We start from the raw sequence: 55,403 nt of genomic DNA on the forward strand, positions 1-55,403 counted from the left end.
GTGAACTGCGCCGGCCGCGCCCCCGCCCGGGCCTGCGAGATGGTGATGGGCGTGCGCGACCAGGGCCGCCAGCTGGGCGCCGCCCTGGCGATGGGCCGCGCGACACGGGACGCGCCGCTGCGCCTGGTGGCGCAACTGCCGGTCAATATCCGCGTCTCCCAGCCCGTGCGGCTGGTGGTGGAAGGGACGGAGCCGCTGGCCCTGCCCTTCCAGAGCTGCAACCGCCTGGGCTGCTTCGCGGAGATCGAACTGCGGGAGGATGCCGTCCGCCGCCTGCGCGCCCTGCCGGCGGAACAGGCAAGTCGGCTGGAATGGCGGGACGCGGCGGGGCAGGAGATGGCGCTGCCCGCGAGCTTCCGGGGCTTCGCCGCGGCGGCGGAGGCGCTGGCGCGGGAGACGCGGTGACGTTGCCAGGGCGGTGACCTTCGCCGCGCGGTTCCTTGCGCCGATCAGTCGTCGAAGCCTATCCAGCCCGGCGCGCGCTTCATCCGGTGCGCGGGCGGCGCAAAGGCCCGGTCACCTGCGTTCAGGTGACGCGCGGCGCGGCGCCCGTTCGGTCCGCCGCCTTGCCTCCCGCCTGGCCGGCCGCTCGATCCCCGCATGAAGGGGGGGTCGGGCAGGTCGGGGGGGGTTGGAGAGTGCCGCTCAGAATCTGTTGGCGGGAACACCGTTGTCGGGCGCCGCGAAGACGGACTGCGGGGCCGGCGGGCGGCCGCCCCGGATCAGCCCTTCGCGGATCCTGCTGTCGGAATCCACGACGCACCGGTCCATGTCCGACGTGCCCAGCTGGACGCCTCGGCCAGCGCAGCGGCTGGCGTAGTCCTGCCGGGTCGGCGCGCAGCCGGCAGCCAGCAGGGCGAGGACGGCGATGGGAATGAGGCGCATGGGCGATCTCCGCTCGAGATCGCAGGAATCGCATGCGTTCCATGACCGCGCCAGATAGGGATGAAATCGGCCTCCTGCGCTGCGCGCTTGGCTTCCCGTGGTTCTTTTCCCTGCGCGTGATGGGGTGCGGATGAGGCCATGAGCGGGAAACACGCGACCGGGTTGCCGCCGCCGCCCGTCGCGATGGTCGACGGTTCTGCCGCCGGCGCATTCGTGGAAGCGCCCCGAGCGCAGGCATCGGGCGCAGTTGGCGCTCGGCGGGAAGCAGGCCGGCTGCGGGAGGAAGGATCGGCATGGCCGCCCGAACGCCACGCCTCAGCCCCGAGCTGCATGCCCCGCCTGATCGTGGTCCGGTGGCGTCCGCAGCGGCGGTGGGCGACCCGTTAGAGAAAATGGTGCCGGCACGCGGATTTGAACCGCGGACCTACTGATTACGAATCAGTTGCTCTACCACTGAGCTATGCCGGCACGCTGCGGCGGGGCCTATAGCGCCCGGCGCGCCGGCGGACAACCCGCTACCCTGCCGCTCTCGCGCAAAACTGCTACCGTGCCCGGCGATGCGCCGCCTCCTGCTCCTCCTCACCCTCCTGATCCTCGGCGGCGGCGCCCTCTGGACCCTGTTCGGGCTGCCGCCGCGCGTCCGGATCGTGACGGCCACCACCGGCACGGCGCTGGAGGCGGTCTATGCCACCGGCGCCGTGGAACCCGTCCATTGGGCGCGCGTCGGCCCCGCCATCCGCGGCCGCGTCAGCGCCGTGATGGCGGAGGAAGGCGTGCGGGTGACGGAGGGACAGGTGCTGGCCCGCCTGGATGACCGGCAATCCCGCTCCATGGCCGATGAGGCCGAGGCGCGCGCCCGCTTCGCGGCGGAGGATCTGGCGCGCACCCGCACCCTGGTGGCGCGGGACATCGCCGCCCGAGCGACGCTGGAACGGGCGGAACGCGATGCCCGGGCCGCGCGGTCGGTCGCCGACGCGGCCGTGCAGCGGCTGGATGACTACCTCGTCCGCGCGCCCAATGACGGCGTCGTGCTGCGGCGCGACCTGGAGGTGGGGGAGGTGGTGGATACGCCCGCCAGCCTCTTCTGGGTGGGCGAGCCCCGGCCGCTGCGCGTGACGGCCGAAGTGGATGAGGAGGACATCGCCCGGATCGCCATCGGCCAGCGCGTGCTGCTGCGCGCCGATGCCTTCGCGGGCCGGGTGCTGACGGCGGAAGTCGCGCAGATCACGCCGAAGGGCGACACCGCCCGCAAGGCCTATCGCGTGCGCCTTGCCCTGCCCGACGACACGCCGCTGCTGATCGGCATGTCGGTGGAGGCGAACATCGTGCTGCGGGAGACGCCGGACGCCGTGCTGCTGCCGCCCGCCGCGGTCGTGCTGCCGGCGGCGCCCCGCAACCCCGGCGGCGCCACGCCGCGCGCCGCCCCCTTCGTCTGGGTGGTGGAGAAGGAACGCGTGAGGCGGCGGGAGGTCGAGATCGGCGTCCAGGCGCCGCGCAGCATCGAGATCCGCCGCGGGCTGGCGGTGGGGGAGGCGGTGGTGCTGGCGCCGCCGCCGGGCCTGGTGGATGGCCAGGCCATCCGCCTCGCGCCGCCCTGATGTTCCTCATGATCGACATCGCCCGCGGCATGCTGGCGCGGAGGCGCCGGCAGACGCTGGTCTCGGTGAGTGGGGTGGCGCTCGGCGTCGCCTTCTTCATCGCCATCGTCGCCCTGATGCGGGGCTTCCAGACCTATTTCGTCGACCAGATCATCGACGTCGCGCCCCACATCACCATCAAGGACGAGACGCGCATCCCCGCGCCGCAGGCGGCGGAACTGGCGCATCCCGACGCGGCGGTGGCGATCCGTGGCGTGAAGCCGCGGGACCGCATCCGCGGCATCCGCGCCGCCGGCGACAAGGTGGCGATGCTGGAGGCCATGGAGGGCGTCGCCGCCGCCCCCGTGCTGCAGGGGCAGGCGCTGATGCGCTACGGGTCGCGGGACGTCTCCGCCGTGGTGACGGGGATCGAGCCCGCGCGCCATGCCCGCGTCTCCAACATCGAGAAGGACATGATCGCGGGGCGGCTCGATGACCTGCGACGCACGGCGAACGGCATCATCATCGGCGTCGGGCTGGCGGAGCGGCTCGGCATCGGGATGGGCGACACGCTGACGGTGATCTCGCCGCAGGGTGTCGTGCTGTCCATGCAGGTGGCAGGGCTCTTCCGCACCGGCATCCAGACGGTGGACCAGGGCAATGCCTTCGCGCTGCTGAAGGTGAACCAGGTGCTGCAGGACCGGCCGAATGTCGTGAACCAGATCCTGGTGCGGCTGGCCGATGTGACGCAGGCCGAGCCCATGGCGCGGCTGATCGAATCCCGCTTCGGCGACCGGACGGAGAGCTGGGAGGAGCAGAGCGCCAATGTCCTGACGGTCTTCGTCATCCAGAACGCCATCACCTATTCCGTCACCGGCGCCATCCTGCTGGTCGCGGCCTTCGGCATCTACAACATCATCTCCACCGTGGTGTTCGAGAAGACGCGCGACATCGCCATCCTGAAGTCGCTCGGCTTCACGGAGGGCGACATCCAGGTGCTCTTCCTCGTGCAGGGGCTGGTGGCGGGGTTCCTGGGCGCGGTCGTCGGCTGCGTGCTAGGCGCGCTGATGATCGAGGCGCTGGCCCAGATCCGCTTCGCGACTTCCACGCCATCGGGCGCCAACAGCTTCATCCTCGACCGCAACTGGCGGATCTACGCCGCGGCCAGCTTCTTCGCGCTGATGGCGGCGGGCATCGCCTCCGTCATCCCGGCGCGGCGCGCCAGCCGGCTCGATCCCGTGCAGGTGGTGCGTGGCGCCGCCTGATCCGAGCCTGCCGCAGGCCCCCCTGCTGGAAGCTGTCGGTGCCACGCGGCAGCTGCCGGAAGGGGCGGTGCTGGTGCGGGACGTGAACCTCGCTTTCGGGCGCGGCGAGTTCGTGGCGGTGACGGGGCCCTCGGGGTCGGGGAAGTCGTCGCTGCTCTACCTGCTCGGCCTGCTGGACCGGCCGAGCGCCGGGCATGTGGCGCTGGAGGGGCGGGACACCGCGAAGCTCTCCACCAACGAATTGGCGGCGCTGCGCCTGGCGAAGCTCGGCTTCGTCTTCCAGTTCCACTTCCTGCTGCCGGAATTCAGCGCGCTGGACAATGTGGAGATCCCCATCCGGCGCCTCGGCCGGCTGAAGGGGCCGGCGGTGCGGGAGCGGGCGATGGCGCTGCTCGGCGCGCTGGGGCTGGGGGCGGCAGCGCGCAAGCTGCCGGAACAACTCTCCGGCGGCATGCGCCAGCGCTGCGCCGTGGCACGGGCGCTCGCCAATGATCCCGCGCTGATCCTGGCGGATGAGCCGACGGGGAACCTGGATACCGCCAACGCCGCGGGCGTCTTCGACATCTTCGAGCGGCTGACGCGGGAGGAAGGGCGGACCGTGATCGTGGTCACGCATGATCCGGACCTGGCCAAGCGCGCGACGCGCCGCATCCATCTGGTGGATGGACGGATCGTCAGCGACACCGGTGGGTGAGTCTGTCGCCGCCCCTGCCGGCTCAGGCCGCGCCCCGTGCTTGAGGGGACGAACCCTTCACGCTGAAGCCAGAAATCGCTCGAAGACCGGCACGGCATCCACCAGGTCCTGCGCGCGCGCGCATTCGCGTGGCGTATGGGCAGTGCTGATGTCCCCCGGGCCGAGCACGACGCAGGGGGCAAGGGCCTGCAACTCGCTGGCATCGGTGCCGTAGGGCGCGGTGCGGGCGGCCTGGCCGGTCAGCGACACGGCGAGCGCCACCAGCGGGTGGTCGAGCGCCAGTTCGGGCGGGAAGCCCTCATGCTGTTCCGCCAGCTCGATCCCGGCCTCGCGCGCGGCCTGGCGGACGGCGTGCAGGATGGGCTGCGGATCCACCTTCGCGCTGTAGCGGAATTTTATCAGTGCGCTGGCCTTGGCGACGGTCACGTTCATGGCGGTGCCGTGGTTGTCGATGACGAGGTTGAAGTCGCTGAAGGGGGGATCGTAGGCCTGGTCGTGCAGCGCGGGGTTGGTGCGAAGCTCGTCATGGACGCTGCGCATCGCGGCCAGGAAGGGCAGCAGCTTCCAGTTCGCGTTCACCCCCTTGCCGGTGGAGGAATGCGCCTGCAGCCCGCGCGCGGTGGCCGTGAAGGCGATGTGGCTGCGATGGCCGCGCACCGGCACCAGCCCCGTCGGCTCCGCCACCACGATGCCCTTGAGGCCGAGCGACTTCGCCAGCGTCGACTGCTTCGCGATGATGGCGGCACCCTGCTTCGTCGTCTCCTCATCCGCGGTGATGAGGAGGGTGGCGCCGACGCCGGCGGGCGCGCGCTGGGCCGCGATGATGGCGGCCGCGACCTGGCCCTTCATGTCCACGCTGCCGAGGCCGTGCAGGAAACCCGCCTCGTCGATGCGCGGCGTCCAGGGCGCGCTTTCCCACCCCGTGGCGGGCACCGTGTCCATGTGGCCGGAGAGCGCGTAGCCGCCCTTCGGTCCCTTATGGGCGACGATCGCCCGCTTCGCGACGCCGTTGCCATCGGTGTAGTCCAGCCGCTCCACCTCGAACCCCTTGAGTTCCTGTTCCACCCGGTCGGCGACCGACAGGTTGGAAAGCGAGGAGCGGCTGTCGATCGCAATGAGGTCGGCAGCCAGGCGGAGGACGGGGTCGGTCGTGATCATGGCGGGAGCCTCGCTTGCCGCGGCCCGCCGGGCAAGGGAGAGTGCCGCCATGCAGAGCTACCTCGACCCCCGGACCGGCCGCACATGGCCCCTCTCCATCCCCCGCTGGTGCGGCGACGGCCAGGCGCCGCTGCTGCTGACGCCGCGGCCCGGTCTTTCGAAGACCGAGATCGAGACGGGCACGCGCAGCATCTGGCGTTATGCCGCGGCACTCCCCTGGGCGCCGAAGGCGCGCATCAGCATGGGGGAGGGCTGCACGCCGCTGGTGGAGCGCGCCCTGCCCGGCGGCACGGCGCTGCTGAAATGCGAATGGTTCATGCCGACGGGGTCCTTCAAGGACCGCGGCGCCTCCGTGATGCTCTCCCTGCTGAAGGACCAGGGCGTGGAGGCGGTGCTGGAGGATTCCTCGGGCAATGGCGGCGCGGCCGTTTCGGCCTATGCGGCGGCGGGCGGGATCGCGGCGACGATCTTCGTCCCGGCCAGCACCAGCCCGGCCAAGACGGTGCAATCCCGCGCCGCGGGCGCGACCATCGAGCTCATTCCCGGCAGCCGACAGGATTGCGCGGATGCCGCGCTCGCGAAATCGGCGGAGCTCTTCTATGCCAGCCACAACTGGCAGCCCTTCTTCCTGGAGGGCACGAAGACGCTGGCCTATGAGCTGTGGGAGGACCTCGGCTTCAAGGCGCCGGACAACGTCATCGTGCCCTGCGGCGCGGGATCGAACGTGCTGGGCTGCTGGCTCGGCTTTTCGGAACTGCTCCGCGCTGGCCAGATCGCGAAACTCCCGAAGATCTTCGCCGCGCAGCCCGCGAATTGCGGGCCGATCGCCCGCGCGGCGCTCGGCCTGCCCGAACAGGCGGCGCAGCCCACCATCGCGGAGGGCACCGCCATCGCGCAGCCCATCCGCCTGCCGGAATGCCTGACCGCCATGCGCGAATCCGGCGGCGGCGCCGTGCTGCTGGAGGAGGCGGAGATCGCCGAGGCCAGCCTCTCCCTCGCCCGCACCGGCATCTATGTGGAGCCCACCTGCGCCCAGGCGGCCGCGGCCTATTCGAAGCTCGTCGCCGCCGGCACCATCGCGGCGCGGGAGACGACGGTGGTGGTGCTGACGGGCACGGGCCTCAAGGCCACGCCGCGCTATGCGGAACTGATGGGGGTCGCGATCTGATGACGCTCGACGAATTGCCGACGCCCTGCCTGCTGCTCGACCTCGATGTGCTGAAGCGCAACCTGGCGCGGATGGAGGCCGCCATGGCGCGGCATCCCGGCGTGATGCTGCGCCCGCACCTCAAGACCGCGAAATCGGCGCAGGTCGCGGACCTCGCCGCCCCCGGAAAGGGCGCCATCACCGTCTCCACGCTGGCGGAGGCGCGCTACTTCGCGGAGCATGGCTTCCTCGACCAGGTCTATGCCGTGGGCATCGTGCCCGCGAAGCTGGATGCCGTGGCGGCGCTGAACGCGCAGGGTGCGGCGGTGAAGATCATCACCGATGACCTGGCGACGGCGCGCGCCATCGCCGCCCATCCCGGCGTGCTGCCGACCTTGATCGAGGTGGATGTCGGCGAGGGCCGCGCGGGGGTTGCGCCGGAGGGCGAGGCGCTGCTGGCGATCGCGCAGGCGCTCGGCCCGAAGCTGGCGGGCGTGCTCTCCCATTCCGGCCACTCCTATGCGGGGCGCAGCGACGAGGCGATGGCCGAGATCGCGGAGGTGGAGCGCGCGGGAATCGTCGCGGCGGCGGAGCGGCTGCGGCAGGCCGGGCACCAGGTCGGCATCGTCTCGGCCGGCGCATCGCCGACTGCGATGCATGCGCGGCACCTCGAGGGCGTGACCGAGATGCGCGCCGGCGTCTACATGATGGGCGACCTGCTGCAGGGCCAGATCGGCACCCATCCGCTGGAGGACATCGCGGTGACGGTGCTGGGCAGCGTCATCGGCAACTACCCGCAACGCAATGCCGTGCTGCTGGATGCGGGCGCGCTGGCGCTGTCGAAGGACCGCAGCACGGAAGGGGCGCCGCGGGACTGGAAGTTCGGCCGCGTGCTGGACCGCGACGGCCACGCGACGCTGGGCGAGGCGCTGGTCACGCGCGTGCACCAGGAACATGGCGAGGTGCGCGCGGCGGAAGGCGGCACCCTGCCGCTGGATCGCCTGCCGGTCGGCGCGCGGGTCCGCGTGGTGCCGAACCATGTCTGCCTGACCGCGGCGGCGCATGACCGCTACCATGTGCTGGAAGGCGGGCGCGTGGTCGCGATGTGGTCACGGATTAACGGCTGGTAACCAACTGGCGCGGCGTGATTTTTTCAAAATGTGACAGTTCTTGCGCCGGGGGGCGGGGCGGCGGCATGGATACGATGTCGAGAGGATTGCGCCCGCATCGTCCCCGCCATGCCAACCCTTGCCCGCCGCGCGGCGCTCGCCGCCCCCCTGCTGCTGCTGGCCGCGCCCGCCCGGGCGCGGATCGGCGTGCCGCCCTTTCCCGAATGGATCGGCCGGACCGCGAAGCTGAAGGGCGATAGCGGCCAGGCCAGGCTGCTGCTGCAGGGCGACCGCACGGGCACCATCTCCGTCCGCCTGCTGTTCTTCTGCAAGCCGCTGCCGGTGCTGGACTGGCGCATCGCCGATGACGGCCTGGCGCTGACCTATCGCCGGCAGAGCGCCCTCTCCTCTACCCGCATCATCGAGGGCACGGCCCGCATCACCGCGGAGCCCGGCCTGCTGCAATGGATCGAGGCCGCCGACCACCTGGCGGAGTTCGAGGGCTTCGAAGGGCCAGAGGCCGTCCGCGTCTGCGGCTGAGCCAATGCCTCACGCGGGCGTGAGGCGATGCACCGTGTCTGGTTGCATTCGGGTGATATCCACCAGCGACGTTGGGTTGCGGTTGTCCGGACAGGACGGCGTGCGGGCCCCGTCTGGGCGGGCCGTTTCCGCATGTCGCATTCACCGGGGGTCAACCAGGGTCGGGTTATCTGGTCCGGGGCAAAAGGCCCGGCACATGGCGCGGCGCGCGTGGGAAAAATCCCGCCGGTCGCGAGGGACATGGGGCGGGCATGCGTATCGCGCTTTGCGTCAAGAAGGACATCCACGGCCTGCTGGCAGCCCGCATCCTGGCGGAGAGGCTGGGCTTCGCGACGCTGCGCTTCTTCTGCAGCGTGAAGACGCGGGATGCGGAGAATGCCGTCCCTGCCCTGAAGATCATGAAGCTGCTGGAACGCGACGTGGCGATCGACACCTTCGCCGCGCTGGAGAGCGGTTTCGGCGGCCTGCCACATCCCGATGAATGGACCCCGCTGCTCGACCTCAAGGCCGATGGCGGTGCGCGCACGCTGCTGGACTGGCGGCCGGACCTCGTCATCTCCGCCCGCTTCTCGCTGATCTTCCCGCAGCGCGTGATCGATGCCATCCCGCGTGGCATCATCAACGTCCATCCCGGCGCGCTGCCGGGCTATCGCGGCCTCTTCGCGCCCTTCTGGCAGATCCTGAAGCGGGAGCCGGTGCTGGGCTGCACCGTGCATATGGTCGATCGCGGCATCGATACGGGACCCATCCTCGGCATCGCGCGTGTGCCCTTGGACACCTCGCGTTCGCTGATGGCGCATACGGCGGCGCTCTATCGCGGCGGCGTCGCCATCGCGGCGGAGGCAGCGGCGACCATCGCGGCCGGCGGCACGCCGGCCGGCGCGCCGCAGCCGGCAGGCGGCAACTACTACCGCTTCCCCGCGCCGGAGGATTTCGCGGCGCTGCCCGTGCCCATCGTCACCGCGCATGATTTCGCGGAGACGCTCTCCGCTGCCTTCCCCGCGCCGCAGGCCGCGCCGGTGCGATGGAGCGCCGCGGCATGACGGGCGGCGCTTCCTTCGCGACGCGCCTCGGCGGCGTGCTCGCCATCATGCTGCTGCTGGGCTGCGCGCTGACGGCGGGGCTCAACTACCTGAAGTTCGAACGCATGCTGCTGGAGCAGCAGGCGAAGGTGCTGGAGATCCTGGCCGGCGAACTCGGCGGCACGGTGGAGAATTCCCTCGCGCTCGGCGTGCGGCTCGCCGGCGTGCCCGGCGCGCAGGCGCTGCTGGAACGGGCGCGGGCGGCGGAGCCGCTGATCGGCGGCCTTGCCATCGCGGATTCCGATGGCGTGGTGCTGTTCGACACGGATCGCCAGAACCTCGGCACCACGGTCGCGCGCGCCCTGTTCGACCCGCGTGCGGCGGCGGATGCCTGGCGCTTCCGCGATGGCGACCGCTACGGCATCGGCGCGCCCATCGTCAACGGCTTCGGCCAGCTGGAAGGGGCGGTGCTGCTGCGCTACGGGCGGGAGGCCGTGGATGAACGCCTGACCTCCGCGCTGCTCGGCATGGTGCAGGCGGGGTTGCTGGCGCTGGCGCTGGCCGTGCCGCTCGGCATCCTCGGCATCCACCTCGTCACCCGCCAGGCACGGCGCTGGTTCGCGGCGGTGGAGACCGCGATGCAGCCCGGCGCGGCGCCGGAACCGCTGGCCAGCGGCCTGCAGCAGGCGATCGCGGAGGCCGATTCCGTGCTCTCCGACGCCGAGCGGCGGCTGGAGGCGATCGCCGCCACCATCCCCGAACCCAACGCCCCCACGCGGCTGGAGCCTGCCACGCCATGAGCCCGGATCGTCGCCTGGTCGGCAGCGTCGTCGCCGTCGCGGTGCTGCTGCTGACGCTCACCGTTGGCTTCGTCTCCACCGCCGCGCTGCGCAGCTTCGAGACGGAGCTGCGCCCGGAGCTGGAGCGGGAGGCGACGGTCGTCGGCAGCATCGGCGCGCAGGCCGTGCAGCGCGCGCTCGACCTCGGCGTGCCCTTCAGCGGGTTGTCGGGGCTGGATGACTACCTCGCCGGCCTGCTCGCGACGCGGGAAGGCCTGGCCTATGTGCTGCTGACCGATGGCGCGGGCCGCGTGGTCTCCGCCGCCGGCAGCGCGCCGGCGGAATTCGCGGGGCTGCCGGCGGGCACCGCGGCGCCCAGCCGCGGCGCGCTGATGCGCGTGCAGGGCAACAGCTACGACGCCGCCCAGCCACTGCTGGAGGAAGGGCGCATCGCGGGCTGGCTGCATGTGGGCATCGCGCGCGCCCGTCTCGACACCGCGCTCGATGACATGCGGTGGGACGTGCTGATCGTGCTGCTCGTCGTGCTGCTGGCCACGGCGGAGTTCCTGCGCTTCATCCTCTCCCGCCTCGTCGCCGCGCCGATCGACATGGTGCTGCGGCTGCAGGCGCGGCTCGGGCGCGGCGACTGGACTGCGCGGGCGCCGGGGGACATCGGCGCAGAGGCCGGGCGCGTCGCGCGCCACTTCAACGTGCTGGTCCGCCGCACCAATGACCGCTGGGACCGACTGTGCTGGCTGGCGGGGGAAAGCGGCGCGGGCCGTCGCGCGGCGGCGGTGCTGGAGGACGTGAAGGACAGGCTGCGCTTCGGCACGGAAGCCGTGCGCGAAGGGCTGGGCGGTGGCGCGGCTTCCGCGCGGCTGCCGCTGTTCCTCTTCGTCTTCGCCGAACAACTCTCCACCTCCTTCAACCCCATCTTCGCGATGGAGCTGGCGGGCGGGCAGCAGGGCATGATGGGGGCGGCGCTGCCGCTGGTGACCTTCGTCGCCGCCGTCGCGCTGCTGACGCCCTGGGGCGGGCAGATGGTGGCGCGCCACGGCCCGCGACGCGCGCTGATGCTGGGCATGATCCCTGCCGGCATCGGCCATCTCGGCGCGGCGCTGGCGCCGGACCTCATGACGCTGGCGGCGGCGCGCGCCATCTGCGGCGCGGGCTACGCCGTGGTCACCATCGCCTGCCAGGTGCAGCTGGCGCGGGAAGCCGCGCAGGGGCGCATGGCGCGCACGCTGGGCGGCTTCACGGCCGCGGTGATGACGGGTGCGGTCTGCGGCACCGCCATCGGCGCGGTGCTGGCGGACCGGCTCGGCTTCCGCCTGACCTTCGTCGCCTCCGCCATCCTGGTGCTGGGCATTGCCGCGCTGGCCTGGCGTTGCATGCCGGCGGGTGGCGAGAGTGAGGAGAAGCGCGGCGGCCTGTGGCAATCCGCCCGCGCCGCCTTCGCGGAGCCGCACTTCATCCTGCTGGTGCTGCTGGCCGCCATCCCGGCCAAGGTGCTGCTGGGCGGCTTCGTCTTCTTCCTGGCGCCGCTGGAATTGCGGGAGCTCGGCCTCAGCCAGGCCGCCATCGGCCGCAACGTGATGCTCTACGGCCTCTGCATGCTGCCGGCCATCATGTTCGGCGCCTGGGTGGCTGATCGCTCCGGCCGCGGCGGCACCATCATCGTGGCCGCGGGGCTGCTGAACGGCGCGGGGCTGCTGGCGCCGCTCTGGCTGCCGGGCCATGCCGCGCTGCCGCTGGCGGTGATCGCGACCGGCTTCGCGCAGGGCCTGGCGGCCGCGCCGATGCTGGCCATGATCCCGGCGCTCAGCCTGCGGCCGGGCGCGCCGAGTTCCGCCGCGATGATGAGCTTCCTGCGGCTGGCGGAGCGGCTCGGCAGCGTGATCGGGCCGCCGGCCGCGGCGGCGCTGCTGGCCGTGGGCGGCGGGCATCAGGCGATGCTGGTGCTGGGCGTCGTCTCCGCCGCCACCGCGCTGGCCTATGCGCTGGCCCTGCTGCTGGGCCGCAACAACCGGAAGGCGCTGGCATGACCCTCGACCGACGCGGCCTGCTGGCCGCCTCCACGCTGCTGCTGGCGACGCCATCACTGGCGCAGGTGCGGCCGCATCGCATCACCATGCTGCTGTTCCGCGGATGGGAGGAAGCCTGCGACGGCTTCCGTGACCACTTCGCCGCGCGCCGCATCCCGGTGGAGCTGACGGTGCGGGACGTGGCGCAGGACCTGCGGCGCCTGCCGGCGATGATCGCGGAGATCCGGGAGACCAAGCCGGACCTGGTCTATCTCTGGGGCACCTCGCTCGCCATCGCGGCGATCGGTCCCTGGGATGCGGTAGATCCCGCGCGGCACATCACCGGCGTGCCGGTGGTGTTCAACATCGTCACCGATCCCGTCGGCAACAAGCTGGTGCGCGCGGCGGATGCGCCGGGGCGGCCGGTGACGGGCACGGAATACATCGCCTCCGTGGAGGTGCAGATGCGCGCCATGGCGCGCTACCGCGCCTATTCCCGCGTCGCCGCGATCTTCAACCCGAACGAACGCAACTCGCTCTCCGTCATCGCGCAGATGCGGGCGCTGCTGGGGGAGGGGCTGGTGGAGCTGCCGGTGGCGCTGGATGGCGCGCGGCGGCCCGACGCCGCCTCCATCCCCGGCCTGGTGGCGGAGGCGCGGATGGCGGGCGTCGATTGGCTCTACATCCCGCCGGACACCTTCCTGAACGACCACCGCGCGGTGCTGACGCGGAGCGCGCTGGAAGCGGGGTTGCCGACCTTCGCGGCTTCCGAGCGCTTCGTGCAGTTCGCAGAGGGGCTGGCCGGGCTGGTCAGCCGCTACTACAGCGTCGGCGCCTTCACGGGTTTCAAGGCGGAGCAGATCCTGCGGCAGGGCCGCGCGCCGGAGACGATCCCGGTGGAGACGCTGACCCGCATGTCCTTCCTCGTCCGCATGGACAGCGCACGGCGCCTGCGGTCCTTCCCGCCGGTCGGCCTGCTGCGCGTGGCGGAGACGGTGTGATCCCATGCTGCTGAGATCCCGCATCCTGCTTCTCTTCGGCCTCGCCATGGCGCTGGTCGCGGCTTCCGTCGCCGTGCCGGCCTGGCTGGTGCTGCGCGACGGGGAGGATCGTGCCGCCGCGCTCCGCGCCGCCGTGCAATCGGCGTCGCTGAACGAGGCGGTGGAGCGCGCCGGCGCGCCACTCGTCACGCTGCTGCGCCAGATGGCGGCGGATGACGCGCTGCGCACGGCGCGTGCGGCGCATGACGAGTCGGCGCTGCGCCAGCGCCTGGCGGCGCTGCTGGCGGAGACGGGGCTGGACGGGCCCGCCGGGCGCATCGACATGGTGGGGCCGCAGGGCCAGCTGCTGGCGGCAGCGCCGGCGGCGGCGGAACCGCTGGCCAGCGGCGCCACCGCCCTGCAGCGCGACCTGGCGCCGGATGGCATCTCCGCGCGGTTCGAGGCCTCGGCCGAGGGCCCCATGCTGCTGGTGGTCAGCCTGCGGCTTTCCACCGGCGACCTGCTCTCGGCCAGCATGGCGGCCGATGCGGCGCTGGGCGGCGTGGCGCGGCAGCTGGGCGCCGACCTGCTGCTGCGGGACCGCCAGGGCCGCGTGACCTTCGCCACCGACCAGTCGCTGCGCGACAGCGCGGCCGCGCTGCGTGAGGGACAGACCTTGGCCCTCGCCGGCCGGCTGTTCCGGCTGGAGGCCACGCCCCTCGACAATTCCGCCGGCGCGCGCGTCGGCGAGGTGCTGGTGCTGGCCGATGCGACGGCGGAGACGCAGTCGCGCCAGCTGCTGCTGCTGCTGGCCGGCGCGCTGCTGGTGGTGGCGGGTGCCGTCACCTGCGGGCTGCTCTACCGCGTCATCCGCGATGCCATCGACCCGCTCAGCGAACTCGCCCGCGCGCTGCAGGCGGTGGCGGGCGGCGACATCTTCGCCTCCGCCGCCATCGCCGCGCGGCGCGACGAAGTCGGTGATATCCAGGCCGCGCTGGAATCGCTCCGCAGCAACACCCTGGCGCTGGACCGGCTGCAGACGCGCAACCGCCTGTCGGCGCTGCGCGAACGCGCGCTGATCGGGCAGGAGATCGCGCGGCTGACGGCGGTGCTGGATGGGCCGGAGCGTGACGAGATCCTGGGCCTGCTGGAAGGGGAGGGCGCGGCGCTCGGCCCCGCCTTCACGCGGCTTTCGGGCCATGTCGTGCAGCAGCACCAGGCGATGGCGACGCTGCTGGAGGAGCGGACGCGCGACCTGGCCCTGGTGCGCCAGGCGCTGGAGGAGCGCACGCAGCTCAACCGGATGCGGGAGGAGCTGGATGTCGCGCGGCGGCTGCAGCTGTCCTCCGTGCCGACCACCTTCCCGAAGCGCCCCGACTTCCGGCTGCATGCCGCGATGGTGCCGGCGAAGGAAGTGGGCGGCGATTTCTGCGACTTCGTGATGCTGGACGAACACCGCCTGGCGCTGCTGATCGGCGATGCCTCCGGCAAGGGCGTGCATGCCGCCATCTTCATCGCCATGGCGCGCAGCCTGCTGCGGGCCGCGATCGGCCGCGGCGCGAGCCCCGCGGAGGCGCTGGCGCAGGCGAACGACGTGCTGTCCACCGACAATCCGACGATGATGTTCGCCACCGTCTTCGCCGCCGTGCTGGATTGCCGCACGGGGCTGATGACCTACGCCAATGCCGGCCACAACCCGCCGCGCCGCCGCGGCGCGGTGGGGGAGGCGGAGCTGCCGGTGGCGCGCGGCATCGCACTCGGCGTCATGGATGGCATGGAGTTCGTGGACCAGCAGGTGACGCTGGATGCCGGCGACATGGTGCTGATGTTCACGGACGGCGTGACGGAGGCGGTGGCGCCGGGCGACATCCTGTTCGGCGACGATCGCCTGGCCGCCATCGTGGCCGATCCGGCGCTGGAAGCGCCCGCGCAGCTGGTGGAAGCGGTGGCGCGGCAGGTGGAGGCCTTCGCGGATACGGAGCCGCAGGCGGACGACATCACGATGATCGCGCTGCACTGGCGTGGGCATCCGCCGGCCCGTGCCATCGATTCGACGGTGGAGGAGCTGGCATGCGCGTGACGAGGGCGAGAGGCTGAGATGGCGATGCTCCAGCTGGAATGCGCGCGTGACGAGCAGGCGGTGGAACGGCTGCTGGATGCCATCGAGGAGCATCTGGGCGATGCCGGCGCCACGATGGCGGAAGCCATGCAGCTGCGCCTGGTGGCGGAGGAGATCGTCACCAACATCGCGCGCTGCGCCTGGCCGGACGGCGAGGAGGGACGCTTCAGCGTGGAGCTGGAAGCGGTGCCCGATCCCGCGGGACTGCAGGTGCGGCTGACGACGATCGATGACGGTGCCCCCTTCGACCCGACGGTGCAGAAGGCGCCCGACATCGAGGCCGGAATCGATGACCGTGCGATCGGCGGCCTCGGCATGTTCCTGGTGAAGGAGATGACCGATGCACAACGCTATGCGCGCGCGGATGGAGAAAACCGTTTCTGTGTCGAGAAACTTCTTCATCGCGCTGCTTAACACTCGCGCAATCTAACCCAACGTATTGTCCGGACATCCGCAGGAAGCGGTCCATGTCGGAACCCAACGTCATGAGGGCCAAGGGTTCCTCCATCGCCTCAGCCTGACAGGGAAATACCCGCCGATGAACGCCGTCACCAAGACCGCCTTCGTGGAGCTGGACGACAACATGCTGGCCGCCGTCGTGGGCGGCAGCGGCGCGATCCAATCGAGCCAGCAGGCCGGTGACGGCCAGGAAGATGACGTGGAGTATGGCGTCGCGATCAGCGGCCCGGTGGTGAAGTCAGGCGGCGCGGGCGTCGGCGTGATGGAGACGGTGTCGACCGAGATCGGCGGCGTGAAGGTGACCGGCGCGGCCGGCGCTTTCGCGGGCGGCAACTACGAAGTGACGATGACGGGCGTCGGCGCCTCGGCGGGTGCGGGCGCTTTCGCGACGATCAGCGGCAGCAAGACGGAAGGCAACGTCACGACGACCGTGACGGTCGAGGCGGGCACGGGCGTGATGGTCGGCGCCAGCGTCGGCGTCACCGGCGTCTCCGCCTCCGGCGCCGCGGGTATCGGCGGCACCGTGAGCGTGACGGTGGAGACGGAGCACAAGCTGGGCGCGGGCGTCACCGCCACCACCGGCACCACGGTCGAGGCCGGCGTGAAGGCGGGCGTCGAGGGCCAGATGGCCTATGGCCTGACGGGCGTGAAGGCGGATGCGGGCGTGATGGCGGGCGCCTACTACTCCGTCACGGCGGAAGCCACGATCGGCACCAAGGAAGCCTCCGGCACCGTCTCCGGCGGCTATGTCGATCCGGGCTCCGCGGGCGTGGGCCTCAACGGCACCGCGGCGCTGGATGGTGGCAAGGTCACGCTCGGCCTGGGTGGCGAGGCCGCGATCGGCATCGGCGGCCTGAATGCCGGCGCCAGCGTCACCGTCGATACGAAGGCGGTCGCCGATACCGCCGAGAAGGCCGCGATGGCGACCAGCGAGGCGACGCTGAAGGCGGCGGCCGAGGCGCAGGCGCTGGCCGACAAGGTGGCGGCGGAGAAGGCGGCGGCCGAGGCGAAGGCGGCAGTGGAAAAGGCAGCGGCCGAGGCGAAGGCGCTGGCCGACAAGGTGGCGGCGGAGAAGGCCGCGGCCGAGGCGAAGGCGGCGGCGGACAGGGCTGCGGCGGAAGCGAAGGCCGCGGCCGACAAGGCGGCGGCGGAAGCGAAGGCGGCTGCCGACAAGGCCGCGGCCGAGGCGCGGGCGCAGGCGGAGCGGGCCGCGGCGGAAGCCAAGGCTGCGGCGGAGAAGGCCGCGCAGGATGCGGCCAAGGCCGCGCAGGATGCGGCGAACAAGGCCAAGAACACGGCGAAGAGCGTGGGCAGGAAGATCAAGCGCCTCTTCCGCTGATCCAGAGCAGGGCGCGGCCTTCGCAGCCGCGCCCTATCCGCCATCGCCTTGTGACTGCACCCCGCGCGCGGAACCACGCCCATGGAAAACCCCGGCAAGACCCCGCTGTTCCGGGCCGAGGCCGTTGCCTCCGCCACCTCCGTCACCACGGTGGATGATGCGCTGGAGGTGGTGCCGCCGCCGCTCAAGATCCTCTGGGGCGTGCTGGGCGCGCTGACGGTCGGACTGCTCGGCTGGTCGGCGGTGACGAATGTGCCGGTGAAGATCAATGGCCAGGGAATCCTGCTCTCGGCAGGCGGGCTCACCGACATCGTCTCCGACACGGAAGGGCGTGTGGTGGAATTCACCGCGCGGCCCGGCGACCTGGTGACGGCGGGCAGCGTGGTCGCCGTGGTGGACCAGGCGGAGCTTCGCCTGCAACTCGCCGCGGCGGAGGGCGAGTTGCGGGATGCGGAGACGGCGCGGAGCGAGATGCGCCGCTTCCAGGACCGCGAGCAGGCCGCCGACCGCGCCTGGCGCGCAGCGCGGGATGAGGGCCTGGCGCGCAGCCTGCGCGCCGCCCAGGACCGGCTGCGCCTGCTGACGGAGCGCGAGGGCGTGGTGCGGGACCTGGCCGACCGGTCGCTCGCCACGCGCGACCGTGCCATCGGCGCGCAGATCGAGCTGTTCGGCGTGCGCGACCAGATCGAATCGCTGCAGAACGACCGCCGCGTGCTGGAGATGGACGCGATGATGCGCCAGACCCAGCGGGAGCGGGACCTGCTGACTGCCGACCAGCGCGTGCAGACGGCGGAGCGCCAGGTCACGACGCTGACGGAGCGCATCCAGCGCATGGGCGCCGTGCGGTCGCCCTTCGATGGCCGCGTGGTGGAAGCCAAGGCTAATGTCGGCCAGGTGGTCAATCGCGGCGGGCCGCTGCTGACGCTGGTGCGGAGCGACAGCGATGCGGGTAGCGGGCCGCTCGTCGGCCTCGTCTATGTCGGCGCGCAGGACGGCAAGAAGCTGCAGCCGGGCATGGTGGTGGACCTGTCGCCGGCCACGGCGCCGTCGCAGGAATACGGCTATCTGCGCGGCCGCGTGCTGCGCGTCGCGGATACGCCGGCCAGCAGCGCGGGTATGCTCCGCACGCTGCAGAACGATGCGCTCGTTTCCGAATTCCAGCGCAACCAGCGCACGCTGTTCGAGGTGAACATCGAGCTGGAGCATGATGCGCGCGGCCGCCACGTCTGGTCCGGCGGCAATGGTCCCGCCTTCTCCATCGAGGGCGGCACCCCCGCCACCATGCAGGCGACGGTGCGCCAGGTGCGCATGATCGCGCTCGGCCTGCCGGCCTTGCAGCGCTGGCTGGGGGAGGATGTGCGGGTCACGACGGATGCCGCCGCGCCCCGTGCGGTGACCACCAGCCAGCTGGCGCGGTGAGCGCCATGCGCACGCCGACCATCCTGCAGGTGGAGGCCGCGGAATGCGGCGCCGCCGCGCTCGGCATCATCGCCGCGCATCACGGGCTGTGGCTGACGCTGGAGGATCTGCGCGCGCGCTGCGGCGTCTCCCGCGACGGCAGCAAGGCGCAGCATGTCGTGGCGGCGGCAAGGGAGCTGGGCTTCGAGGTCCGCGCCGTGCGCTGCGAGCCGGAGGCGCTGGCGGAGGTCGAATGCCCGGCCATCCTGCATTGGGGCATGGACCACTTCCTGGTGCTGGAGGGCAGGTCCGGCGGGCAATGGTGCCTGAACGACCCGGCGCGCGGCCGTCGCCGGGTGGATGACCGGGAGCTGCGCCGGCAGTTCAGCGGCATCCTGATCATGATGAAGCCGGGCCCCGCCTTCCAGAAGGGCGGCTCCGCGCCCAGCGCGCTGCGCGGCCTGGCGGACCGGCTGAAGGGCGGCCGCGCCGCCGTCTGGCTCGCCATCGGCATCAGCCTGATGCTGGCCGTGCCCGGCGTGCTGCAGCCGAGCTTCCGGCAGGTCTTCCTCGACCGCATCATGTCCGCGCATGTGATGGAGTGGCTCTGGCCCATCGTGCTGGTGGTCTTCGGCGCGGGCCTGTTTGCCGCGATCTGTACCTGGATGCAGAAGACGCTGCAGCACAACCTCGAAACGCGCGTCGCCGTGCGCGGCGGCATCGAGTTCATGGAGCGCGTGCTGCGCCTGCCGCTGTCCTTCTACGGCCAGCGCGGCGCGGCGGGGATCGCGGATCGCGTGATGCTGAACGACCGCGTCGCCGGCACGGTGGCGAAGGAGATCGGCGGCACCATGCTCGCGCTGATCATGGCGGTCACCTACCTCGCGGTGCTGATCCTCTTCGACTGGCGGCTCGGGCTCGTCTCGGCGCTGGGGGCGGCGACGCTCGGCCTTGCGCTGCTCGTGCTCTCCGCGCGGTTGCAGGAGGATCAGCAGCGGCTGCTGAACGAACAGGGGCTGGAGGATGCGGAGGCGAAGCAGGGGCTCCGCATGATCGACAGCTACCGCGCCAGCGGGACGGAGGCGCTGCTGTTCGACCGGCTGACGGCGCGCCGCGCCCGCGCGCTGAACCTGCGGCAGTCGCTCATGCTGGGCCGCACGGCGCTGAAGCACCTGCCGGGGCTGGTGACGACCATCGCGGCGGCGGCGGCGATCGGCGTCGGCGGCGGGCTCATCATCGATGGGGAGATGTCGATCGGCGCGCTGGTCGCCTTCCTTTTCCTGCAATCCGCCTTCCTGGCGCCGGTCGGGCGGCTGGTGCAGCTCGGCCCGCGGCTGCAGGAGGCCGGGGCCAATCTGCGCCTGCTGGACGACACGCTGCGCCACCCGCTCTCGGAGGAATTCACCAAGCCCCCGCCCGCGCCGCGGCTGATCCGGCGGCTGGCGGGCAAGGTCGAGTTGCGCGACGTCACCTTCGGGCATTCGCGCCGCGCGGCGCCGCTGATCACCGATGTCTCGCTGACCATCGAGCCCGGCGAGCGCGTCGGCATCGTCGGCGCCTCGGGCTCGGGAAAGTCCACGCTGGCGCTGCTGGCGGCGGGGCTGCATGAGCCCTGGTCGGGCCAGGTGCTGCTGGACGACAAGCCGATCCGCGACATCCCCCGCGCCGTGCTGCGGCAGAGCGTGCAGGTGGTGGACCAGAACGGCTTCCTCTTCACGGGGACCGTCCGCGACAACATCGCGATGTGGGATCCGACCGTGTCGGAGGAACGGCTCCACGCCGCGGCGCGCGATGCCGTCATCCACGACTTCATCCTCGACCGGCGCGAAGGCTACGCCTTCCCCGTGACGGGCGGCGGCGCCAACCTCTCCGGCGGCCAGCGCGCGCGGATCGAGATTGCCCGCGCCCTGGTGCAGGACCCGCGCATCCTGGTGTTCGACGAGGCGACGGCCGCGCTGGATGACGAGACGGAGGCGGAGCTGCTGTCCAACATCCGCCGGCGGGGTGCCACGATGCTCGTCATCGCGCATCGCCTGGCGCCGCTGCGCGACTGCGACCGCGTGGTGGTGATGGAACGCGGCCGGATCGTGGAGATGGGCCCGCCCGGGGAGCTCGCGGCGCGCCGCGGCGCCTTCGCGCGGCTGATGCTGGCGGAGGCCTGATCGTCATGGATACGCTGACGTCGAACCTGGCGATCGACCCGATCGACCGCCGCTTCCAGCAGCCGCCCCGCAGCCTGGTGGAGCCCGGCGCCTTCTGGCTGCTGGAAGGGGGCGAGGCCGACATCTTCGCCGCCGTGGAAGGGCTGGAGGAGGGCGTGGCGCCGCCCGGCCCCTACCTGTTCGTCGGCCGGCTGGAGGAAGGCAGCCTGGTCGTCGGGCATGAGTCCGACATCGAATGCCTGGTGATCCGCCCCGCCGCCGGCGCGGTGCTGCGCCGCCTGCCACATCTCGGCGCGCTGGGCGGGTCGGAGGCGGTGCTGGAGGCGATGCAGGGCTGGGCCGGCGTGCTGGCCCAGGGGCTCGGCGCGCGGCTCTGGCGGCCCTCCAACATCGATCGCGTGGCGCGGCCCGGGCGGATGCTGCAGCTCGCGGACCGGCAATCCGCCACCACGCGCGGCGACGGCGCCTGGCTGCGCCTGCCGGCACAGGGCGCCATGCTGCTGGGCCTCGAACCCGTCTCCGGCCTGCTGCCCCTGCCGCCCCAGGCCTGGCTGGTCGCGGGTTCGGCCTTCGAGGCACCCGTGTTCACGAGCGTGGCGCCCGATGCGCTGGAGGAAGCGGCGGCCGGTGTCAGCGCCTTCACCCAGGCCTGCGTCGCCATGCTGCCCGGGCTGCGCAGCCTGGCGGAGATCGATGAGAGCGGGCGCCTGGAACAGCGCGCGCGGCAGGACCGGGAGGCCGAGAGCCGCACCGCCGGCATCGCCGCCAAGCTGCTGCATGCGCCGGCGCCGCCGGAAGCCGATCCCGGCCAGGATGCGGCGGCGGAGCCGCTCTTCCTCGCCATGGTGGCGGTCGCCAAGGCTGCCGGGCTGCGCCCGCGCATCACGCGCCCGACGCGGCTGCGGGAGCAGGATATCGACACGCCGCCCACGATGGAGGAGATCGCCCGTGCGTCGGGCCTCCGGCTGCGGCAGGTCTCGCTGCCGGGCGACTGGTGGAAGCGCGACCTCGGCCCGCTGCTGGGGCGGGAGATCGGCGGCGATGCCGTGGCGCTGCTGCGGGATGGCAGCCGCTACGTCGTGCAGAAGCCGGGCGTGGCGCCGCGGCCGGTGACGGAAGCGGTCGCGGCCACGCTGCTGCCGCAGGCCTGGACGCTGATGGAGCCGCTGCCGGACCAGCCGCTGGGCTGGCCGCAGCTGCAATCCTTCGTGCATCCCCATGCGCCCGACAAGGCGCTGGCGATCGGGGCGGCCATCATCGGCGCCTTCCTCGGCCTTGGCATGCCCATCGCCATGTCCTTCGCGACGGGGTCGCTCATCCCCGGAGGCAACCGGCTCGGGCTGGTGGAACTCGGCATCGCGCTGGCCTGCGTCGGGCTCGCGAACTTCGTCGTGCAGATGGCGGGCGACATCGCCAAGCACCGCATGACGGCGACGATGGAGGCGCCGCTGCATGCCGCGCTCTGGGACCGGCTGCTGCGGCTGCCGATCCCGGTGCTGCGGCGGCACAACCCCTCGGAGCTCGCCTCGCGCCTCGGCGTCGCGCTCGCCGTGCCGCTCGGGCGCAAGAACTACCGCCTGGCGGCGATCGGCAGCGCGGCCACCTTCGTCACCGCCATGGCGATGCTCTTCGCCTATATCCCCATCGCCGCCGTGGTGGCGCTGCCGCTGATCCTGGCGCAGCTCGGCCTTTCCATCCTGGCGGGCGTGCTGAAGACCCGCGCGCATGCCGCGAGCCTGGCGCAGACGGGTGCTGCGGATGCGCTGGCGATCGAGGCCGTGAGCGGCATCACCAAGCTGCGCCTGGCCGGGGTGGAGCAGCGGCTGCTGGCCAGCTGGGCGGAGCGCTTCATGGTGCTGCGCGGCAGCAAGATGGCGGAGGAGCATGTGGAGACCTGGCACAGCGTCGGCTCCGCCTTCCTGACCTTCCTGGCGCTCGGCCTGTTGTTCCTGGTCTTCGCGGCGGGCGATGCCGGCACCAAGCCGGCCGTGATCGGCTTCCTCATGGCCTTCATGATCGCCAATGGCGCGGCCACCGGCTTCGGCGCGGCCTTCATGGGCTGGCATCCGCTGAATGCGATGCGGGACTACGCCGCGCCGCTGATGCAGTCCCTGCCGGAAGCGACGGCGGGGCGGATCGATCCCGGGCGGCTCTCCGGCCGCATCGAGCTGTCCAACGTCGCCTTCGCCTATGAGGGCGCGGAGCAGCCGGTCTTTCGCGGCCTGAATTTGGAGATCGAGCCGGGCGAGTTCGTCGCCGTCATCGGGCGGTCGGGCTGCGGCAAGTCCACGCTGGTGCGGCTGCTGCTGGGGCTGGAGCGCCCGCATTTCGGCAGCGTGGCCTATGACGGGCAGGACCTCGCCTCGCTCGACCTCGGCCTGCTGCGGCGGCGCGTCGGCACGGTGCTGCAGGGGGCCACCCTGCCGCCCGGCGCGCTGATCGACACGCTGCGCGGCTTCAGCGAGGCGAGCGAGGCGCGGATCTGGCAGGCGCTGGAAGGGGCGGCGATCGCGGAGGATGTGCGGGCCATGCCGCTCGGGTTGAGGACGCCCATCGCCGATGCGTCGCAGGTTTTGTCGGGCGGGCAGGTGCAGCGGCTGCTGCTGGCCCGCGCGCTGGTGAACAAGCCGGATGTGCTGATCCTGGACGAGGCGACCAGCGCGCTGGATCCGACCACGCAGGCCGTGACGACGCGGACGGTCGCGACCATGACCTGCACGCGCATCGTCATCGCGCACCGGCTGGAGACGATCCGCGGCGCCGACCGCATCGTGGTGGTGGAGGAAGGCCGCATCGCCCATGCCGGCACCTTCGCCGAACTGGTCGAGGCGGGCGTGATCGAAGGCGCGTAGCTACCGCTCGTCCGGATAGTCGCGGGCGGGCTTCGGACGGAAGGGCGGGAGCGACCAGCCGCGCCACAGGGCCACGCCGCGCAGCCCGAAGCCCAGCGCGATGCCGGCGGTCAGCGCGATGTCGCGGGGCAGGGGGGCCAGGCGCAGCACGACATAGGCCGCCGCGGCCGCCATGGCAGCGGTGATGTAGATCTCCTTCCGCAGGATCAGCGGCAATTCGTTGCAGACCACGTCGCGGATGATGCCGCCCGCCGTCGCCGTCACCGCGCCGAGCAGCACGGCGGCCCAGGGGTTGGCGCCGGCGATCAGCGCGATCTCCGCCCCCAGCACGGCATAGAGGGCGAGCCCCACCGCATCCGCCCAGAGCAGCGCCTTGAAGCGGCTTTCCACGCGGTGGGCGAAGAAGAAGACGAGGATGGCGGTGGCGGCCGCGATGGCCGGTAGTTCGGGCGATTTCAGCCAGAAGATCGGCGTGCGGCCCAGCAGCAGGTCCCGCACCGTGCCGCCGCCGAAGCCGGTGATGACGCCGATCAGCACGAAGCCCACGATGTCCATCTGCTTCCGGCTGGCGACCAGCGCGCCGGAGGCGGCGAAGACCGCGATGCCCAGCAGGTCGAGGACCCGCAGCGCGGTGTCGAAGCTGCCCAAGCGCCTATTCCGCCGCGACCGGCACGGCGCGCGCCCGCATCGCCGCGCCCTGGGCGCTGCCCATGCAGAACAGCGACGCCACCAGCAGCGCCGCCGCCAGCGGAAAGACCATCCAGGCCAGGCCGAGGTCGATCAGCCAGCCGAAGGGCACCGGCGTGATGGCGCCGCCCAGCGGCAGGCCGGAGGAGACGAAGCCGAAGACCTTGCCCATCTGCCCTGGCGGGATGGCGTTCTTCAGCATCACGTCGCGCGGCGTGCGCGACGACCCCATCAGCAGGCCGGACGCCGCGGCGACCGCCGGCAGCAGCCATTCCGGCATCGGCACCAGGCCGAGCGAGAGCAGCAGCGCGGCGGAGGCCATGGTGGTGGACACCACGAAGACCAGGTGGCGCGTGGAGCGATCCGCATACCAGCCGCCCACCAGCGTGCCCCCCGTGGCGCCCACCATGTAGGCCGTCAGGGCGAGGGACGCGACCGCGACCGGCGTGCCCCAGAGCTTGCCGAGCACCGTGATGGACCAGGCCTGGATGGCGCTGCCCGCCATGGCGGAGAGCAGGAAGAAGGCGAAGAACAGCAGGATGGGACGCGACAGCAGCAATTCCCGCCCGCCCGGCCCCGCCGCGCGGTCCTTGGGCTTCGCCTGGTCCTTCAGGATGCGGCCCTGCAGCCGGATCGCCAGCACGACGGGGACGCCCACCAGCCCCAGCACCAGCAGCACCATCCGCCAATCCATCACCAGCAGCATGGCCGCCACCACCGGCGGCCCGGCGGCGAAGCCGAGATTGCCGGTGAAGGTGTGCATGGCGAAGGCGCGGCCAATGCGCGACGGATGGATGGAGGCGCCGAGGATCGCGTAGTCCGCGGGGTGGATCACCGCATTGCCGACGCCGGACAGGATGGAGAGCAGCACGATCGCCCAGTAGCCCGGCGCGAAGGCCATGGCGGCGATGGACAGCGCCATCAGAAGCACGCCGCCCAGCAGGAAGGGCATGGCGCCGTGCCGGTCCACCAGGAAGCCGACCGGCGTCTGCAAGGCCGCCGTGACACCCGCCATCAGCGCGACCGCAAGGCCGAGGGTGGCGAAGGAGACATCGAATTCCGCCTGCCACACCAGGAAGAGCGGCGGCAGGCAGAGCATGTAGAAGTGGCTGAGGAAGTGGCCGGTGCCGATCAGCGCCAGGACCCGGGCGTCGTGGTGCGGGGCGTCTTGGGTGTCGGCGGGCATGCGGGGCTCCGGGTCTCACGCGCGCCTTCCTGTCCCCCACCCCGACCCTCCCCCGCAAGCGCGGGGGAGGGAGTGCGGGTGGCGCAGCCTGCTCCCTTCCCCGCGCTTGCGGGGGAGGGCTGGGGTGGGGGTATTCGCGCGCCACGCTGCGCCCCTCGCCCGCGCCCGGTCAATCGCAAGCGGCGCAGGGCTGACCCTACTCCGCCAGGCTGTCCCGGATCAGCCCGACCAGCGGCGCCACCACCGGGCTGCGGCCCGTCTCGTCGCCGAAGATCGCCATCTCGACGACACCGAGTGGCGGCAGGCCCGGCACCTCCCGCAGCCCTGGCGGGAAGCCGCTGCGGCCCAGCACGGTCATGGCGAAACCCGCCTGCGCCGCCGCCGCCAGGCCGAGCAGGCTGTCGCAGGTGAAGACGGCCTCGAAGGCCAGGCCCGCGCGGGCGAGGGCGGCCAGGGCCCGTTCCCGGAACATGCAGCCCTCCGGCAGCAGGGCGAGGGGCAGGGGGCGGCCTTCCGGCGCCTGCCAGTCGGGGGAGGCGGCCCAGACCACCGTCTCCGTCCAGATCGGCACGCCGGCCGTCTCCCCGTCCCGGCGCTTGCCCAGCACCAGGTCGAGCCCGCCGCGGGCCTGCTTGGCGCGGAGTTCGTGGCTGCGCCCCACCTCCACCTCCAGCCGCACCTCCGGATAGGTGGTGGAGAAGCGCGCCAGCATGGGGGCCAGGCTGCGGGGGACGAAATGGTCGGCGACGCCGAGGCGGAGGCGCCCCGCGACGGGCGGCGCCACAAGGCGGCGCACAGCCTCGTCGTTCAGCGCCAGCATGCGCCGCGCATAGGCCAGCAGCGTCTCCCCTTCCCGGGTCAGGCCGACGCGGCGGCTGGTGCGCTGGAAGACGGGGCGGCGGACCAGGTCCTCCAGCCGCTTCACCTTCAGGCTAACGGCGGATTGCGTCAGGCCGAGCGCGGTGCCCGCCGCGGTGAAGCCGCCCTGCTCCGCCACCGTGACGAAGCAGCGCAGCAGGTCGAGGTCGAGGTCCGGGATGCGCATTTTCGTCACTATCGCCAATGGATTCCTGGCAATCAATGAGGAGCCCGCATGAAAAAGGGCGCGGCGGGTGTCCCCGCCGCGCCCCTGGCCGATCACCTGGTGGGGTGATCAGATTTCCTCGTCGTAGCCGCCGCCGGCGTCATCGTAGCCCGCGCCGCTGTCATAGGCCTGGGCGTCGTCGCCATAGGTCTGGCCGCCCGCGCCCGGATCGGTCCAGGGGGAAGCGCCCGCCGCCGCATCCGTGGCGCCGGAGGTCGCGGCTTCCGCCGCCTGCGCCGTGCCGCCGCCGAAGGCGCCCATCAGCGCATTGCCCAGCATCATGCCGCCGGCGACGCCGACCGCCGTCATCATGGCGGTGCCGAGGAAGCCGCGGCCGCCGCCCTGCTGCATCGCGGCCGGGTTGTAGCCCGGCGGATACTGCGGCTGCGGGCGGGGCGGCATCGGCGCGGGGCGCGCGCCGCCGCCGCCGAACATGCCCCCGAACATCCCGCGATTCTGCTGCGCGGCCTGGCCCTGGCGCTGGGCGTTCTCCAGCTCCCACTCCAGCTGCTGGATGCGGTTCTGCATCTCGACCAGCGCGTGCTCCTGCACGAAGGCGGTCTGGGTGATGCGGTAGCGCGCCTCGGGGTAGCGGTTAAAGAGGTCCGCGATCAGCGCATCGGCTTCGCGGTCCACCGGGGGCAGCGGCTGCGCGGCCGGCTGCTGCTGGCCACCCAGCGCGCCCCAGGGCGAGGCCGGACGCGCCGGCGCCGCGTTGGCCGCGCCGCTCACCCGCTCCACATAGCCGGTGATGATCCGGCGTTCCTCGTCCGTCATGTCTCTCTCGTTCCCTGTCAGGAAGTCCGGCCGCGTCGCGGTCCGGGCGGGCGGGTGGGGCCGGCGGGTTGCCCGCGTTACCTTACCGGCTTGTAACCTGCACCGAAGGTGGCCCGCCGCCGCTCCGTTTTCAAGCGGGGAGGAGGTGTCGAAGCGTGACCGTTCAGGGAACGATCCTCGCGGGCAGGTTCAGGCGCCGCCATTCGATGGCCGGGCAGCGATCCATCACCACCACAAGCCCCGCCGCGCGGGCCCGTTCCGCCGCGGCCTGGTCCACCACGCCGAGTTGCAGCCAGACCGATTTCGCGCCGAGCGCGATCGCCTCATCCACCACCGCGCCGGCTTCCGCGCTGCGGCGGAAGATGTCCACCATGTCGAGCGGCGCGGCCTCCGCCAGGCTTGCTGCCACCGGCCGGCCGTGAATGGCCTTGCCGGGCAGGGTCGGGTTCACCGGCGTCGCGTCATAGCCGCGCGCGAGCAGGAAGCCGAAGACGCCATGGCTCGGCCGGTCGGGCCGGTCGGAGGCGCCGACCACGGCGATGCGCCGGGTCTTCAGCAGCAGGTCGCGGATGGTGTCGTCGGTCGTCGTCATGGCGATGTTCTGCGCCCTTCGCATCGGGCCGGGAAGGGTGGCCGCGAAGCGGATGAAACAATGCCGCGATTGCCCGGTTTCCGCCGCGCGCGGAATGATGCCGCATGCGCCTGCTCCTGCTCCTCGCCGCCCTCCTCCTTTCCGCGCCGGCGCTGGCGCAGCCGCGGCCCGCGCCGGATGTCGCCGGCGGGCGGGACCATCCGCTGGTCGGGCGCTACGAGGGGTCCTTCATCCGCCACTACCGCGCGCGGGACTATGACGAGTTCCGCATGATCAACCGCCCCGTCTTCGGCCGCGACACGCGGGAGACGGGGTCGCGCGTGAATGACCGCAACTCCACCCCCGTTGCCGGCCGCGCCTTCCGGCTGCGCTATGAGGGGCCGGAGGGGCGCTCCCCGCTTGAGGTCATGCGCAACCACCAGGAGAAGCTGGCGGCGAATGGGTTCGAGACGCTCTTCGCCTGCCGCGCCCAGGAATGCGGCGATCGGTCCGATTTCTGGTTCGCGGTGGTGGAAGGCGTGCAGGGCCCGGGGCCGGGCCTGGCGCCGGGCTGGGAGAACCAGCTCTACACCCTGGCCAGGCTGACGCGGCCGGAGGGCGACGTGCATGTCGCGATCCTCGCCGTGGCGCAGGGGCAGCGGACGCAGGTGCTGGTGGATGTGGTGGAAAGCCGGCCGATGCAGGGCGGGCGCATCACCTTCGTCGATGCCTCCGCCATGCAGCAGGCGGTGGAGCGGACCGGGCGCGTCGCGCTCTATGGCATCCAGTTCGGCTTCGACAGCGCGGAGATCCTGCCCGCCTCGCGCCCGACGCTGGAGGAGATCGCGAGGTTCCTGCGGGCCAATCCCGCGATGAACGTGATCGTCGCCGGGCATACGGATGGCCAGGGCGCCTTCGACTACAATGTCCAGCTTTCGACGCGCCGGGCGCAATCGGTGGTGGCGGCGCTGACGCGGGAATGGGGCATTGCGGCCGCGCGCCTCACGCCCTTCGGCGTCGGCATGGCGGCGCCCATCGCCAGCAACGACAACGATGCGGGCCGGCAGCAGAACCGGCGCGTGGAGATCGTGAAGCGGTAGCCCTTCCCTCGCCCGGCAATCGGTTGCACGCTTCCCGTACCGATCCGAGAGGGAGCGTCATGAGCCTGGTCGTCGAACACCTCGAAGGCACGGATTTCCAGAAATCCCGCGCCTTCTCGCCTGCCGTCATCACCGCCGGCGGCCGCACCGTCTGGCTCTCCGGCCAGACCGCGACGCAGGACCTGGAGGGCCGCGACATCAACTGGGATTTCGAGAAGCAGGTGCGCACCTGCTACGCGCTGATCGACCGCACGCTGCGGCGCGCGGGTGGCGACCTGTCGAGCCTCGTCTGGACCACGGTCTATATCCTCGACCCCCGCCATGGCGACCAGCTGGTGAAGCTGCGGGCGGAGCATTTTCCGGGGGGCAAATTCCCGTGCAGTGCGCTGCTGACCGTCAGCGCCTTCGCGCGGCCGGGCATCGTGGTGGAGATCCAGGGCATCGGGGTGGTGCCATGAACCGCCGGTCGCTGCTTCTGGCCGCACCCGCGCTGGCCCTGGCCGGCGCGGCGCGCGCGCAATCCTTCCCGACGCGCCCCATCCGCATCATCGTCACGATCGGTGCGGGATCGGCCGCCGATATCCTGACGCGCGCCCTGGCCGACGAACTCGGGCGGCGGCTCGGGCAGTCCGTCGTGGTGGAGAACCGGCCTGGTGCCGGCGGCAACATCGCCGGCGAGGTGGTGAGGCGCGCCGATCCGGATGGCCACACGCTGCTGATGGCGACGGTCTCCACCCATGGCATCAACCCCGCGCTCTACCGCACCATGCCCTTCGATCCGGTGGCGGATTTCGCGCCCGTCACCCTGGCGGCGACGAGCCCCAACGTGCTGGTGGTGCATCCCGACAGCCCCTATCGCACGGTGCAGGACATCGTCGCCGCGGCGCGGGCCAGGCCGGGGGAGCTGACCTATTCCTCCGGCGGATCGGGCACGTCCCAGCATCTGGGCGGCGCGGTGCTGGAACAGATGACGGGCACGCGGCTGACGCATGTGCCCTTCCGATCCGCGCCGGAGAGCATCAATGCGGTGCTCGGCCAGCAGACCACGATGACCTTCGCCTCCGTGCCCGCGGCGCTCGGCATGGCGCAGGGCGGGCGGCTGCGGCCGATCGGGCTCTCCGGGCTTCGGCCGATGGCGACCTGGCCGGAGGTGAAGCCGCTGGCTGAATTGGGCCTGCCGGGCTTCGACGTCACGGCCTGGTTCGGGCTGGTGGCGCCGGCGCGGACGCCGGCCCCGGTCATCGAGCAGATCAACGCGGCGACGCGCGCTGCGCTGGAGGTGCCCGCGGTGCGGGAGAGGCTGGCGGGGCAGGGGATGCAGGTGCTGGAAGGCGGCCCGGCGGAGTTCGGTGCCTTCATCCGCAGCGAGATCGCGCGCTGGGCGCCGATCGTGCGGGCGAGTGGGGCGACGGCGGATTGATCTGTCCGAAGGGGGAGCGCTGCTCCCCCTTCAACCCCCACGCCAGGGTCCAGCGGGACCCTGGACCGCGAGGTTCGGGCGCTACCGCGCCGCTGGCCGCAGCTCCGTCGCCATCGTCCGCTCGTCGTTGCGGGCGTTGTAGGTGTAGCCCCGCCGCGCGGCCCAGATGTTCACCTGGTGGTGCAGCGGGATGATGGCGAGGTCCTCCATCGCGATGCGCGTCGCCTGCTGGTACAGCGGCTCCCGCTGGGCCGGGTCCAGCGTCTGCAGCGCCTGCGCCAGGACCTGGTCGAGGCGCGGGCTGGAATAGCCGCTGCGGTTCACCGCCCCCCAGCCGCGGCTCGGCTCGGCCGTCGCGATCAGGGATTGCAGCGGGCTGTCGGGCTCCCCGGTGCCGGTGCCCCAGCCCAGCAGGCCCACGCTGAACTCCGCCCGCGCGGCGCGGCCGAAGAAGGTGGCGGAGGGCTGCGCCTCCACCCGCACGCGCAGCCCCGCGCGCGTCCAGCCCTGCGCGATCGCCTGCAGCACGCGGTCATCATTGATGTAGCGGTCATTGGGCCCGCCGAGGACGATCTGGAAACCCTGCGGATAGCCGGCCTCCGCCAGCAGGCGCCGCGCGCGTTCCGGGTCGAAGGGATCGGGGCGCAGCGACGGGTCATGCCCCATCACCCCCGCCGGCAGCAGTTGCCCCGACGCCACGGCCTGCCCGTTCATCACCGCGCGCACGATGCCGTCGCGGTTGATGGCGAGCGACAGGGCGCGCCGCACCCGCACGTCGCGCAGCGGATTGTCGATGGCATTGCCCGCGAGGTCCGTGACCCCCGGCGTGCGTTCGCGCGCGTGGTCGACATAGAGGTAGATGTTGCGCACGCCGGGGATGGAGAAGACGGCGAGGTTCGCATCGCGCGACAGCCCCGCCACCTCATCCGTCGGCACCTGGTCGATCAGGTGGACATCGCCCGCGCGCAACGCCGCGACGCGCGACGCGGTGTTGGTGATCAGCAGGAAATTGACGCGCTCCCACGGTTCCTTCGCGCCGTCATATTCGTCGTTGCGCGTCAGCTCGAAGCGGCTGCCCGGTGTCCATGACCGGAAGCGATAGGGCCCGGTGCCGATGGCGGCGCGGCCATTGTTGAAGTCGGCGGTGGAGGAATCGCGATCGCTGCCACGCACCAGCATCAGCCCGGCCATCTGGTTCGGCAGCAGCGGATGGGGCCCATCGGTGTGCAGGCGCAGCGTGTGCGGGTCCACGATCTCCACGCGGTTGATGCGCCGCGTGTAGATGGTGAAGCGCCCCGGGCTGTTCGGCACATTCGCGACGCGGTGGATGTTCGGCTCGAAATCCGCCGCGGTGAAGGGCGTGCCGTCATGCCAGCGCGCGGTGCGGCGCAGCGTGAATTCCCAGGTGGTCTGGTCGATCGCGCGCCAGGCCGTGGCGAGTTCCGGCTTCAGGCCGAGCTTCTCATCCTGCCCGACCAGCGCCTGGTAGATGTGCTGGTGGATCGCGACATTGCTGGTCAGCGCATGGAAATGCGGATCGACGGAGGTGACGGCCGCGCCATAGCCGATCCGCACCTCCTGCGCCGCCAATGGCAGGGCGAGCATCGCCGATGCCAATCCTGCAACCCACGCTCCACGCATGCTCATCGCCCCCGATCCTTTCCTCGACGTCATCCGATGCTAGGCTGCGTCGAGGGAAGAACGGAAGGGCGGACAATGACGGATCGGCTGCTGGTGGTGGATGGCCTCGTCGTGACGATGGATGCGGATCGCCGCGTCATCGAAGGCGGTGCCGTGCTGATCGAGGCCGGGCGCATCGCCGCCATCGGCGACACCGCCGCGCTGCGCGCGCGCTATCCCGGCGCGCCCGAGCTCAGCGCGAAGGGCAAGGCCGTGCTGCCCGGGCTGATCGACGCCCACGCCCACGCCGGTCACACACTCGTGAAAACGCTCGGTGGCGGCGACAGCGCGAAATGGACGGAGGCGGTGGAGGCCATCTATCCCCGCGGCGCCACGCCGGATTTCTGGGGCGCGGATGGCTCGCTCGCGGCGTTGGAACGCCTCAAGGCCGGCGTCACCACCAGCCTCTCCATCTTCGGCGCCTATGGATCGCGCACCGACGACCCCGCCCATGCGATGGCGCATGCGGCCGGCTATCGCCGCGTCGGCGTGCGGCACGTGATCTGCCCCGGCGCCTCGCCCCCGCCCTATCCCAACACCTTCTATCGTTGGGACGGCGACAGCCATGAGAGCGTCGCCGTCACGCTCGATCGCCAGCTGCAGGTCTGCGAGGACCTGACGGCCGCGCTGCATGACCGCGCGAATGCGATGAGCCGCGTCATGCTCTGCGCGCCCGTCGCCTTCTCCGGCCGCCCCGGCGTGACGGCGGAACTCGCCGCGCAATACGACGACACCGCGAAGCAGGTGCGCGCGCTCTCACGCCGCCTCGGCGTGGGTTTCACGCAGGATGGGCACAAGGGCGGCACGGTGCGCGCGGCGGCGGAAGCAGGGCTGCTCGGCCCGGACGCGCTGCTCTCCCACTGCATCGACCTGCATGAGGATGAGATCGCGCTGATCGCGGAGAGCGGCACCAAGGTCGCGCACAACCCCTCCGCCAATTTCTCCATCATCGGCCGCTGCCCGGCGATCGAACTGATGGAGGCCGGCGCCACCGTCGCCATCTGCTCCGACGGCACCGCGCCCGACCGCAGCTTCGACATGTTCCGCCACATGTTCCAGGCCATGCACTACCACCGCCGCCATTTCCGCGACGCCAAGGTGCTGCCGCCCGGCAAGGCGCTCGAGATGATCACCTGCGACGCCGCCGCGGCGCTCGGCATGGCGGAGGAGGTCGGCAGCCTCGAAGTCGGCAAGCGCGCGGACATCGCGATCATCGACCTGCGCAAGCCGCATCTCTGGCCCGGCGACATGCCGCTCTACCGGCTGGTCTGCTTCGCGGTGGGATCGGATGTGGACACCGTCATCGTCGGCGGGCGCATCGTGATGGCGGGGCGCACGGTGCTGACCGTGGATGAGGACAGCATCCTCGACGATGCGACGCGGGAGATCGGGCTGGCGCTGGACCGGAGCAACATGCGGCATATGGCCGTCACGCCGGAAAGCTTCTGGAAGAAGACGCGATACGAGTAAGGGCGAGGCTCCGCCTCGCGCTCCGCCGGGGGGCGTGGCGCCCCCCGGACCCCGCCGTCAATCGCGGGCGCGGTCCAGGGCGGCGCGCAAACGGCGCAGGACGGGCAGGACCGACTCGATATCCGCAATCGAGACGTCGCCGGCCACCGGGGCAACCGCCGCCTCGGCGATCGCCACCGCCTCCTGCCGCGCCGCGCGGCCGGCCGGCGTGAGAAACACCAGCTTGCCGCGGCCATCGCGCGGATCAGGCTCCAGCCGCACCAGCCCACGCGCCTCCAGCTTCTGGATCGTGTTGGTCATGGCCGGCCGCTCCACCTGCACGGCGCGGGCGATGCGCACCAGGCTGCGCCCATCGCCCATCCGCACGAGGTGATTGAGCACCACGAAATGCGACACGCGCAGCCCCTCCGGCAGCGCCCGCTCCAGCCGGTTGCGCGCGAGATGCTCGATGATCGAGACCTCGTTCAACAGGGCGAAGAGCGGCGGGTCACTCACGCGCGGCGTATCCTCGTCTCGAACGGCCAACGCGGCGTCGCCGGCACGGCGGGACCATAGCCCAGCCGCCCCAGCATCTGCACCACGCCCCCACCCCCCAGCATCGCCTGCGCCTCCGCATAAGGCCCGGCCATCGCCGGAAACTCCTGCAGGGCTTGGCTGACCGGATGCAGCGACAGGCCGAGGCCGGTGGCGGCCAGGTTGAGGCGCAGCCAGTCCCGCCCGGCCGCCAGGGCCTCCGCCCGGCTGTTGCCCGGGCTGGTCGTCCAGACATAGGCGGGCGTCGCGGCGAGCATGGCCTGGTAGCGCTGCACCATCATCCCGTAGCCCGGCTGGCCGGGCAGCATCGCCGCCCGCGTGATCTGCCCCGCCGCGACCCCCTCCTCGATCCCCGGGCCGTACAGGCTGATGCCGTCGGGCTGAGCCGCCACGGCGGCGGCGCCGAGCCGCATGAGGTCCACGCTCTCCCGATGCGCCGCCTCGTCCCGCGCCTCGACCAGCCAGGCGCGCCAGGCCAGGTCGCGGATGGCGGCGACGCGGGCGGGGTCGGCGGCGGCGCCGAAGCCGCTGGTCACGGAAGCCGCCAGCACCGCCAGCGCCGCCTCCGGCACCGGCCGCGCCATGTCGTAGGGGCGCTTCGCGGACCGCCGCGCGGCGGCATGGGCGAAGAGCGGATCCGCCACGCCGCCCGGCGCCAGGCGGATCAGCGCGACCGGCCGTCCATCCAGCCTTGGCCGGGGCTCGCCTTCCGGAAACGGAGTCACCTCCGCGGCCAAGCCCTGCTGCGCAGCGGCCATGCGGAACAGCTCCACGAAGGCGCCCAGGCCGATGGTGATCTGCCGGTCGAAGGGATCCGTCACCGGCAGCCGCCGGTCGAGGTCGCAGCGCAGCACCACGATCTCCGGCGCCGCGTCCGGCAGTTCCGCGATCCAGGGCTGCCGGTTGTGCGGGTTGGGCGCCAGCACCGCCCAGGCCAGGGCGCGCACCCGCGGGTCCGGATGCGCGGCGGCAAGCGGCGCGGCGGCCCAGGGGGCGGCCGGATCGCCGGCGGTCACGACCTGCCCGCGCGCGGTGCGGGACACGGCAAGGCCGGCCAGGCCGGCGGAGAGCATCAGGCGACGGGGAAGGGGCATCGGGTCTGCTCCATGATGTTCGATATCGAACAATATAGTTCGACGACGAACAAATGCAACTCTTTTCGTAATCCTGTCGAAATCCGGCTCCCTTGCCCGTCATGCTGCCGGACGCGCCATTCCGCGCGCCGAGACAGGACAGGCCCCGCCATGAAGGTCACGATGCTGATCCACGAAGCGCCCGAGGATGTCGCCGCGCGCACCGACCCCGCCCGCGCCCCCGCCTATTGGGGCGCCTGGAAGGCCTATGCCGATGCGCTGGCGCAGACCGGCTTCGTCGAGGGTGGCGCCGGGCTGCAGGGGCCGGAGACGGCGACCCTCATCCGCGGCGACCGCGTGCTCGATGGCCCCTACAGCGAAACGCGCGAGCAGCTCGGCGGCTATTTCACGCTGGAGGTGCCGGACCTGGAGACGGCGAAGGCCTGGGCCGCGCGCTGCCCTGCCGCCGCGCTCGGCACGATCGAGCTGCGCCCGCACCTCGTCATGATGGGCTGAGGCGCAGCAGGAAGTCGCGCACCGCGGGGTCCGTCGCCAGCCCCGCGGCGCGCAGCCGGGCCGCCTCGGCTTCCGCCGTCTCCCCGGCCCGCGCCGCCAGCGACGCCATCGCCGCCCAGAAGGGCTGGTAGCCCGCCAGCCGCCCATCCGCGCCGAGGCTGCGGAGTGCCGCCAGCCCCGCCGCCACGCCCCCGGCCTCGGCCAGCGCCACCGCGCGGTTCAGGGCCACCACGGGGCTGGCGGTGGCGGCCAGCAGCGCATCGTAGAGCAGCAGGATGGCAGCCCAGTCGGTGCGGCCCGTCACCCGCCGCGCGGCGTGCACGGATTGCACCGCGGCTTCCCACTGGAAGCGGCCTGGCGCGCCGAGCGCGAAGGCCCGGCGCAGCAGCGCCTCTGCCTCCGCCTGCATCGCCCCGTCCCAGGCCTCGGGCGGCTGGTCCGAGAGAGGCACGTAGTGCCCCGCGGTGTCCCGCGCCGCCGGCCGCCGCGCCTCCAGGTGCAGCAGCAGCGCCGCCAACCCCAGCGCCTCCGCCTCCTCGGGCGCCAGCGCGGCGGCGATGCGGGCTAGCCACAGCGCCTCCCCGGCCAGGGCGCCGCCATCGGCGGGGTCCTGCGCGCCGGCGGCATAGGCGGCGTAGATCGCGTCCAGCACCGCGGGCAGCCGCGCCGCCACCCCCTCCCGCCCCGGCAGGGCGAAGCGGGCGCCGCTGGCGGCGATGCGCCGCTTGGCGCGCACCAGCCGCTGGCCCATGGCCGCCGGGGAGACGAGGAAGGCGGAGGCGATGCGCGCGGCATCGAGCCCCAGCACCACCTGCAGCATCAGCGGCGCCTGCGCCGCGCGCTCCACCTCCGGCGCCGCGCAGGCCAGCAGAAGCGCCAGGCGGTGGTCGGGGATGGCGTCGGGCTCCGGCTCCTCCGCCAGCAGCGCGGCGTGGCGCAGGGTGGGCTCCGCCGCGCTGGCGGTGGCGCGGCGGCGATGGCCGTCCAGCAGCCGGCGCCGCGCCGCGGTCAGCAGCCAAGCCTCGGGCTTGTCTGGTACGCCGTCGCGCGGCCAGGTGGCCAGCGCGGCGGCGAAGGCATCGGCCAGCGCATCCTCCGCCTGCGCGATGTCCCGCCCCCGCGCCGCCAGCCAGGCCAGCAGACGGCCATAGCTGTCCCGCGCCGCGCGCTCGGCGGCGAGCGATGCCGCGGTCACGCCATCACGGGCCTGGCCTCCACCACGCCATGCCCGGCGCCGGGGCAGCGCGCGGCCCAGCGGAGCGCGGTGGCCATGTCCGGCACCTCGATGAGGTAGTAACCGCCTAACTGCTCCCGCGTCTCGGCATAGGGGCCGTCCAGCACCTGCGGCGCGCCGTTCACCAGGCGTACCGTATGCGCCGTGCCGGCCGGCATCAGCCGGTTGGCGTTCACCAGCGCGCCGGCGGCGCGCAGCGCCTCCGTATAGGCGCCATAGGCCGCCATGGCGGCGTTGCGCTCCGCCTCCGGCATCCGGGGCCAGGCGCTCTCATCGGCATGGATCAGCAGCATCACCTGCATGGCGGTCTTCCCATCCTTGTCGCGGCGCCCGATCGGCGCCGGCATGATGACGCGGGGGGAGGCGCCGTTTCGACAGGGGCTATCCGGATTTGTCGTCCCGCTTCGCGCCATCCAGCAGGGCGCGGCGGCGCGCTTCCTCCCGCCGGTCGTTCAGCTTCTCCGCCCCCGTGCGGCCATGCTTCACGCGGTTGGCCGCGGCCTCCGCCGCTTCCTCCCGCTTCCGCGCCGCCTTCCGGGCCTTGTTCAGGTTGACGATATCGGCCATGGGGGCAGGATACCGCGCCCCAGGAACGGAAGAAACGCCATGATGATCGAGCTGACCGCCGCCGACGGCCACCGCTTCGCCGCCTACAAGGCGGGCCCTGAGAATGCGACGAAGGCGCTGGTGGTGGTGCAGGAGATCTTCGGCGTGAACCGCCACATGCGCCGCATCTGCGATGACTTCGCGAAGGAAGGCTACGCCGTCATCGCCCCCGCGCTGTTCGACCGCGTCGAGCGTGGGGTCGAACTCGGCTACACCGGCGATGACGTGGCGCGCGGCCGCGACCTGCGTGCGAAGGTGCCGGCCGATGGCCCGATGCTGGATGTGGAGGCCTGCGGCGCCGCGCTGCCGAAGGGCGCCGCCCGCGGCATCGTCGGCTATTGCTGGGGCGGCACCGTCGCCTGGTGGGGCGCGACGCGCAGCACCAGCTTCAAGGCGGCCTGTGGCTGGTATGGCGGCGGCATCGCCGGCACGAAGGATGAGAAGCCCAACTGCCCGGTCGAACTCCATTTCGGCAGCCTCGACGCCTCCATCCCGATGAGCGACGTCGAGGCGATCCGCGCCGCCCAGCCCGGCATCGCCATCTTCGTCTATGAGGGTGCGGGCCATGGCTTCGGCTGCGAGGACCGCGCTTCCTACAAGGCCGACGACGCGGCGGTGGCGGAGAAGCGCACCCTCGACTTCTTCGCCAGACACCTGGGCTGAGCGCCATGGTCAGCTACTACCTCACGGCGGCCGCCTGCCTCTTCCTGCTGATCATGATGCCGATCTGGTCGGGCAAGGTGGAGCAGCAGAACTACCCGTTCTGGGTCATCGCGCTGCTCGGCCTGGTGGTGGTGCTGGTGCCGATCTTCGTCCGGCGGCGGCGGCGCGAAGGCGCCGCCGCGCCGGGCGATCTCCGCGTGTCGATCGAGAACCGGGAGTGATCACCGCCGCGGCGCTCATCCTCCGTCAAGGACGGCATGCCCAACCCATGACCGACATGGCGGATCCCTGAATGGCCGGCTTCTTCGCGAAACTGCCTGGCTTGCGGTCGCGGCTTGCGCGCAGCCCCGGTCCCGCCGCACCGCCACAGCTTCCCTACCGCACCAGCAGTGCCTTCCTCGGCGACTACACGGCGCTGACCCTGCTGCATGGCGCGTACATGATCTATGTCGATACGCGCAGCACCGACATCGCGCCCCACCTGATGATGCGGGGCGAGTGGGAGCCGCATGAAGTCGCGACCTTCCAGCGCATGATCCGGCCGGGCGACACGGTGTTCGACCTCGGGGCCAATGTCGGCGTCTATTCCCTGATCGCGGCGGCGGCGACCGGCCCGCGCGGCCAGGTCCATGCCTTCGAACCCAACCCGCGCAATGCCGCCCTCCTCGCCCGCTCCCTGGCCGTCAACGGCTTCGACGGCTTCTCCACCATCCACGCCGTGGCGGTCGGGGAGGAGGAGGGCACCGCCACGCTGGTCTTCAATCCCGAATGGTCGGGCGGGGGCTTCATGGACACCACCCGCGCGGAAGGCGGCGTCGGCGCCGATGGCGATCGCCGGGTGCCGGCGCGCGTCGTGACGCTGGACCGCTACTTCACCGACCCGTCGCTGACCCTGGATGTCGCCAAGCTGGACATCGAGGGCATGGAGGGCCGCGCGCTTCGCGGCATGCGCGGCCTGCTGGAACGGTCCCCGCGAGCGCGGCTGATGATCGAATGGGCGCCCGACATGCTGGCGCGGCAGGGCGTGACGGCGGCGGAGATCGTGGCGCTGCTCGCCGGCATCGGCTTCCGCTTCTGGACGATCAGCGGTCGCGCCAGCCTCGAGCCGATCGCGGCGGAGGCGCTGGGGGGCATGACGGACGGGCTGCAGAACGTCGTCGCGGCGCGCGGCCCCGACCCGGCCTGAGGCGCGGCGGGGTGAAGCCCTTCGCGTGGCTGGTCGGCCAGGCCAGCCGCCTGCATGGCCGTCGCCAGCGCCGGCGGCCCCTGGCCACCGGGCAGGCCATGCACCGGCTGGAGCCGGAGGACTACGCGAGCTCCTGGCGCCGGGTCGGCATGCAGGCCCTGATCCGGGCGCAGGCCCGGGCGGTCCCGCTGCCCGATGGCAGCGTGCTGTGCCGGGCGCTCGGCCGCTATCCGATGGTGGTGGATGGGCGGGACCTCGGCCTGTCCGCGCGGCTGATGCTGGATGGCTTCTGGGACTACGCCGTCGTCGCCTTCCTGGCGCGGACCCTGCGGCCGGGGCAGGTCGCCATCGATGTCGGCGCCAATCTCGGCCTGCTGACGGTGCTGATGGCCGATCTCGTCGGCCCCGCCGGGGCGGTGGCGGCGGTGGAGCCGAACCCGGCGCTGATCACCCTCGCGGCCCGCAACCTGTCGCTGAACGGGCTGGCCGGCCGCGCCACGCTGCACCAGGCCGCCGCCGCTGATCGGGGCGGGGAGGTGCGGTGGCTCCGCCTCGACCCCACCGACCCCAAGAACGGCCACCTGCTGCCGCCCGGCGCCGTGACGGGCCGGGGCGGGATGCTGGAGGTCGAGGTGCCGACCCTGGCACTCGATGACCTGGTCGCCGGCGCCGCGGATGTGGTGAAGATCGATGTGGAGGGGGCGGAGGAGTCGGTCTGGGACGGCATGCAGGGCCTGCTGGACCGCAGCCCCGACATCCTGGTGCTGATGGAAGTCAATCCGGCCCGGCTGGCCGATGCCGCCGGCTTCCTGCACGCCGTCGCCGCCCGCTTCCTGCTGCGGGAATTGCGCGCTGACACCCGCGTGGCACCGGTGCGGCTCGAGGCGGTGCTGGCCCGGCCCGGCGATACCCAGCTGGTCCTGACCCGCCGCGCGCGGGTCTGACGGCGGCCCGGCCCCAGATTAAGCCGCCGCCTCCGTGGCAACGCCGTCCGCCATGCCGTCCGGTGCCACGGGCAGGGAAAGGGTGAAGCGCGCGCCCGCCCCGGTATTCTCCGCCGTGATCCCCCCGCCCATGGAGCGCATCAGCCCGTGGCAGATGGACAGGCCGAGCCCCGCGCCGCGGTCCGGCCCCTTGGTGGTGACGAAAGGCTCGAAGACCCGGCCCATCACCGCCGGCGGGATACCGCCGCCGGTATCGGTGATGGCGAGCCGCGCGATGCCATCCTCCACCACCGCCGTGACCTCGACCCGCCGGGGGGTGCCGGGGGGCAGGGCCTCCAGCGAGTCCCGCGCGTTGAACAGCAGGTTCACCAGGACCTGCTCGATCGGCACGGCGTGGCCCAGCACCACCGGCGGCGGCGGGCCCAGCGTCACCAGCACCTCCACGCCGGCCTCCGCCAGGGCGCCGCCGGCCAGAGTCAACGCGCCTTCCAGCGCCTGGGCCAGGTTCACAGGGACGACGGCATCCGCTTCCTCGCCCCCCCGCGCGAATTGCCGGAGGTAGTCGATGATGGCCGATCCGCGCTTCACCTGGTCCAGGATGCGGTCCAGGCGCTGCAGGACGCGGTCCATGTCGCCCCGCTTCGCCGCCATCACCGCGACGCCGACGGCCAGCGAGATGGCGGTCAGCGGCTGGCGCAGTTCATGCGCCAGGCCCTGGCCCATCTCGCCGAGGGAGGCCAGGCGGCTGGCTTCCCGTGCCCGGGCTTCCGCGGCGCGTTCGGCGGTGATGTTGACGATGTAGCCGACCACGGATCCGTGCCCGTCCGGCCGCTTCTCCAGCAGCCGCGCCGTGGTGCGCATCCAGGCCCAGCTGCCATCGGGCTGGCGCATCCGCCAGTCCAGCACCGCCCGGCCTTCCGCCAGGGTGCGCTGGTAGAGCCCGTCGAAATCCGCCTCGGGATCGGCGAATTCGGCCCAGGGCTTGCCCTTCGGCAGGGCTTCCACGGGCCAGCCGGAGACCGTGGCGCCGTCGCCGTTGCGGTAGACATGGCGGGCGATCCCGTCCGGACCGACTTCCCGCAGGAAGACCACCGCGGGCAGGCCGGCGAGCAGACGCTCGATCTCCGCCCGTCCCTGCTGCTGGGCGGCGAATTCGCGGCGGTCCGCGCGGGCGCGGAGGATGGCGAAGCTGGCGGCCACCAGCGCCATCATGCCCGCCCAGGCCACCAGCGCCGCGATCCGGGCCCAGAGCCGTACCCGCGCGGCGGCGGCAAGCCCCGGCCCGAGTTCCACCGAGCCCAGCGTCAGCATCTTGCCGCCCGGCACGGTCCGGACGGCAATCATCACCTCCACCCCCGTCAGCGGGTTCAGGCTGCGCAGCGTCGTGGACGGGGCGTCTTCCAGCGCCGCCAGGGTGCGGGGCGTGACCAGCCGGCGGCCCAGCAGCGATTCCGTGTCCTGGCTGCGCACCAGCACCTCGCCCTCCGCACGCAGGATCGCGGCGACCTCCCCGGGACGATGCGCGAGCCCCGCCAGCGCCTTGGCCAGGCTCCGGATCTCCAGCGCCACGACGATGATGCCGCCGAAGCCGCCGCCTGGTGCGGGGATGCGGATGGAGGTCGGGATGACGAGGTCGGGCAGCGGGCCCTCCGCCCGCGCCAGGCCCTGGCTGACCCGCACCCCGCCCGCCGAGGCGCCGCCTTCCGCGGCATGCGCCTGGAACCAGGGCTGCCCGGCCACGGAGGTGCCAACGCCCTCCTCCCCGGCCGAGGACCATTGCACCCGCCCCGCCGCATCGGTGACGGCAACGCGCGCGATGGTGCCGCCCGCGTTGCGGATGAGTTCGTTGAGGAGGCCCGCGACCTCGCTCCGCATGGCCGCGCCGTCCGGCCCGGCCTGGCTGGCCCAATGGCCCGCCAGGGCCTGGGTATCGCGGGCGACCGCCAGGGCACGGGCCGCGAACTGGCCGGCCGCATCGGCGATGGCGCCGGCCCGCTCCTCCGCGCTTTGCAGCGCGTCCTCCTGCATGTGGTCGCCGATCGCCTCGGCACCGGACCAGAGCAGCGCCAGGGCAAGCAGCCCCGCGCCCGCGGCCAGGGCCGCCGACCATCGGCGCATCCGGAAGAGGGTGCCTGTCTGGGCCATGAGGTTGAGCCTACCCCTACTCCCGCGGCTGTGACTCGTCCGTTAGCCGGGCGGGCCGAAGCGGGGTGCGCACCCTTGCCATCGGCGCGCTGGCAGCGTTCCTTGGCACCGAACGACGACTGCCAGGAAAGACGGCCCCGCGCCCATGCCCCATGATTCCGTCCCCGCCGCGGCCGCGCCCGCGGGCGATTCCGTCCCGGAGGATCTCTGGCGACTGCGCCGCAGCATCGACAACATCGACGCCGCCCTGGTCCATATGCTGGCCGAACGCTTTCGCGTGACGCGGGAGGTGGGCGTGCTGAAGGCCATCCACCGCCTGCCGCCCGTGGATTCGTCGCGGGAGGAGGCGCAGGTCGCGAAGCTGCGCGGCATGGCGGAGCGCGCCGGCCTCGACGCCGATTTTGCCGAGACCTTCATCAGACGCGTGATGGCGGAGGTGGTCCGCCAGCACGGGGAGATCGCCGCCGAGCGGCGTGGGGGTTAAGGCCGCGGAGCGGCTTGGGGCTTGAGGCCAGGGAGAGGCAGGGGGCCTGAGGCCCCCCGCCCGGGCACGTCAGACCTTCGTGTTGGTCCCCATGTAGCGGTCCTCGAGCCCCCGCCAGGTGGCGTTGTCGAACAGCGTCCAGAGCTCCCCATGGCTGAGCATCCGCCCGGCCATGGCGTTGGAGGACCCCGTCTCCTTCAGGGAGGCCAGCACCTCCAGCCCCGCCTTGGCGAAAAGCCGCGTCAGCGCATTGGGGTAGATGGCCAGCCGGAAGCCGAGTTCCCGGAGGCGCGCGGCGGGCAGGATCGGCGTCTTGCCGCCCTCCACCATGTTGGCCAGCAGCGGCACGTCCGGGAAGGCGCGGCCGACCACGGCCAGTTCCGCCTCGCTCTGCGGGCTTTCCACGAAGATCACGTCGGCGCCGGCATTGCGGTAGGCGCGGGCACGCTCGATCGCGGCTTCCAGCCCCTCGCCGGCGCGGGCATCGGTGCGGGCGATGACGACGAAGTCGGGGTCGCGCCGCGCCTCCACCGCCGCCTTGATGCGCATGGACATCTCATGGGTCGAAACGAGCTTGCGGCCGGGCTCGTGGCCGCACTTCTTCGGCCATTCCTGGTCCTCGATCTGGATGCCGCTGACGCCGGCGCGTTCGTATTCGCGCACCGTGCGGATGACGTTCAGCGGCCCGCCATAGCCGGTGTCGCCATCGGCGATGACGGGGATGGAGACGACGTCGCAGATGCGCCGGATGCGGTCGAGGATCTCCCCGAAGGACAGCGCGGAGACATCGGGCGCGCCCAGCGCGCTCATCGAGATGCCGGCGCCGGTGATGTAGAGGCAGGCATGGCCGGAGGCCTCCACCAGCCGCGCGCCGACGCAGTCGAAGGCACCGGGGGCGAGGAAGAGGTCGGGGCCGGCCAGCAAGTCGCGGAGCCGCCGGTTGCGGCCGGTGGCCTCCGCCAGGCCGATGGGGAAGGTGGGGCCGGCGGGCAGGGGGGCGTCATCGGGCATGGCGTTCTCTCCGGAAAGACTGGGATGCAAGCTAGTCGCGCGGGCAGCCGCGCGGAAGACAGGCGCTTTCCCGGTTTTGCGACGGCGCCGCTTCGGTCCATGCTGCGCCGCACCCGCCTGCAAGGACGCCGCCGCCCATGCTGTCACGCCGCCTGCTGATCGCCGCCACCACCCTGGCGCTGCCCGGCCTCGCCCGCGCCCAGGGCCGCGGCGCGCTGCGCATCATCATGCCCTTCCCGCCGGGACAGGGCAGCGACATCCTGATGCGCCTGCTGGCGGAGCGGCTGCAGGGCCCGCTCGGCCAGCCCGTGATCGTGGAGAACCGGCCCGGCGCCGGCGGCACGCTCGGCATGGAATACGCGGCGAATGCGACGCCGGACGGCAACACCATCGTGATGGGCGGCAGCGGCCCGACCACCATCGCGGGCAGCCTCTTCCCGCGCCTCGGCTACGACACGCAGCGTGACCTGACGCCGATCGCCCTCATCGCCAGCGTGCCCCAGTTGTTCATCGTGAACAACGACTTCCCGGTGCGCGACATCCAGGGGCTGATCGCGCGGGCCAAGGCCAATCCCGGTGGGATCTTCTACGCCTCCTCCGGCAACGGCACGACGCAGCACCTGAATGTCGAACTGTTCAAGACGCTGACGGGCACGGAGATGACCCACGTCCCCTATCGCGGATCGGGCCCTGCGCTGGCCGACCTGGTGGCGGGGCAGGTGCCCTTCATGTCGGACACGCTGGCGGCGGTGACGGACCTGGTCCGCACCGGCCGCGTGCGCGCCATCGGCGTGACGTCGAAGGAGCGCTCTCCCTTCTTCCCGGACGTCCCGACCATCGCGGAGCAGGGGGTCGCGGGCTACGAATCCGTGGGCTGGATCAGCCTGCTCGGGCCCCGCGGGCTGCCGGACGCGCAGGCCGCGCGCATCGAGCAGGCGGTGGAGGGCGTGCTGCGCCAGGCCGATTTCCAGGCCCGCCTGGCCGACCAGGCCTTCACCGCCACCTTCCTCAACCGCACCGACTTCGCGGCCTTCATCCGGTCAGAGATCACCAAATGGGCGCAGGTGGTGCGGGCGGCGGATGTGAAGGTGGATTGAGCGGTCAGCGCGCCGCGGACGACACCGGCGCGCTCACCTCCTCCAGCGGCCGCCCCTCCGCCGCGAAGCCCAGCCGCCATTCGGTGACGGCAGCGATGATCATGAGAGCCGCGCCGAACAGGTAGCCCCACATGATGTCGACGCGCTGCCCGCCCTCGATCAGCCAGCCGAACAGGGCGGGGCCGACCACGCCGCCGATGCCGGTGCCGAAGGCGTAGAAGACGGCGATGCCCATGGCGCGCATCTCCAGCGGGAAGGCCTCGCCCACGGTCAGATAGGCGGCGGAGGCCGCGGCGGAGGCGAAGAAGAAGATCACCGTCCAGCACGCCGTCTGCGTCGTGGCGGAAAGCCACCCCTGGGCGAAGGCGAAGCCCGTGATCGCCATCAGCACGCCCGCCAGCCCATAGGTCAGCGTGATCATCGGCCGCCGCCCGACCGTGTCGAACAGCCGGCCCAGCAGCAGCGGGCCCATCAGGTTGCCGATGGCGAAGGGCAGGATGTACCAGCCCACATGCTCGTTCGCGACGCCGTAGAAGCGCGTCAGCACCAGGGCGTAGGTGAAGAAGATCGCGTTGTAGCAGAAGGCCTGGCAGGCCATCAGCGTCAGCGCCAGCACGCTGCGGTCCCGGTGCCGGCGGAACATGATGCCGACCACCTCCATGATGCTGATGTGGTCGCGCGGATAGAGGCGGATCGGGCCGTGCTGCAGCGGGGGCAGGGGGCCGTGTCGGGATTCCGCGCCGCGCTCGATCGTGGCGACGATCCGCTCCGCCTCCTCCGGCCGCCCATGCGTCATCAGCCAGCGCGGGCTTTCCGGGATGTAGCGGCGCAGCAGCAGGATGACGAAGGACAGCGCGCCGCCGACGATGAAGGCCGCGCGCCAGCCGATCTCCGGATCCACCACCGCCGGGTTCAGCACGATGAGGCCGATCGCCGCCCCCATCGCGCCGCCCGCCCAGAAGGTGCCGTTGATGACGATATCCGTCTGCCCGCGCCGGCGCGCCGGGATCAGTTCCTGGATGGCGCTGTTCACCGCGGCATATTCGCCGCCGATGCCCGCCCCGGTCAGGAAGCGGAAGAAGGCCAGCGACCAGAAATCCCAGGCGAAGCCCGTCGCGATGGTCGCCAGCAGATAGACCGCGACCGTCGCGGTAAAGAGCTTCTTCCGCCCCAGCCGGTCCGTCGCCCAGCCGAAGCCCAGCGCGCCCAGCACGGCGCCGAGCAGATAGGCGGAGGCCATGAGGCCGACCTCCGTCTCCGTCAGCCGGAGGCTCGGGCTGGCGGCGATGGCGGGGGCCAAGCTGCCGACCAGCGTGACCTCCAGCCCATCCAGGATCCAGGTGACGCCGAGCGCCACGCAGACCAGGGTGTGGAAGCGGTCCCAGGGCAGGCGATCCAGCCTGGCGGGGATCGAGGTCTCGAAGCTGCCATCCGCCGGTCGGCCGGAACTCTCTGCCATGCGCCGGGCCTCCCTGACCCGGCGGCTTCAACCGCGCGCGGCGTTGGGCGGTTCCCTGGCTGCGTGATCGGGACCTATCGGCAGGGCACCAGGCGGATGTTCTCGACCTGCGCATCCACCGCGGCGCCGCTATCCTCGGTGTCGGAGGAGATCACGACCTCCTGCAGGGTCGGCACCTCGCCGCCGCCAAAGGCCAGCCGCCAGTCGGCGGCCAGGTCCACCCGTTCCTCCACCCATTGCCCGCGCGGCGCCTCGGCGGGGCGCAGCACGCGGATGCGGGTGATGGCGCCGGTCCAGGGACTGGCGAAGAAGGTGCCGGCCGCGGCCTCCCGCCCCGTGCCGCCCCAGACATAGCTGAGCACGCTGCGCGGCAGCCGGTGGTCGCCCGCGCTGGCCTGGGCGACCGTGTGCTGGGTGCGAGTCACGAAGCTGACGGCGGGGCCGAATTCGGAAAAGCCCACGGAGATGGCGAGCGCCCTGTCATCGCCGCCGCGCCTCGTCAGGTCCGTCACCGGCGGCCCCGCATCCACGCGCCAGCGCCAGGCGAGGCAGGTGGCGGCACCTGACAGCGGCCGGAAGATGAACCCTCCCTCGCCGCGGCCGCGCACGCGGATGCCGCCGGAGGGGGTGGCGGAGAAATCGGCCGGGCGGATGCCGTGCCATTCCATCTTCCGCCAGCCCAGCGCCGCCACATCCGCATTGGTCCTGCCCGGAGAGACCGCGGCCCCGAGCAGGGGCGCGGCCATCAGCAGGACGAAGGCGGCAAGACGACGATCCATCCCCCCTCATCTGCGCGATCCCAGATCGGCAAACAAGAGTGAACAGATCGTAACCCGCTCTACCGCGCCGGGAGGCGTGCCAGCGTGCCGGCTTCCGCCGCCGCCACGATCGCCTGCATATCCTCGGCCAGGAGCAGCCGTTCGTCCCGCAGCCGCTCCGCGCTGGCGCGCACCGCGGCGACATAGGCGGCCGGGGTGGGCCAGCGTTCCTCGATCGAAGGGCGCGGATCATTCGCCGCCTGGCGTTCCGCCCGCGTCGCGGCGAAGGGGATGACGCCGCCCTGGTTGGTGCAGAGCGCCCCTTCCCCGAAGCCCGCGGCGCGGGGGTTCCAGCCGGTATAGGTGGCGCGCGGCGCCTCGATCACCGGCGTGCGGAGCCCGCCGATCGCATTGCCGTCGGCATCCACGCGGGGGAACAGGATCGGATAGCTGCCGGTCACGACGGGGGGGTTCTTGCTGACGTCCAGCAGCGGCGCGGGGGTCCAGGACGTCAGGCGCGCCAGGCCAGGAATGGCAGGGAAGGCGGCCGCGGACACCAGCGTGCCATGCGCCACCATCGGCACGCGGCTGGCGGGCGGTTCCGCGCCTTCCCGCACCCAGGCTTCCAGCGCCGCCACCAGGGCACGAGTCAGCGCGCCGGCCTGCAGCGGGTTCATCGGCATCTGGCACATCGGGTTGCGGTTCGCGACCGCCTGCGCCACCGCGTAGTGCGGATGGCCCGTCATCATGTAGCCCCGCACCTCCGGCGGCAGGTCCACATGGCGCCCTGCCGGGTCGGTATAGGTGAGCGATCCGCGAGCGCCCCAGAACTCGAACTCGCTATCGGTCTGGAAGACGCGGGGGCAGGTGTTGGAGATGCGGCAGCGCCGCAGCAGCCCGTCCCGCGCACCGGTCAGCGGATCGGTCGTCGTCGCATAGGTGAAGGGGAACTGGTCGGCGGCATAGAGGCGATCCGTGTGGTCGGACGGATTCCGTCCCGGCTGCGCCCAGCGCACATTCATGAAGGTGCGCCGGCTGCCCGGGATATGGGCCACCAGCCCGTCGAAGACCGGGCGGCCGCGCGTATCCTCGTTGAAGCCGAGATGCAGGTAGTCCCGCAGGAAACGCCCGGACTGGGAGATGCCCATGCCCATGGTGGCGGTCACGGTGCTGCGCCCGTTCACCGCCAGCGGATTGGCCTCGCCCCCTTCGCGCCGCAGGAAGGCCGTGACGTCCCGGAAACCCGCAAACCCCATGCCGAGCACCAGCGGGTCGCGCGCGGTGTAGGTGAGTTCGTAGATGGCGCCGGCGTCGAAGCCGGCGGGGCGCGTGATCTCGATCCGGTCGCCCTCCAGCAGGCGATACGTCAGCCCGGCCGGCGTCTGGCGCTGGTCCTCCTGCCGCGCCCGCACCGTCAGCACGATGCTGGCGGGATCGGCGACGGGATAGGTGAGCTGCCCGATGGCGGGGTTCGTCGTGTTGTCGAAGACGAACTCCTCCCGCGAGGGCCCCGTGATGCCGGGGATGCGCGGCACCTGCACCTTCATGCCCTGGCCGGGCGTCCAGTCGCCCTGCCAGCCCACCCAGGCCAGCGTCATGCCCTGGCGGAATGTCCAGCCATTGCCGGCATCCGCCGCCTGCTCCAGCCGCGGCGTGCCGGCAGCCGAGCTGTCGTTCAGCACCTGCGTCACGATGCGCCGGCCCCTGTTCGGCGGCTCCACCAGCAGCGTGCCGTTGCCGCGGGACAGGTCGGCGGGGCGGAGGATGATGACATCCGCCGTGGCCTCCACGCGCCCCTCCGCATTGCGCGGCGCGCGGTCGATGTCGGCGATGACGGCATTGCGCGGATCGGCGGGATCGAGCGCGATAGTCGCCCGCGCGCGGATTTCCACATAGGGGCCGACAGCGCCGAAGGCCTGGCCCTCGAAAGCCGGGCGCGGCGGGCCCGTCACCTCGAACCGCACCACCTCCGCCATCGCGGCGGGCGACAAGGCTGCGAGCGCGACGGCGCCCAGCAGGACGTGCTTCATGGACCGGTTTCCTTCCCCTGGATTGCGGGAAGGCTCGCGCGGCGTAACGCGTGATGCAACGGGAAAGACGGGGAAGGCGCTGCCTTCCCCGGACCCCATCCGCCAGGCCCGAGACGGGCCTGGACCGTCGTCAGCCCGCCGGGCGGCGGGGGATGGGGGCGTGGCCGGGGGAGGGGGCGACGGGCTCGCCGGCGGGAGCGACGGGGGTGCCGGGGGGCGGGGGGCGGTTCATCATCGCGCCGGTCATGGGGATGAAATACACGCCCACATCCTTGCGGCTGCGCACGCGCCCATCCTCCTCCTTCGTGTAGATGTAGAGGAACTGGCCGCGCCGGAAGGGCTGGCCGATGGGGATCACGAGCCGCCCGCCCGGCTTCAGCTGCTGGATGATCGCCGGCGGCACATACTGCGCGGCGCAGGTCACGATGATGGTGTCGAAGCCGCCCTCGACCTCCGGCCAGCCGAAGAAGCCGTCGCCGACCCGCGTCTCGACATTGGCGTAGCCCAGCGGCTCGAAGATCCTGGAGACACCACGGCCCAGCGGCTCGATGATCTCGATCGAATACTGCTTCGCCACGATCCGCGACAGCAGCGCGGATTGGAAGCCGGACCCGGTGCCGATCTCCAGCACCACATGCTCGGGCTTCGGCGCGCAGACCTGCGTCATGTAGGCCTGGCCGAGATAGTCCGACAGCGCGGAGCCGAAGCCGATCGACCAGGGCTTGGCCTCGGCCTCATAGGCATCGCCGAAGGAAGGCCGGCCGCCATCGTAATTGTAGTGGAAGTACTCCCGCGGCACTTCCGCGAAGGCGCGCAGCACCGCCGGGTCGGCCTCCCCCTGGAAACGCGCCTTCAGGTAGCTCTCGATGCTGGCCAGCGCGCGCGCCTTGCGCTGCTGGATCGCCTGGAAGGTCGCGGCGGAAACCTCGCCATTGCGGCCGGAGGCGCGGAGCGCGGCGTTCATCGTGTCCCGCGTCCAGGCGGGCGCCTGCGCCCGCGCCACGGCGGGCAGGGCAAGGCCCCCGAGGCTGGCCGCCAGCAGCGTGCGGCGGTGCAGGGTGAAGGCGGTCATGCGGCGGCGCTCCGTGGCCAGGCGAGGGCCACGGCAAGGTAACAAGCCGCACCCGCCAGCAACAATGGCGCGATGCCGATTCCGTGAGCAATCAGGCTGGCGAGTGGCGTGGCGACCACGGAGAAGGCCCCGTTCAGCGCCCAGGCCCAGGGCAGCAGCGCCGCCCCCTCCTGCCGGAAGCGGTCGAGGCCGAGCGGGAAGGGCATGCCCATCGCCAGCGACAGCGGCGCCAGCAGCACCACGAGCAGGCCTACGCGCAGCGCGAAGGGCCAGTCGAGCGCCGCGGAAACAACGGACGGCAGCACGAAGGCGGCGGCGGCCCCCAGGGCCAACGCCACCAGCGCCGCCAGGCGCAGCGCGCGCCCGGGCTGCGCGACGCCGCCGGCGAGCATGGCGCCAAGACCGGAAAAGACCAGCATCCCCGTCAGCACCAGCGCGAAGCCCGCGGTGCGGTCCCCCAGCAGCAGCGCCGCCTGTTCGATCAGCGCGATCTCCACCATCAGGAAGCCGAGGCCGAGGGCGGGGAAGAAGACCAGCGCGCGCCCCATCATCGCCGGGCGCACGCGCAGCGCCCCGCGCGCCAGCAGCGGCAGCCCCGCCACCAGCAGGGCCAGCACCGCCGCCTGCGCCAGCACGGCGACGTTGACCAGCAGCCCGATCTCGGGCTGGGGCAGCACCTCCATGCGCTCGATCGCCGCGCCCACGGCGGGCAGGCGCACCAGCGGGCTCAGCCAGGGGCGGTCGGCGGTCAGGGCCGAACGGTCGAAGGCATCCTGCCGCGGCGTGCCGGAAAGCAGCGCCGCCGCTTCATCCGCCACCGCATCCTCGGTCTGGGAATCCGTGCCACCGCTGTCGAGCGACACCGGCGACAGCTCGTTCCACACGTCGCGCCCCTGCGGCAGGCCTGGCGCCCAGGAAAGGTCGAAGCTCCGTGCCTCCGCGAACTCCACCAGGCGCGCGACCCTCGCCTCGTCCAGCGGTTCGCGGGCCACTAGCACGCGGAGGTTCCAGGCGGAGCGGATGACGGCGAGATGCGCGGCGGGATCGGCGACGCCCGAAAGCCGCAGCGCGTCCTGCGCCGTCGCGATCACGCGCACCGCATAGGCCGGCAATTCGCGGATGCTGACGGGGATGGAGACGAGACCGCCCGGCTCCAGCTGCGCGATGCGCGCGGCCATCGCCTCCCGCGTATAGGCGTGGCGGTTCTGGTCATCGGCGCCGAGAAAATCGCCGCTGACATCGACCAGGTCGAAGCGCCCCGTGGCGCGCAGCGGATGCGCATCGGACAGCGTGACGCGTGCATCGGCCTGCATCGGCGGCACCGGACCCAGCCCGTGGCGGAGCGCCTCGCGCAGCACGGGCTCCGGCTCGATCACCGTGACATGGGCGGCGCCGAGCGCCAGCGCCTCCGCCGGCCGGAACCCGCCGGCGGCGCCCAGCAGCAGCACGCGCGGTGCGTCGAGCAGCGCATAGGGCGCGGCATCCAGCGCGCCGGGCGCGTGGCCGGCCTCGGGCGGCACCTGCATGGGCAGCGCCGCGATGCGGCTGCCGTCGCGGTACAATCCGTAGGCACGCGGCGGCGCGGGCAGGCCCATGCTGCCGGCGTTGTTGGTGACGTCGGTGTCGAGGCGCTCCGTGAAATTGTCGAGCAGCTGGTAGAGCCCGCGCGGGCTGGTCCATTCGCCCAGCACCTGGCCGCCCTGCACGTTCATGGGCGCGTAGATCGGCTTGTACTGGCTGACGGCGGGCGCGGCGAAGGCAAGCACCGCGGCCTCCGCCGCCACCAGCACCGCGATGGCGGCGATGCGCCAGCGCCTGCCGCCGGCGATCATGGCCGCCAGCGCCAGCAGCGGCAGCAGCGCCGGCACCAGCAGGAAGGGGTGGAGCGCCAGCATCAGCAGCAGCGCCGCCACGGCCCCCGCGCCGGCGCCGAGCAGGTCGTAGCCATAGACCAGCCCGATCCGGTCCGACCGCGCGACGAAGTTCAGGGAGACGGCGAGGCCGGCCAGGAAGAAGAAGGGGAACAGCGCCGCGTAGTAGCCGAGGATGTTCTCGAGCTGCGGCCAGGCCGTCGCCGGGTTCTGCAGCTCCAGCGGGTTGAAGGGATTCGCACACGCCGCGATCCACCCCGCCGCGCCCGCCACCAGCATCGCCAGCGGCAGTGCCGGCAGCAGCGTCGCCGCGCGCTTGAGAAAAGCCTCGCGCCCCAGCACCATCACCACGCCGGAGACGGCGAAGCCCGTCATCGCGATGGAGATGACCCAGTAGCCATATTCGGAAAAACTCGCGACGGCGAAGAAGCGCGTCAGCGCGATCTCCACCCCGACCGCCGCGGCGGAGAGGAGAAACAGCGGCAGCAGCGCCAGCATCATGCGAAGGCGGCCTCGCGCGCCATGAAGGTCTCCATCCGCGTGTTGAACCGCGCGGCGGCGTCGACGAACAGCGCGTGGCCGGCATCCTCGTAGATGTCGATGCTGGCCGCCGCATGCTTCTGCGCCACAAGCTGCGCCTGGCCGCGGAAGCGTGGCGTGACGGCGTAGAGCACGGGCCGGCGCGTCGAATACAGCGTGTTGCGCCAGAACTCGCGGGGCCGCGCGTAGGAGAGCAGGCGGATGCTGTCCTCCACCCGCATGCGCTGCGCATCCCGCGCCAGGCGATCGAGATAGGCGGGCGTCTGTGGCGTGCGGAACATGGAGGCGACGAAGCCCCGCACCGTCGCGTCCCGGTTGGTGCGGAGGTTCTGCAGGAAGCGGCCATTGCCGGCCGCCGGCGGATCGCCCTCTCCCACCGAATTGTCGATGAGCACCAGCCCCGCCAGCCGCGCATCGCCCGCCTGGTCCAGCCAGGAGAGCGCGTCCAGCACGCCGAGCGACCAGCCCGCCAGCACGACGCGCCCGGGGCCGAGATGCGGCATCAGCTCCGCGATATCCCGCCCGCGCCGCGTGGGCTCGTAGCCGGAAGGCGCGACCTGGGACTGCCCCTGCCCGCGGGGGTCCAGCACCACGACGCGGTAGCGCTGGGCCAGCTGCTCGATCTGGGGCGTGAAGATCCAGGCCGGCATGCACCAGCCCGGCACGAAGACCACGGTCGGCCCCGCGCCGGCTTCGAGGAAGTGCAGGCGCGTCTGGTCGGAGGCGACGAAGTAGCGGCTGGTCGCCTGCGGCTGCGCCCGCGCAGTGCCGGCGAGCAGGGCTGGCGCCGCCAGCAGGCCCCGCCGCGTCAATCCCCCGGCGAAGCCCATGCGCGATTCCCCCAACCCGTCGCGGAAGCCTTACCCCCCGATGCGGCTGTCGATCCAGTCCCGCCGCGTCACGGCATAGAGCAGCTGGTGCCGCAACGGATGGCCCTCCGCCAGGCGGGGGTGGTCGAAGCTCCCCTCCCGCCGCATGCCGAGCTTCTCCATCAGCGACCAGGAGGGGACATTGGCCGGCGGCGTGAAGGCGACGATGCGATCGAGCCCCGCCGGCCCGAAGCCATAGGCCAGCGCCACCCGCGCCGCCTCCTCCGCCAGGCCGCGGCGCTGGAAGCGCGTCGCGATGCGCCATCCGATCTCGGTCTCGGGCTTCGCGGGGTCGTTGAAGGGGGCGTCGAAGGCCACGGGCTGCAGGCCGACCACGCCGACCATGCCTTCCCCCTTCAGCTCCAGCACCCAGAAGCCGTAGCCGCGGTCCCCGAACAGCCCGGCGATGCGGGCCCCCCAGGCATCGCTTTCCGCGCGGTCATGGACGTTGGGGAAGAAGCGCATCGCCTCCGGGTCGCCATTGATGGCGAAAAGGGCGTCGAGGTCCTCGGGCAGCCGCCAGGGGCGGAGCACCACGCGGGGGCCGTGCAGCGTGACCGGTGCCTTTGCCTGACCCATGCGTGGCCGTCCCCCTTCATTCCGCCCGGGAAGCCTAGCACGGCCGTGCCCGTCGGGTAGGTTGGCGGCTCGCCCCGAGGGGACTAGGTTCCGCGCCGGGAAGGAGCCTCCACATGACCCCCACCGTGGATAGCCTGGCCGCCAGCGTGCCCGATGGGGCGCTTGTCGCCCTGCCGCCGGATAATTCGCTGCCCTCGGTCGCCATGGCCCGGGCGCTGATCCGCCGCGGTGCCCGCAACCTCCGCCTGCTCGGCGTCCCCGTCTCCGGCTTCGCGACGGACCTGCTGGTCGGCGCCGGCTGCGTGGCGGAGATCGAGACCAGCGCGGTCAGCCTGGGCGAGGCCGGCTTCGCGCCCCGCTTCACCCAGGCGCTGAAGGCTGGTGCCATCACCGTGCGGGACGCGACCTGCCCCGCCATCCACACCATGCTCCAGGCGGCGGAGAAGGGCGTGCCCTTCATGCCGCTGCGGGGCCTGATCGGGTCCGACATCCTGGCCCATCGCCCGGACTGGATGGTGATCGACAATCCCTTCGCGGGGGGCGGGGACCCCATCGTCCTGCTGCCGGCCCGCCAGCCCGATGTCGCGCTGATTCATGGCGTGATGGCGGATGAGGCCGGCAATGTCTGGACGGGCCGCCGGCGGGAATTGGCGACACTCTCCCATGCCTCGAAGCGCGTGATCGCGACGGTGGAGCGCATGGTCCCCGGCGACATGCTGGAGGATGAACGCCTGGCCCCTGGCTGCATCAGCGGCACCTATATCGAGGCCGTGGCCGTCGCCGAGCGCGGCGCCTGGCCGGTCGCGCTGCTGGACGAATACGGGTTCGATGCGGCGCATGTCGCGGAATACGCGCGGATGGCGAAGACCGAGGCGGGCTTCCGCGAATACCTCGACCGCTACGTGTTCAACGTGAGCCAGGCGAAGGCAGCCGAATGAGCATCCAGCCGGAGGAACGCCTGGCCGCCGCGCTGGCGCGCCTGATCCTCGACCCCGCCGCGCCACCCGCCCGCCACATCGCGGTCGGCGCCGCTTCCCCCATCCCCGCCGCGGCCTGCTGGCTGGTGCGGAAGTCGGGGCATCCCGTGCGCCTCTCCCTGCTGCACAAGCGCTCGGGCAATCCCTTCACGGAGGGATCGCGGGAACTCTTCGACCTGACGGGGCAGGGGCGGATCGACCTGTTCTTCCTCGGCGGCGGGCAGATCGACGGCCAGGCGAACCTCAACCTGGTCGGCACCGGCGAATGGCC

The 55,403-nt window shown here is 72.2% G+C and carries 52 protein-coding genes and 1 tRNA gene (2 of these 53 cut by a window edge); 30 read left to right on the forward strand and 23 right to left on the reverse strand.

Annotated features, from left to right (window positions below):
- On the forward strand, positions 1-405 hold the 3' portion of the coding sequence (locus G3576_RS14580) for an invasion associated locus B family protein (RefSeq protein WP_164695143.1). Its footprint begins 243 nt before the window's first position; the window shows 405 of its 648 coding nt (coding positions 244-648); its start codon lies off the left edge, out of view; it ends in the stop codon at positions 403-405.
- Positions 406-645: 240 nt separating this feature from the next.
- On the opposite strand, the gene G3576_RS14585 is transcribed toward G3576_RS14580, so the two are convergent.
- Positions 646-885 carry a hypothetical protein gene (locus G3576_RS14585; RefSeq protein ID WP_164695144.1) on the reverse strand — a complete coding sequence of 80 codons (240 nt, stop codon included), beginning with the start codon at positions 883-885 and terminating at the stop codon, positions 646-648.
- Positions 886-1,278: 393 nt separating this feature from the next.
- Positions 1,279-1,353, reverse strand: a tRNA-Thr gene (locus G3576_RS14590).
- Positions 1,354-1,442: 89 nt separating this feature from the next.
- On the opposite strand from G3576_RS14590, the gene G3576_RS14595 reads away from it, so the two are divergent.
- The 3 genes from G3576_RS14595 to G3576_RS14605 are packed head-to-tail and all read left to right on the forward strand — an operon-like array spanning position 1,443 to position 4,421.
- The gene (locus G3576_RS14595; RefSeq protein ID WP_164695145.1) at positions 1,443-2,483 is read left to right on the forward strand and encodes an efflux RND transporter periplasmic adaptor subunit; all 1,041 of its coding nucleotides are present in this window, start codon (positions 1,443-1,445) and stop codon (positions 2,481-2,483) included.
- Positions 2,484-2,491: 8 nt separating this feature from the next.
- On the forward strand, positions 2,492-3,727 hold the full coding sequence (locus G3576_RS14600) for an ABC transporter permease (RefSeq protein WP_235951936.1): 1,236 nt from the start codon (positions 2,492-2,494) through the stop codon (positions 3,725-3,727).
- Complete coding sequence (locus tag G3576_RS14605) at positions 3,714-4,421, forward strand: ABC transporter ATP-binding protein (protein ID WP_328729135.1); 708 nt, start codon at positions 3,714-3,716, stop codon at positions 4,419-4,421. The genes G3576_RS14600 and G3576_RS14605 overlap by 14 nt, the downstream gene beginning before the upstream one ends.
- 57 nt (positions 4,422-4,478) lie before the next feature.
- Here G3576_RS14605 and G3576_RS14610 read toward each other — a convergent pair whose 3' ends face one another.
- The gene (locus tag G3576_RS14610; RefSeq protein ID WP_164695147.1) at positions 4,479-5,579 is read right to left on the reverse strand and encodes a M20/M25/M40 family metallo-hydrolase; all 1,101 of its coding nucleotides are present in this window, start codon (positions 5,577-5,579) and stop codon (positions 4,479-4,481) included.
- 49 nt (positions 5,580-5,628) lie between these two features.
- Here G3576_RS14610 and G3576_RS14615 point away from each other — a divergent pair, with 49 nt between their 5' ends.
- The 13 genes from G3576_RS14615 to G3576_RS14675 all read left to right on the forward strand — a co-directional run bounded on the left by G3576_RS14615 (position 5,629) and on the right by G3576_RS14675 (position 23,509).
- Positions 5,629-6,747 carry a pyridoxal-phosphate dependent enzyme gene (locus tag G3576_RS14615; RefSeq protein WP_164695148.1) on the forward strand — a complete coding sequence of 373 codons (1,119 nt, stop codon included), beginning with the start codon at positions 5,629-5,631 and terminating at the stop codon, positions 6,745-6,747.
- Entirely contained in the window at positions 6,747-7,856 is a 1,110-nt protein-coding gene (locus tag G3576_RS14620; RefSeq protein WP_164695149.1) for an alanine racemase, read from the forward strand. The genes G3576_RS14615 and G3576_RS14620 overlap by 1 nt, the downstream gene beginning before the upstream one ends.
- 108 nt (positions 7,857-7,964) lie before the next feature.
- The gene (locus tag G3576_RS14625) at positions 7,965-8,375 is read left to right on the forward strand and encodes a hypothetical protein (protein ID WP_164695150.1); all 411 of its coding nucleotides are present in this window, start codon (positions 7,965-7,967) and stop codon (positions 8,373-8,375) included.
- Positions 8,376-8,626: 251 nt separating this feature from the next.
- On the forward strand, positions 8,627-9,418 hold the full coding sequence (locus tag G3576_RS14630) for a formyltransferase family protein (RefSeq protein WP_164695151.1): 792 nt from the start codon (positions 8,627-8,629) through the stop codon (positions 9,416-9,418).
- Entirely contained in the window at positions 9,415-10,197 is a 783-nt protein-coding gene (locus G3576_RS14635; protein ID WP_164695152.1) for a hypothetical protein, read from the forward strand. Before G3576_RS14630 ends, G3576_RS14635 begins: the two co-directional genes overlap by 4 nt.
- Positions 10,194-12,221: an MFS transporter gene (locus tag G3576_RS14640; RefSeq protein WP_164695153.1), complete on the forward strand. Its 2,028-nt coding sequence runs from the start codon at positions 10,194-10,196 to the stop codon at positions 12,219-12,221. Before G3576_RS14635 ends, G3576_RS14640 begins: the two co-directional genes overlap by 4 nt.
- Complete coding sequence (locus G3576_RS14645) at positions 12,218-13,201, forward strand: ABC transporter substrate binding protein (protein WP_164695154.1); 984 nt, start codon at positions 12,218-12,220, stop codon at positions 13,199-13,201. The genes G3576_RS14640 and G3576_RS14645 overlap by 4 nt, the downstream gene beginning before the upstream one ends.
- 4 nt (positions 13,202-13,205) lie before the next feature.
- Positions 13,206-15,260, forward strand: coding sequence for a PP2C family protein-serine/threonine phosphatase (locus tag G3576_RS14650; protein WP_164695155.1), 2,055 nt, complete (start codon positions 13,206-13,208; stop codon positions 15,258-15,260).
- An 18-nt stretch (positions 15,261-15,278) separates the two neighbouring features.
- On the forward strand, positions 15,279-15,713 hold the full coding sequence (locus G3576_RS14655) for an ATP-binding protein (RefSeq protein ID WP_164695156.1): 435 nt from the start codon (positions 15,279-15,281) through the stop codon (positions 15,711-15,713).
- A gap of 124 nt (positions 15,714-15,837) precedes the next feature.
- Positions 15,838-17,097 (forward strand): hypothetical protein, encoded by a 1,260-nt coding sequence (locus G3576_RS31285; protein ID WP_164695157.1) that lies wholly within the window; start codon positions 15,838-15,840, stop codon positions 17,095-17,097.
- Positions 17,098-17,178: 81 nt separating this feature from the next.
- A complete protein-coding gene (locus G3576_RS14665) occupies positions 17,179-18,516 on the forward strand; it encodes an NHLP bacteriocin system secretion protein (protein WP_164695158.1) in 1,338 nt (445 codons plus the stop codon).
- A 5-nt stretch (positions 18,517-18,521) separates the two neighbouring features.
- A complete protein-coding gene (locus G3576_RS14670) occupies positions 18,522-20,657 on the forward strand; it encodes a cysteine peptidase family C39 domain-containing protein (RefSeq protein ID WP_164695159.1) in 2,136 nt (711 codons plus the stop codon).
- 5 nt (positions 20,658-20,662) lie between these two features.
- Complete coding sequence (locus G3576_RS14675) at positions 20,663-23,509, forward strand: ATP-binding cassette domain-containing protein (protein ID WP_164695160.1); 2,847 nt, start codon at positions 20,663-20,665, stop codon at positions 23,507-23,509.
- On the opposite strand, the gene G3576_RS14680 is transcribed toward G3576_RS14675, so the two are convergent.
- The 5 genes from G3576_RS14680 to G3576_RS14700 all read right to left on the reverse strand — a co-directional run bounded on the left by G3576_RS14680 (position 23,510) and on the right by G3576_RS14700 (position 27,835).
- Positions 23,510-24,157 carry a trimeric intracellular cation channel family protein gene (locus tag G3576_RS14680; protein ID WP_235951939.1) on the reverse strand — a complete coding sequence of 216 codons (648 nt, stop codon included), beginning with the start codon at positions 24,155-24,157 and terminating at the stop codon, positions 23,510-23,512.
- Between the two features lie 4 nt (positions 24,158-24,161).
- Entirely contained in the window at positions 24,162-25,382 is a 1,221-nt protein-coding gene (locus tag G3576_RS14685) for an MFS transporter (protein ID WP_164695161.1), read from the reverse strand.
- 196 nt (positions 25,383-25,578) lie between these two features.
- Positions 25,579-26,427 carry a LysR family transcriptional regulator gene (locus G3576_RS14690; RefSeq protein ID WP_164695162.1) on the reverse strand — a complete coding sequence of 283 codons (849 nt, stop codon included), beginning with the start codon at positions 26,425-26,427 and terminating at the stop codon, positions 25,579-25,581.
- Positions 26,428-26,535: 108 nt separating this feature from the next.
- Entirely contained in the window at positions 26,536-27,243 is a 708-nt protein-coding gene (locus tag G3576_RS14695; protein ID WP_164695163.1) for a DUF2076 domain-containing protein, read from the reverse strand.
- Positions 27,244-27,406: 163 nt separating this feature from the next.
- Positions 27,407-27,835, reverse strand: coding sequence for a CoA-binding protein (locus G3576_RS14700; RefSeq protein ID WP_164695164.1), 429 nt, complete (start codon positions 27,833-27,835; stop codon positions 27,407-27,409).
- A 104-nt stretch (positions 27,836-27,939) separates the two neighbouring features.
- On the opposite strand from G3576_RS14700, the gene G3576_RS14705 reads away from it, so the two are divergent.
- Genes G3576_RS14705 through G3576_RS14715 form a run of 3 tightly spaced genes read left to right on the forward strand, consistent with a single transcriptional unit; the run spans position 27,940 to position 30,334 of the window.
- On the forward strand, positions 27,940-28,914 hold the full coding sequence (locus tag G3576_RS14705) for an OmpA family protein (protein ID WP_164695165.1): 975 nt from the start codon (positions 27,940-27,942) through the stop codon (positions 28,912-28,914).
- 59 nt (positions 28,915-28,973) lie between these two features.
- Positions 28,974-29,372 (forward strand): RidA family protein, encoded by a 399-nt coding sequence (locus G3576_RS14710; protein ID WP_164695166.1) that lies wholly within the window; start codon positions 28,974-28,976, stop codon positions 29,370-29,372.
- Positions 29,369-30,334, forward strand: coding sequence for a Bug family tripartite tricarboxylate transporter substrate binding protein (locus G3576_RS14715; protein ID WP_164695167.1), 966 nt, complete (start codon positions 29,369-29,371; stop codon positions 30,332-30,334). Before G3576_RS14710 ends, G3576_RS14715 begins: the two co-directional genes overlap by 4 nt.
- Positions 30,335-30,415: 81 nt before the next feature.
- Here the strand turns inward: G3576_RS14715 and G3576_RS14720 are convergent, their stop codons facing one another.
- A complete protein-coding gene (locus G3576_RS14720) occupies positions 30,416-31,939 on the reverse strand; it encodes an ABC transporter substrate-binding protein (protein ID WP_164695168.1) in 1,524 nt (507 codons plus the stop codon).
- Between the two features lie 111 nt (positions 31,940-32,050).
- Here G3576_RS14720 and G3576_RS14725 point away from each other — a divergent pair, with 111 nt between their 5' ends.
- Positions 32,051-33,484, forward strand: coding sequence for an amidohydrolase family protein (locus G3576_RS14725; RefSeq protein WP_164695169.1), 1,434 nt, complete (start codon positions 32,051-32,053; stop codon positions 33,482-33,484).
- A gap of 57 nt (positions 33,485-33,541) precedes the next feature.
- Here the strand turns inward: G3576_RS14725 and G3576_RS32315 are convergent, their stop codons facing one another.
- On the reverse strand, positions 33,542-33,979 hold the full coding sequence (locus G3576_RS32315) for a MarR family winged helix-turn-helix transcriptional regulator (protein WP_164695170.1): 438 nt from the start codon (positions 33,977-33,979) through the stop codon (positions 33,542-33,544).
- A complete protein-coding gene (locus G3576_RS14735) occupies positions 33,976-35,112 on the reverse strand; it encodes an Acg family FMN-binding oxidoreductase (RefSeq protein ID WP_164695171.1) in 1,137 nt (378 codons plus the stop codon). Before G3576_RS14735 ends, G3576_RS32315 begins: the two co-directional genes overlap by 4 nt.
- 150 nt (positions 35,113-35,262) lie before the next feature.
- Here G3576_RS14735 and G3576_RS14740 point away from each other — a divergent pair, with 150 nt between their 5' ends.
- Positions 35,263-35,607, forward strand: a complete 345-nt coding sequence (locus G3576_RS14740) for a YciI family protein (RefSeq protein ID WP_164695172.1) — start codon at positions 35,263-35,265, stop codon at positions 35,605-35,607.
- Here G3576_RS14740 and G3576_RS14745 read toward each other — a convergent pair.
- The 3 genes from G3576_RS14745 to G3576_RS14755 form a co-directional block, all read right to left on the reverse strand.
- Complete coding sequence (locus tag G3576_RS14745) at positions 35,594-36,802, reverse strand: DUF6596 domain-containing protein (RefSeq protein WP_164695173.1); 1,209 nt, start codon at positions 36,800-36,802, stop codon at positions 35,594-35,596. The two genes, G3576_RS14740 and G3576_RS14745, sit on opposite strands and share 14 nt — an antisense overlap.
- Positions 36,799-37,143, reverse strand: coding sequence for a YciI family protein (locus G3576_RS14750; protein WP_164695174.1), 345 nt, complete (start codon positions 37,141-37,143; stop codon positions 36,799-36,801). The genes G3576_RS14745 and G3576_RS14750 overlap by 4 nt, the downstream gene beginning before the upstream one ends.
- A 79-nt stretch (positions 37,144-37,222) precedes the next feature.
- On the reverse strand, positions 37,223-37,408 hold the full coding sequence (locus tag G3576_RS14755; protein WP_164695175.1) for a DUF4169 family protein: 186 nt from the start codon (positions 37,406-37,408) through the stop codon (positions 37,223-37,225).
- 39 nt (positions 37,409-37,447) lie between these two features.
- Between G3576_RS14755 and G3576_RS14760 the strand changes: the two genes are divergently transcribed.
- The 4 genes from G3576_RS14760 (at position 37,448) to G3576_RS14775 (ending at position 40,240) form a co-directional block, all read left to right on the forward strand.
- A complete protein-coding gene (locus tag G3576_RS14760) occupies positions 37,448-38,110 on the forward strand; it encodes a dienelactone hydrolase family protein (RefSeq protein WP_164695176.1) in 663 nt (220 codons plus the stop codon).
- A gap of 5 nt (positions 38,111-38,115) precedes the next feature.
- On the forward strand, positions 38,116-38,331 hold the full coding sequence (locus tag G3576_RS14765; RefSeq protein WP_164695177.1) for a hypothetical protein: 216 nt from the start codon (positions 38,116-38,118) through the stop codon (positions 38,329-38,331).
- Between the two features lie 71 nt (positions 38,332-38,402).
- On the forward strand, positions 38,403-39,296 hold the full coding sequence (locus G3576_RS14770) for an FkbM family methyltransferase (protein WP_164695178.1): 894 nt from the start codon (positions 38,403-38,405) through the stop codon (positions 39,294-39,296).
- An 11-nt stretch (positions 39,297-39,307) separates the two neighbouring features.
- On the forward strand, positions 39,308-40,240 hold the full coding sequence (locus tag G3576_RS14775; RefSeq protein ID WP_164695179.1) for an FkbM family methyltransferase: 933 nt from the start codon (positions 39,308-39,310) through the stop codon (positions 40,238-40,240).
- An 18-nt stretch (positions 40,241-40,258) separates the two neighbouring features.
- Here G3576_RS14775 and G3576_RS14780 read toward each other — a convergent pair whose 3' ends face one another.
- On the reverse strand, positions 40,259-42,385 hold the full coding sequence (locus G3576_RS14780; RefSeq protein ID WP_164695180.1) for an ATP-binding protein: 2,127 nt from the start codon (positions 42,383-42,385) through the stop codon (positions 40,259-40,261).
- A 145-nt stretch (positions 42,386-42,530) separates the two neighbouring features.
- On the opposite strand from G3576_RS14780, the gene G3576_RS14785 reads away from it, so the two are divergent.
- Positions 42,531-42,869: a chorismate mutase gene (locus G3576_RS14785; RefSeq protein ID WP_164695181.1), complete on the forward strand. Its 339-nt coding sequence runs from the start codon at positions 42,531-42,533 to the stop codon at positions 42,867-42,869.
- Between the two features lie 69 nt (positions 42,870-42,938).
- Here G3576_RS14785 and G3576_RS14790 read toward each other — a convergent pair whose 3' ends face one another.
- Positions 42,939-43,880 carry an isocitrate lyase/PEP mutase family protein gene (locus tag G3576_RS14790; RefSeq protein WP_164695182.1) on the reverse strand — a complete coding sequence of 314 codons (942 nt, stop codon included), beginning with the start codon at positions 43,878-43,880 and terminating at the stop codon, positions 42,939-42,941.
- A gap of 137 nt (positions 43,881-44,017) precedes the next feature.
- Between G3576_RS14790 and G3576_RS14795 the strand changes: the two genes are divergently transcribed.
- Positions 44,018-44,977 (forward strand): Bug family tripartite tricarboxylate transporter substrate binding protein, encoded by a 960-nt coding sequence (locus G3576_RS14795; RefSeq protein ID WP_164695183.1) that lies wholly within the window; start codon positions 44,018-44,020, stop codon positions 44,975-44,977.
- Positions 44,978-44,981: 4 nt separating this feature from the next.
- On the opposite strand, the gene G3576_RS14800 is transcribed toward G3576_RS14795, so the two are convergent.
- The 7 genes from G3576_RS14800 to G3576_RS14830 form a co-directional block, all read right to left on the reverse strand.
- Positions 44,982-46,436, reverse strand: a complete 1,455-nt coding sequence (locus tag G3576_RS14800) for an MFS transporter (RefSeq protein WP_164695184.1) — start codon at positions 46,434-46,436, stop codon at positions 44,982-44,984.
- A 74-nt stretch (positions 46,437-46,510) separates the two neighbouring features.
- Complete coding sequence (locus tag G3576_RS14805; protein ID WP_164695185.1) at positions 46,511-47,215, reverse strand: DUF3047 domain-containing protein; 705 nt, start codon at positions 47,213-47,215, stop codon at positions 46,511-46,513.
- Positions 47,216-47,274: 59 nt separating this feature from the next.
- The gene (locus G3576_RS14810; protein ID WP_164695186.1) at positions 47,275-49,224 is read right to left on the reverse strand and encodes an alpha/beta hydrolase domain-containing protein; all 1,950 of its coding nucleotides are present in this window, start codon (positions 49,222-49,224) and stop codon (positions 47,275-47,277) included.
- A 130-nt stretch (positions 49,225-49,354) separates the two neighbouring features.
- Positions 49,355-50,296: a protein-L-isoaspartate O-methyltransferase family protein gene (locus G3576_RS14815; protein WP_164695187.1), complete on the reverse strand. Its 942-nt coding sequence runs from the start codon at positions 50,294-50,296 to the stop codon at positions 49,355-49,357.
- Positions 50,293-52,668, reverse strand: a complete 2,376-nt coding sequence (locus tag G3576_RS14820) for a polyamine aminopropyltransferase (protein ID WP_164695188.1) — start codon at positions 52,666-52,668, stop codon at positions 50,293-50,295. The genes G3576_RS14815 and G3576_RS14820 overlap by 4 nt, the downstream gene beginning before the upstream one ends.
- On the reverse strand, positions 52,665-53,537 hold the full coding sequence (locus G3576_RS14825) for an alpha/beta fold hydrolase (protein WP_164695189.1): 873 nt from the start codon (positions 53,535-53,537) through the stop codon (positions 52,665-52,667). The genes G3576_RS14820 and G3576_RS14825 overlap by 4 nt, the downstream gene beginning before the upstream one ends.
- 30 nt (positions 53,538-53,567) lie before the next feature.
- A complete protein-coding gene (locus tag G3576_RS14830) occupies positions 53,568-54,155 on the reverse strand; it encodes a GNAT family N-acetyltransferase (RefSeq protein ID WP_164695190.1) in 588 nt (195 codons plus the stop codon).
- 113 nt (positions 54,156-54,268) lie between these two features.
- On the opposite strand from G3576_RS14830, the gene G3576_RS14835 reads away from it, so the two are divergent.
- Positions 54,269-55,093 (forward strand): CoA transferase subunit A, encoded by an 825-nt coding sequence (locus G3576_RS14835; RefSeq protein ID WP_164695191.1) that lies wholly within the window; start codon positions 54,269-54,271, stop codon positions 55,091-55,093.
- Positions 55,090-55,403, forward strand: partial view of a CoA-transferase gene (locus G3576_RS14840; protein ID WP_164695192.1) — the 5' portion only. Its footprint extends 436 nt past the window's final position; the window shows 314 of its 750 coding nt (coding positions 1-314); its start codon is at positions 55,090-55,092; its stop codon lies beyond the right edge, outside the window. The genes G3576_RS14835 and G3576_RS14840 overlap by 4 nt, the downstream gene beginning before the upstream one ends.

The sequence above is a fragment of the Falsiroseomonas algicola genome (assembly GCF_011040385.1).
In the GTDB taxonomy this organism is placed as follows: Bacteria; Pseudomonadota; Alphaproteobacteria; order Acetobacterales; family Acetobacteraceae; genus Falsiroseomonas; species Falsiroseomonas algicola.

What these genes read in the sequence shown, in the direction of transcription:
- G3576_RS14785 (WP_164695181.1), top strand. Translation starts at nt 42,531, where the DNA reads ATGCCCCATGATTCCGTCCCCGCCGCGGCCGCGCCCGCGGGCGATTCC.
- G3576_RS14815 (WP_164695187.1), bottom strand. Translation starts at nt 50,296, where the DNA reads ATGACCGCCTTCACCCTGCACCGCCGCACGCTGCTGGCGGCCAGCCTC.
- G3576_RS14810 (WP_164695186.1), bottom strand. Translation starts at nt 49,224, where the DNA reads ATGAAGCACGTCCTGCTGGGCGCCGTCGCGCTCGCAGCCTTGTCGCCC.
- G3576_RS14670 (WP_164695159.1), top strand. Translation starts at nt 18,522, where the DNA reads ATGCGCACGCCGACCATCCTGCAGGTGGAGGCCGCGGAATGCGGCGCC.
- G3576_RS14625 (WP_164695150.1), top strand. Translation starts at nt 7,965, where the DNA reads ATGCCAACCCTTGCCCGCCGCGCGGCGCTCGCCGCCCCCCTGCTGCTG.
- G3576_RS14635 (WP_164695152.1), top strand. Translation starts at nt 9,415, where the DNA reads ATGACGGGCGGCGCTTCCTTCGCGACGCGCCTCGGCGGCGTGCTCGCC.
- G3576_RS14825 (WP_164695189.1), bottom strand. Translation starts at nt 53,537, where the DNA reads ATGGGCTTCGCCGGGGGATTGACGCGGCGGGGCCTGCTGGCGGCGCCA.
- G3576_RS31285 (WP_164695157.1), top strand. Translation starts at nt 15,838, where the DNA reads ATGAACGCCGTCACCAAGACCGCCTTCGTGGAGCTGGACGACAACATG.
- G3576_RS14740 (WP_164695172.1), top strand. Translation starts at nt 35,263, where the DNA reads ATGAAGGTCACGATGCTGATCCACGAAGCGCCCGAGGATGTCGCCGCG.
- G3576_RS14720 (WP_164695168.1), bottom strand. Translation starts at nt 31,939, where the DNA reads ATGCTCGCCCTGCCATTGGCGGCGCAGGAGGTGCGGATCGGCTATGGC.
- G3576_RS14690 (WP_164695162.1), bottom strand. Translation starts at nt 26,427, where the DNA reads ATGCGCATCCCGGACCTCGACCTCGACCTGCTGCGCTGCTTCGTCACG.
- G3576_RS14655 (WP_164695156.1), top strand. Translation starts at nt 15,279, where the DNA reads ATGGCGATGCTCCAGCTGGAATGCGCGCGTGACGAGCAGGCGGTGGAA.
- G3576_RS14620 (WP_164695149.1), top strand. Translation starts at nt 6,747, where the DNA reads ATGACGCTCGACGAATTGCCGACGCCCTGCCTGCTGCTCGACCTCGAT.
- G3576_RS14760 (WP_164695176.1), top strand. Translation starts at nt 37,448, where the DNA reads ATGATGATCGAGCTGACCGCCGCCGACGGCCACCGCTTCGCCGCCTAC.
- G3576_RS14770 (WP_164695178.1), top strand. Translation starts at nt 38,403, where the DNA reads ATGGCCGGCTTCTTCGCGAAACTGCCTGGCTTGCGGTCGCGGCTTGCG.
- G3576_RS14595 (WP_164695145.1), top strand. Translation starts at nt 1,443, where the DNA reads ATGCGCCGCCTCCTGCTCCTCCTCACCCTCCTGATCCTCGGCGGCGGC.
- G3576_RS14765 (WP_164695177.1), top strand. Translation starts at nt 38,116, where the DNA reads ATGGTCAGCTACTACCTCACGGCGGCCGCCTGCCTCTTCCTGCTGATC.
- G3576_RS14835 (WP_164695191.1), top strand. Translation starts at nt 54,269, where the DNA reads ATGACCCCCACCGTGGATAGCCTGGCCGCCAGCGTGCCCGATGGGGCG.
- G3576_RS14600 (WP_235951936.1), top strand. Translation starts at nt 2,492, where the DNA reads ATGATCGACATCGCCCGCGGCATGCTGGCGCGGAGGCGCCGGCAGACG.
- G3576_RS14750 (WP_164695174.1), bottom strand. Translation starts at nt 37,143, where the DNA reads ATGCAGGTGATGCTGCTGATCCATGCCGATGAGAGCGCCTGGCCCCGG.
- G3576_RS14700 (WP_164695164.1), bottom strand. Translation starts at nt 27,835, where the DNA reads ATGACGACGACCGACGACACCATCCGCGACCTGCTGCTGAAGACCCGG.
- G3576_RS14805 (WP_164695185.1), bottom strand. Translation starts at nt 47,215, where the DNA reads ATGGATCGTCGTCTTGCCGCCTTCGTCCTGCTGATGGCCGCGCCCCTG.
- G3576_RS14715 (WP_164695167.1), top strand. Translation starts at nt 29,369, where the DNA reads ATGAACCGCCGGTCGCTGCTTCTGGCCGCACCCGCGCTGGCCCTGGCC.
- G3576_RS14610 (WP_164695147.1), bottom strand. Translation starts at nt 5,579, where the DNA reads ATGATCACGACCGACCCCGTCCTCCGCCTGGCTGCCGACCTCATTGCG.
- G3576_RS14615 (WP_164695148.1), top strand. Translation starts at nt 5,629, where the DNA reads ATGCAGAGCTACCTCGACCCCCGGACCGGCCGCACATGGCCCCTCTCC.
- G3576_RS14830 (WP_164695190.1), bottom strand. Translation starts at nt 54,155, where the DNA reads ATGGGTCAGGCAAAGGCACCGGTCACGCTGCACGGCCCCCGCGTGGTG.
- G3576_RS14795 (WP_164695183.1), top strand. Translation starts at nt 44,018, where the DNA reads ATGCTGTCACGCCGCCTGCTGATCGCCGCCACCACCCTGGCGCTGCCC.
- G3576_RS14705 (WP_164695165.1), top strand. Translation starts at nt 27,940, where the DNA reads ATGCGCCTGCTCCTGCTCCTCGCCGCCCTCCTCCTTTCCGCGCCGGCG.
- G3576_RS14585 (WP_164695144.1), bottom strand. Translation starts at nt 885, where the DNA reads ATGCGCCTCATTCCCATCGCCGTCCTCGCCCTGCTGGCTGCCGGCTGC.
- G3576_RS14630 (WP_164695151.1), top strand. Translation starts at nt 8,627, where the DNA reads ATGCGTATCGCGCTTTGCGTCAAGAAGGACATCCACGGCCTGCTGGCA.
- G3576_RS14755 (WP_164695175.1), bottom strand. Translation starts at nt 37,408, where the DNA reads ATGGCCGATATCGTCAACCTGAACAAGGCCCGGAAGGCGGCGCGGAAG.
- G3576_RS14645 (WP_164695154.1), top strand. Translation starts at nt 12,218, where the DNA reads ATGACCCTCGACCGACGCGGCCTGCTGGCCGCCTCCACGCTGCTGCTG.
- G3576_RS14790 (WP_164695182.1), bottom strand. Translation starts at nt 43,880, where the DNA reads ATGCCCGATGACGCCCCCCTGCCCGCCGGCCCCACCTTCCCCATCGGC.
- G3576_RS14665 (WP_164695158.1), top strand. Translation starts at nt 17,179, where the DNA reads ATGGAAAACCCCGGCAAGACCCCGCTGTTCCGGGCCGAGGCCGTTGCC.
- G3576_RS14640 (WP_164695153.1), top strand. Translation starts at nt 10,194, where the DNA reads ATGAGCCCGGATCGTCGCCTGGTCGGCAGCGTCGTCGCCGTCGCGGTG.
- G3576_RS14725 (WP_164695169.1), top strand. Translation starts at nt 32,051, where the DNA reads ATGACGGATCGGCTGCTGGTGGTGGATGGCCTCGTCGTGACGATGGAT.
- G3576_RS14780 (WP_164695180.1), bottom strand. Translation starts at nt 42,385, where the DNA reads ATGGCCCAGACAGGCACCCTCTTCCGGATGCGCCGATGGTCGGCGGCC.
- G3576_RS14735 (WP_164695171.1), bottom strand. Translation starts at nt 35,112, where the DNA reads ATGCCCCTTCCCCGTCGCCTGATGCTCTCCGCCGGCCTGGCCGGCCTT.
- G3576_RS14650 (WP_164695155.1), top strand. Translation starts at nt 13,206, where the DNA reads ATGCTGCTGAGATCCCGCATCCTGCTTCTCTTCGGCCTCGCCATGGCG.
- G3576_RS14710 (WP_164695166.1), top strand. Translation starts at nt 28,974, where the DNA reads ATGAGCCTGGTCGTCGAACACCTCGAAGGCACGGATTTCCAGAAATCC.
- G3576_RS14820 (WP_164695188.1), bottom strand. Translation starts at nt 52,668, where the DNA reads ATGATGCTGGCGCTGCTGCCGCTGTTTCTCCTCTCCGCCGCGGCGGTC.
- G3576_RS14685 (WP_164695161.1), bottom strand. Translation starts at nt 25,382, where the DNA reads ATGCCCGCCGACACCCAAGACGCCCCGCACCACGACGCCCGGGTCCTG.
- G3576_RS14800 (WP_164695184.1), bottom strand. Translation starts at nt 46,436, where the DNA reads ATGGCAGAGAGTTCCGGCCGACCGGCGGATGGCAGCTTCGAGACCTCG.
- G3576_RS14695 (WP_164695163.1), bottom strand. Translation starts at nt 27,243, where the DNA reads ATGACGGACGAGGAACGCCGGATCATCACCGGCTATGTGGAGCGGGTG.
- G3576_RS14675 (WP_164695160.1), top strand. Translation starts at nt 20,663, where the DNA reads ATGGATACGCTGACGTCGAACCTGGCGATCGACCCGATCGACCGCCGC.